53 protein-coding genes and 1 riboswitch (1 of these 54 cut by a window edge) are annotated in these 56854 nt (G+C 58.8%); of the genes, 33 read left to right on the top strand and 20 right to left on the bottom strand.

The window, feature by feature from the left end; all coding sequences use genetic code 11:
• Positions 1 to 41: the 5' end (the start) of a cyclase family protein gene (locus tag AB5202_RS04030; RefSeq protein WP_368143592.1), read on the bottom strand. It extends 172 nt beyond the left edge of the window; the window shows 41 of its 213 coding nt (coding positions 1-41); its start codon is at positions 39 to 41; the stop codon falls past the left edge of the window.
• A gap of 146 nt (positions 42 to 187) precedes the next feature.
• Between AB5202_RS04030 and AB5202_RS04025 the strand changes: the two genes are divergently transcribed.
• The 6 genes from AB5202_RS04025 (at position 188) to AB5202_RS04000 (ending at position 6760) form a co-directional block, all read left to right on the top strand.
• A complete protein-coding gene (locus AB5202_RS04025) occupies positions 188 to 1378 on the top strand; it encodes an aldo/keto reductase (RefSeq protein ID WP_368143593.1) in 1191 nt (396 codons plus the stop codon).
• A 90-nt stretch (positions 1379 to 1468) separates the two neighbouring features.
• Positions 1469 to 2488 (top strand): Gfo/Idh/MocA family protein, encoded by a 1020-nt coding sequence (locus AB5202_RS04020; RefSeq protein ID WP_195363519.1) that lies wholly within the window; start codon positions 1469 to 1471, stop codon positions 2486 to 2488.
• 152 nt (positions 2489 to 2640) lie between these two features.
• A complete protein-coding gene (locus AB5202_RS04015) occupies positions 2641 to 3507 on the top strand; it encodes a deoxyribonuclease IV (RefSeq protein WP_195245742.1) in 867 nt (288 codons plus the stop codon).
• 147 nt (positions 3508 to 3654) lie between these two features.
• Positions 3655 to 4515: an ABC transporter substrate-binding protein gene (locus AB5202_RS04010; RefSeq protein ID WP_368143594.1), complete on the top strand. Its 861-nt coding sequence runs from the start codon at positions 3655 to 3657 to the stop codon at positions 4513 to 4515.
• Between the two features lie 118 nt (positions 4516 to 4633).
• Complete coding sequence (locus AB5202_RS04005) at positions 4634 to 5995, top strand: ABC transporter permease subunit (RefSeq protein ID WP_368143595.1); 1362 nt, start codon at positions 4634 to 4636, stop codon at positions 5993 to 5995.
• A gap of 12 nt (positions 5996 to 6007) precedes the next feature.
• Positions 6008 to 6760: an amino acid ABC transporter ATP-binding protein gene (locus AB5202_RS04000; RefSeq protein WP_117745860.1), complete on the top strand. Its 753-nt coding sequence runs from the start codon at positions 6008 to 6010 to the stop codon at positions 6758 to 6760.
• Between the two features lie 117 nt (positions 6761 to 6877).
• Here AB5202_RS04000 and AB5202_RS03995 read toward each other — a convergent pair whose 3' ends face one another.
• Together AB5202_RS03995 and AB5202_RS03990 are read right to left on the bottom strand one after the other, a co-directional pair.
• Complete coding sequence (locus AB5202_RS03995; RefSeq protein ID WP_368143596.1) at positions 6878 to 7297, bottom strand: flavodoxin; 420 nt, start codon at positions 7295 to 7297, stop codon at positions 6878 to 6880.
• Between the two features lie 46 nt (positions 7298 to 7343).
• Positions 7344 to 8048, bottom strand: a complete 705-nt coding sequence (locus tag AB5202_RS03990) for a DUF3793 family protein (RefSeq protein ID WP_368143597.1) — start codon at positions 8046 to 8048, stop codon at positions 7344 to 7346.
• A gap of 174 nt (positions 8049 to 8222) precedes the next feature.
• Here AB5202_RS03990 and AB5202_RS03985 point away from each other — a divergent pair, with 174 nt between their 5' ends.
• Positions 8223 to 8606, top strand: a complete 384-nt coding sequence (locus AB5202_RS03985; RefSeq protein WP_368143598.1) for a heavy-metal-associated domain-containing protein — start codon at positions 8223 to 8225, stop codon at positions 8604 to 8606.
• Between the two features lie 272 nt (positions 8607 to 8878).
• Positions 8879 to 11377 (top strand): hypothetical protein, encoded by a 2499-nt coding sequence (locus tag AB5202_RS03980; RefSeq protein ID WP_368143599.1) that lies wholly within the window; start codon positions 8879 to 8881, stop codon positions 11375 to 11377.
• On the opposite strand, the gene AB5202_RS03975 is transcribed toward AB5202_RS03980, so the two are convergent.
• Both AB5202_RS03975 and AB5202_RS03970 read right to left on the bottom strand, forming a co-directional pair.
• The gene (locus tag AB5202_RS03975) at positions 11374 to 11799 is read right to left on the bottom strand and encodes a hypothetical protein (RefSeq protein ID WP_368143600.1); all 426 of its coding nucleotides are present in this window, start codon (positions 11797 to 11799) and stop codon (positions 11374 to 11376) included. The two genes, AB5202_RS03980 and AB5202_RS03975, sit on opposite strands and share 4 nt — an antisense overlap.
• A complete protein-coding gene (locus AB5202_RS03970; protein ID WP_368143601.1) occupies positions 11792 to 13297 on the bottom strand; it encodes a Y-family DNA polymerase in 1506 nt (501 codons plus the stop codon). The genes AB5202_RS03975 and AB5202_RS03970 overlap by 8 nt, the downstream gene beginning before the upstream one ends.
• 223 nt (positions 13298 to 13520) lie before the next feature.
• Between AB5202_RS03970 and AB5202_RS03965 the strand changes: the two genes are divergently transcribed.
• Together AB5202_RS03965 and pgi are read left to right on the top strand one after the other, a co-directional pair.
• Complete coding sequence (locus tag AB5202_RS03965; RefSeq protein WP_195232109.1) at positions 13521 to 14045, top strand: iron-containing alcohol dehydrogenase; 525 nt, start codon at positions 13521 to 13523, stop codon at positions 14043 to 14045.
• 199 nt (positions 14046 to 14244) lie between these two features.
• Positions 14245 to 15939, top strand: coding sequence for a glucose-6-phosphate isomerase (gene pgi, locus AB5202_RS03960; RefSeq protein WP_055286875.1), 1695 nt, complete (start codon positions 14245 to 14247; stop codon positions 15937 to 15939).
• A gap of 141 nt (positions 15940 to 16080) precedes the next feature.
• Here the strand turns inward: pgi and AB5202_RS03955 are convergent, their stop codons facing one another.
• The 3 genes from AB5202_RS03955 to AB5202_RS03945 all read right to left on the bottom strand — a co-directional run bounded on the left by AB5202_RS03955 (position 16081) and on the right by AB5202_RS03945 (position 18949).
• Positions 16081 to 17385 carry a type IV secretory system conjugative DNA transfer family protein gene (locus AB5202_RS03955; RefSeq protein ID WP_195503320.1) on the bottom strand — a complete coding sequence of 435 codons (1305 nt, stop codon included), beginning with the start codon at positions 17383 to 17385 and terminating at the stop codon, positions 16081 to 16083.
• Positions 17378 to 17995, bottom strand: coding sequence for a ClpP family protease (locus AB5202_RS03950; RefSeq protein ID WP_368143603.1), 618 nt, complete (start codon positions 17993 to 17995; stop codon positions 17378 to 17380). The genes AB5202_RS03955 and AB5202_RS03950 overlap by 8 nt, the downstream gene beginning before the upstream one ends.
• Positions 17996 to 18058: 63 nt before the next feature.
• A complete protein-coding gene (locus AB5202_RS03945) occupies positions 18059 to 18949 on the bottom strand; it encodes a hypothetical protein (protein WP_368147484.1) in 891 nt (296 codons plus the stop codon).
• Positions 18950 to 19722: 773 nt separating this feature from the next.
• On the opposite strand from AB5202_RS03945, the gene deoC reads away from it, so the two are divergent.
• The 4 genes from deoC to AB5202_RS03925 all read left to right on the top strand — a co-directional run bounded on the left by deoC (position 19723) and on the right by AB5202_RS03925 (position 23036).
• Positions 19723 to 20397: a deoxyribose-phosphate aldolase gene (gene deoC, locus AB5202_RS03940; RefSeq protein ID WP_022094433.1), complete on the top strand. Its 675-nt coding sequence runs from the start codon at positions 19723 to 19725 to the stop codon at positions 20395 to 20397.
• 149 nt (positions 20398 to 20546) lie between these two features.
• Positions 20547 to 21389, top strand: coding sequence for a Cof-type HAD-IIB family hydrolase (locus tag AB5202_RS03935; protein WP_195232104.1), 843 nt, complete (start codon positions 20547 to 20549; stop codon positions 21387 to 21389).
• A 63-nt stretch (positions 21390 to 21452) separates the two neighbouring features.
• Positions 21453 to 22112, top strand: a complete 660-nt coding sequence (locus AB5202_RS03930; protein ID WP_324248642.1) for an HAD family hydrolase — start codon at positions 21453 to 21455, stop codon at positions 22110 to 22112.
• Positions 22113 to 22172: 60 nt separating this feature from the next.
• Positions 22173 to 23036: a PfkB family carbohydrate kinase gene (locus AB5202_RS03925; RefSeq protein ID WP_195232102.1), complete on the top strand. Its 864-nt coding sequence runs from the start codon at positions 22173 to 22175 to the stop codon at positions 23034 to 23036.
• A 278-nt stretch (positions 23037 to 23314) separates the two neighbouring features.
• On the opposite strand, the gene AB5202_RS03920 is transcribed toward AB5202_RS03925, so the two are convergent.
• Both AB5202_RS03920 and AB5202_RS03915 read right to left on the bottom strand, forming a co-directional pair.
• Positions 23315 to 24097 carry a TatD family hydrolase gene (locus AB5202_RS03920; RefSeq protein WP_368143605.1) on the bottom strand — a complete coding sequence of 261 codons (783 nt, stop codon included), beginning with the start codon at positions 24095 to 24097 and terminating at the stop codon, positions 23315 to 23317.
• Positions 24098 to 24111: 14 nt separating this feature from the next.
• The gene (locus AB5202_RS03915) at positions 24112 to 24909 is read right to left on the bottom strand and encodes a tRNA threonylcarbamoyladenosine dehydratase (protein ID WP_368143607.1); all 798 of its coding nucleotides are present in this window, start codon (positions 24907 to 24909) and stop codon (positions 24112 to 24114) included.
• Positions 24910 to 25368: 459 nt separating this feature from the next.
• Here AB5202_RS03915 and AB5202_RS03910 point away from each other — a divergent pair, with 459 nt between their 5' ends.
• The 5 genes from AB5202_RS03910 to AB5202_RS03890 all read left to right on the top strand — a co-directional run bounded on the left by AB5202_RS03910 (position 25369) and on the right by AB5202_RS03890 (position 29987).
• The gene (locus AB5202_RS03910) at positions 25369 to 25647 is read left to right on the top strand and encodes an autorepressor SdpR family transcription factor (protein ID WP_195404193.1); all 279 of its coding nucleotides are present in this window, start codon (positions 25369 to 25371) and stop codon (positions 25645 to 25647) included.
• The gene (locus tag AB5202_RS03905; RefSeq protein WP_368143608.1) at positions 25640 to 26344 is read left to right on the top strand and encodes an SdpI family protein; all 705 of its coding nucleotides are present in this window, start codon (positions 25640 to 25642) and stop codon (positions 26342 to 26344) included. Before AB5202_RS03910 ends, AB5202_RS03905 begins: the two co-directional genes overlap by 8 nt.
• 185 nt (positions 26345 to 26529) lie before the next feature.
• Complete coding sequence (gene ettA / locus AB5202_RS03900; RefSeq protein WP_055251458.1) at positions 26530 to 28209, top strand: energy-dependent translational throttle protein EttA; 1680 nt, start codon at positions 26530 to 26532, stop codon at positions 28207 to 28209.
• A 280-nt stretch (positions 28210 to 28489) separates the two neighbouring features.
• Complete coding sequence (locus AB5202_RS03895; RefSeq protein WP_148345610.1) at positions 28490 to 29617, top strand: hypothetical protein; 1128 nt, start codon at positions 28490 to 28492, stop codon at positions 29615 to 29617.
• 31 nt (positions 29618 to 29648) lie between these two features.
• Positions 29649 to 29987 (top strand): hypothetical protein, encoded by a 339-nt coding sequence (locus tag AB5202_RS03890; RefSeq protein ID WP_196022586.1) that lies wholly within the window; start codon positions 29649 to 29651, stop codon positions 29985 to 29987.
• Positions 29988 to 30042: 55 nt separating this feature from the next.
• On the opposite strand, the gene AB5202_RS03885 is transcribed toward AB5202_RS03890, so the two are convergent.
• Together AB5202_RS03885 and AB5202_RS03880 are read right to left on the bottom strand one after the other, a co-directional pair.
• The gene (locus AB5202_RS03885) at positions 30043 to 31344 is read right to left on the bottom strand and encodes a hypothetical protein (protein WP_368143609.1); all 1302 of its coding nucleotides are present in this window, start codon (positions 31342 to 31344) and stop codon (positions 30043 to 30045) included.
• 140 nt (positions 31345 to 31484) lie between these two features.
• On the bottom strand, positions 31485 to 32447 hold the full coding sequence (locus tag AB5202_RS03880) for a hypothetical protein (protein ID WP_368143610.1): 963 nt from the start codon (positions 32445 to 32447) through the stop codon (positions 31485 to 31487).
• Between the two features lie 203 nt (positions 32448 to 32650).
• On the opposite strand from AB5202_RS03880, the gene AB5202_RS03875 reads away from it, so the two are divergent.
• From AB5202_RS03875 to AB5202_RS03855, 5 genes are all read left to right on the top strand, one after another.
• Complete coding sequence (locus AB5202_RS03875) at positions 32651 to 34630, top strand: NAD(+) synthase (protein ID WP_368143611.1); 1980 nt, start codon at positions 32651 to 32653, stop codon at positions 34628 to 34630.
• Positions 34631 to 34748: 118 nt separating this feature from the next.
• Positions 34749 to 35912: a pyridoxal phosphate-dependent aminotransferase gene (locus AB5202_RS03870; RefSeq protein ID WP_006234344.1), complete on the top strand. Its 1164-nt coding sequence runs from the start codon at positions 34749 to 34751 to the stop codon at positions 35910 to 35912.
• A 201-nt stretch (positions 35913 to 36113) separates the two neighbouring features.
• Positions 36114 to 37064: an L-lactate dehydrogenase gene (locus AB5202_RS03865; RefSeq protein ID WP_006234343.1), complete on the top strand. Its 951-nt coding sequence runs from the start codon at positions 36114 to 36116 to the stop codon at positions 37062 to 37064.
• 128 nt (positions 37065 to 37192) lie between these two features.
• Complete coding sequence (locus AB5202_RS03860; RefSeq protein WP_006234342.1) at positions 37193 to 38353, top strand: DUF2974 domain-containing protein; 1161 nt, start codon at positions 37193 to 37195, stop codon at positions 38351 to 38353.
• A gap of 111 nt (positions 38354 to 38464) precedes the next feature.
• Complete coding sequence (locus AB5202_RS03855; protein WP_368143612.1) at positions 38465 to 39469, top strand: nucleoid-associated protein; 1005 nt, start codon at positions 38465 to 38467, stop codon at positions 39467 to 39469.
• A 253-nt stretch (positions 39470 to 39722) separates the two neighbouring features.
• Here the strand turns inward: AB5202_RS03855 and dapD are convergent, their stop codons facing one another.
• Genes dapD through dapA form a run of 3 tightly spaced genes read right to left on the bottom strand, consistent with a single transcriptional unit; the run spans position 39723 to position 43524 of the window.
• Positions 39723 to 40442: a 2,3,4,5-tetrahydropyridine-2,6-dicarboxylate N-acetyltransferase gene (gene dapD, locus AB5202_RS03850; protein ID WP_006234339.1), complete on the bottom strand. Its 720-nt coding sequence runs from the start codon at positions 40440 to 40442 to the stop codon at positions 39723 to 39725.
• Between the two features lie 39 nt (positions 40443 to 40481).
• Positions 40482 to 41222, bottom strand: a complete 741-nt coding sequence (dapB, locus tag AB5202_RS03845) for a 4-hydroxy-tetrahydrodipicolinate reductase (RefSeq protein ID WP_172544914.1) — start codon at positions 41220 to 41222, stop codon at positions 40482 to 40484.
• Positions 41215 to 43524, bottom strand: coding sequence for a 4-hydroxy-tetrahydrodipicolinate synthase (gene dapA, locus AB5202_RS03840; protein ID WP_368143613.1), 2310 nt, complete (start codon positions 43522 to 43524; stop codon positions 41215 to 41217). The genes dapB and dapA overlap by 8 nt, the downstream gene beginning before the upstream one ends.
• A gap of 65 nt (positions 43525 to 43589) precedes the next feature.
• A riboswitch (Lysine riboswitch) is annotated at positions 43590 to 43758 on the bottom strand.
• A gap of 144 nt (positions 43759 to 43902) precedes the next feature.
• On the opposite strand from dapA, the gene AB5202_RS03835 reads away from it, so the two are divergent.
• The 7 genes from AB5202_RS03835 to AB5202_RS03805 all read left to right on the top strand — a co-directional run bounded on the left by AB5202_RS03835 (position 43903) and on the right by AB5202_RS03805 (position 48681).
• The gene (locus AB5202_RS03835) at positions 43903 to 45090 is read left to right on the top strand and encodes an N-acetyldiaminopimelate deacetylase (protein ID WP_138112137.1); all 1188 of its coding nucleotides are present in this window, start codon (positions 43903 to 43905) and stop codon (positions 45088 to 45090) included.
• A 102-nt stretch (positions 45091 to 45192) separates the two neighbouring features.
• Positions 45193 to 45474: a type II toxin-antitoxin system RelE/ParE family toxin gene (locus AB5202_RS03830; RefSeq protein ID WP_368143614.1), complete on the top strand. Its 282-nt coding sequence runs from the start codon at positions 45193 to 45195 to the stop codon at positions 45472 to 45474.
• Entirely contained in the window at positions 45446 to 45787 is a 342-nt protein-coding gene (locus AB5202_RS03825) for a HigA family addiction module antitoxin (RefSeq protein ID WP_050766086.1), read from the top strand. Before AB5202_RS03830 ends, AB5202_RS03825 begins: the two co-directional genes overlap by 29 nt.
• 83 nt (positions 45788 to 45870) lie before the next feature.
• Entirely contained in the window at positions 45871 to 46140 is a 270-nt protein-coding gene (locus AB5202_RS03820; RefSeq protein WP_368143615.1) for a hypothetical protein, read from the top strand.
• 164 nt (positions 46141 to 46304) lie between these two features.
• A complete protein-coding gene (locus AB5202_RS03815; RefSeq protein WP_006234331.1) occupies positions 46305 to 46748 on the top strand; it encodes an FxLYD domain-containing protein in 444 nt (147 codons plus the stop codon).
• 32 nt (positions 46749 to 46780) lie between these two features.
• Positions 46781 to 47203: a hypothetical protein gene (locus tag AB5202_RS03810; protein ID WP_006234330.1), complete on the top strand. Its 423-nt coding sequence runs from the start codon at positions 46781 to 46783 to the stop codon at positions 47201 to 47203.
• Positions 47204 to 47301: 98 nt separating this feature from the next.
• Complete coding sequence (locus AB5202_RS03805) at positions 47302 to 48681, top strand: serine/threonine protein kinase (protein ID WP_196022754.1); 1380 nt, start codon at positions 47302 to 47304, stop codon at positions 48679 to 48681.
• Between the two features lie 37 nt (positions 48682 to 48718).
• Here the strand turns inward: AB5202_RS03805 and AB5202_RS03800 are convergent, their stop codons facing one another.
• Together AB5202_RS03800 and AB5202_RS03795 are read right to left on the bottom strand one after the other, a co-directional pair.
• Positions 48719 to 49852 (bottom strand): coiled-coil domain-containing protein, encoded by a 1134-nt coding sequence (locus AB5202_RS03800; protein ID WP_196022755.1) that lies wholly within the window; start codon positions 49850 to 49852, stop codon positions 48719 to 48721.
• Positions 49853 to 50086: 234 nt separating this feature from the next.
• A complete protein-coding gene (locus AB5202_RS03795; protein ID WP_368143616.1) occupies positions 50087 to 50719 on the bottom strand; it encodes an MOSC domain-containing protein in 633 nt (210 codons plus the stop codon).
• Positions 50720 to 50951: 232 nt separating this feature from the next.
• Between AB5202_RS03795 and AB5202_RS03790 the strand changes: the two genes are divergently transcribed.
• Complete coding sequence (locus AB5202_RS03790) at positions 50952 to 52208, top strand: carboxylate--amine ligase (RefSeq protein ID WP_368143617.1); 1257 nt, start codon at positions 50952 to 50954, stop codon at positions 52206 to 52208.
• 84 nt (positions 52209 to 52292) lie between these two features.
• Complete coding sequence (locus AB5202_RS03785) at positions 52293 to 53039, top strand: aspartate/glutamate racemase family protein (protein WP_368143618.1); 747 nt, start codon at positions 52293 to 52295, stop codon at positions 53037 to 53039.
• Positions 53040 to 53164: 125 nt separating this feature from the next.
• Here AB5202_RS03785 and AB5202_RS03780 read toward each other — a convergent pair whose 3' ends face one another.
• The 3 genes from AB5202_RS03780 to AB5202_RS03770 all read right to left on the bottom strand — a co-directional run bounded on the left by AB5202_RS03780 (position 53165) and on the right by AB5202_RS03770 (position 56440).
• A complete protein-coding gene (locus tag AB5202_RS03780; protein WP_368143619.1) occupies positions 53165 to 53911 on the bottom strand; it encodes an energy-coupling factor transporter transmembrane component T family protein in 747 nt (248 codons plus the stop codon).
• Positions 53904 to 55655, bottom strand: a complete 1752-nt coding sequence (locus tag AB5202_RS03775) for an ABC transporter ATP-binding protein (protein WP_368147482.1) — start codon at positions 55653 to 55655, stop codon at positions 53904 to 53906. Before AB5202_RS03775 ends, AB5202_RS03780 begins: the two co-directional genes overlap by 8 nt.
• A gap of 212 nt (positions 55656 to 55867) precedes the next feature.
• The gene (locus AB5202_RS03770; protein ID WP_118260341.1) at positions 55868 to 56440 is read right to left on the bottom strand and encodes a hypothetical protein; all 573 of its coding nucleotides are present in this window, start codon (positions 56438 to 56440) and stop codon (positions 55868 to 55870) included.
• Positions 56441 to 56854: the final 414 nt, after the last annotated feature.

Below are 56854 nucleotides of genomic sequence, written 5' to 3'. Positions count from 1 at the left end.
TAGACGTCCTTGCGCGCGTGGTCATGCCCGGCTCCTTTCATCGGGCTTTTTGCTGATGTTAAAGCGGCGCCGTGACGGCTCGATTTCTACTACGTTACGATACGTTCTCGATTGCGATTCCAATGTGTTTCGATGGCGTGGCCGTTGTGTTTCGCCTCATTAGGGCTTCGATGGGAGGGGAGGGGCCGTGCAATATCGCGTTGACCCCAAAAGCGGCAACCGTATCTCGGCGTTGGGGCTGGGCTGCATGAGGTTTCCCGGTGCGCCGGGACGCCCGGATGCGAAGACAGCCGACGCCATCATCTCCCGTGCGGTGGAGCAGGGGATTAACTACCTGGACACGGCCTATCTCTATCCCGGCAACGAGGCTTGTGTGGGTGCGTCGCTTGAGCGCCTGGGCTTGCGCGACCAGGTTTTGCTCGCAACCAAGCTGCCGCATGCTTCGTGCAAATGCGCGGAGGATTTCGACCGGTTCTTCGACGAGCAACTGCGCCGCCTGCGGACCGACCATATCGACTATTACCTCATGCACAACATTACCTCGCCCGCCCAGTGGGAACGTGTGGTGGCGTTGGGCATCGAGGACTGGATCGCGCGTCAAAAGGCGGCGGGGCGCATTCGCCAGATTGGTTTTTCGTACCACGGCAGCGCGGCGGATTTCCTGACGATGCTCGATGCATATGAGTGGGACTTTTGCCAGATCCAGTACAATTACGCTGGAGAGCGATATCAGGCGGGAACAGCGGGGCTCATGGCCGCCGCCGAGCGAGGCCTCGCGGTGTTTGTGATGGAGCCACTGCTGGGCGGGCGTTTAGCGGGCAAGCTGCCGCCACGGGCCCGCGCTGTGCTCGATAGTGCCCGTGACACGCATTTGCGCACTCCTGCCGCCTGGGGTCTTTCGTGGGTCTGGAATCATCCTCAGGTGACGATGCTGCTTTCGGGTATGACCGATATCGCGCAGGTGGATGAGAACGCGGTGTTGGCCGATCGGGCCCTGCCGGATTCGATGACTGCCAACCAGCTCGACACGATCGCGCACGTGCTGGATGAGTTTGAAAAATCGAATCGCGTGCCCTGCACGGGATGCGGCTATTGCATGCCGTGCCCTAAAGGAATCAATATCCCTGGATGTTTTGCCGCCTACAACGCAAGCTATGCGCACAGCTGGTTTACGGGTCTATCGCAGTACTTTACGGCGAGCGCGGTGCGCACAAGCGAGGCCAAGCTGGTGAGCAATTGCGTCAAGTGCGGCAAATGCGCGCGCCACTGCCCACAGCATATCGATATCCCCGAGCGTCTCGATGACGTGCGCCGACGTTTCCAGCCTGGCCCCGTGACGGCAGTGCTTAAGGCCTTCGGCAAAACGCGCTCCTCGTGACCCTTTTATAACTTGCGCTGGAATAGTTCCTGCTTGCGGCAGAATAGGGCTTAAACAGGGACTATTCCACCGCAACTGAAGGGGGCTGTCGTGGGCCATCGGGATTCATGGGATGATTCGCGTGAGGTTCGTTGGGGCATTTTGGGCGCTGGGCACATTTCTCATCGATTTGCATCGTCGCTCAAGAAGGTCGACGGGGCACGGCTGGTGGCTGCGGCCGGCCGCACTCCTGCACATGTCGAGGAATTTTGCCGAGCGTTTTCGATTGATGCTGCGCATGGCCATGCCTCGGTCGACGATAACGGCGATGCGGCTTATGACGCGCTGATTGCCGACCCCGATGTCGACGCAATTTACTTGGCTCTTCCGCATGGCATGCATACGCGTTGGGCCTGTCGCGCGCTGTGCGCCGGAAAGGCCGTGCTGTGCGAAAAGCCGGCCGTTTTGAGTGAGGAAGAGGCTCTCTCGATTGCCTCCACCTCTCGCGAGCGCGGCGTGCTGTTTATGGAGGCGATGAAGAATCGGTTTTGCCCGATGCGCACTCGCGTGAAGGACTTGCTTGCGTCGGGTGAGCTTGGCCGTATTGTCTCGATTGAAAGCGTGCAAAAGCTCGATTACGGCGAGTCTCCTTCAGACTATCTGCTTGATCCGTTGCAGGGCGGCTGTCTATATGACATGGGCTGCTATGCAGTCGGTTGGTTTGAGGATTTGCTCGCGGGCGCTTGCGAGGTTTCGTCTCGTGAAGTTCGCTGGCGTGACGTATCGGGCGGCCGCGTCGATTGGGCCGACGAGATCCATATGAGCGTCGACGGTATACCCATTCATATGGTGTGCGACGGCAAAGCAACATATGAAAGCCGCTTAACGATTGCCTGTGAGCGGGGCTCGTTGGAAATCGAGCGGCTCCATCGCCCCGAGCTCGCTCATGTGAAGTATTCCGACGGTCGGATACTCGAAATCGATGCACCATTTGAGGTCGATGATTTTTACGGTGAGGCGTCGCATGCGACGCAGCTCATTCAGGCGGGGAAACTCGAAAGCCCCATCATGTCCCTAGCCGCCACACAGCGCTGTGCGCACATCATCGATGCGATTCGCTTGAAACTTTAGGGCGTGGGGGCATGGCGCCAGCGCTTGGAATGCCTGGAGGCCTTTGCTCCTGATGCCCCTTTTATAACTTGCGGTGGAATACGGTCTGCTTGCGCCAAAATAGGGCACCAATAGACCGTATTTCACCGCAACTGATGAAGAGGGAGCTGGAGATGCTGACGATTGGGTGCCATCTTTCGACGACGAAGGGCTATCGGGCAATGGGGGAGACGGCGTTGTCCATTGGCGCCAATACCTTTGCATTCTTTACGCGCAACCCGCGCGGTGGCAAGGCAAAAGACCTTGACATGGATGACGTGGCGGCTCTGCGCGAGCTTATGGCGCAAAACGACTTTGGACCGCTGGTGGCGCATGCCCCGTATACCTATAACCCCTGCTCCGCTAAGGAGCGGGCGCGCGAGTTTGCCTTGGAGGCTATGGCGGAAGATTTGCAGCGTCTGGAAGCGCTGCCCGGCAACTACTACAACTTCCATCCCGGTGCGCATGTGGGACAGGGCTCCGACGTCGGCATTCAGATGATTGTCGACACGCTGTGCCAGGTGATGTTTGAGGGGCAGCAGACGACGGTATTACTCGAGACCATGGCAGGAAAGGGCACCGAGGTGGGCCGTAGCTTTGAAGAACTGGCGTGCATTATCGAGGGCGTTGCCGCCAAGCGCCCAGAGCTGTCCGAAAAGCTGGGCGTTTGTTTGGACACCTGCCATGTGAGCGATGCCGGCTACGACATCATCCATGATCTGGACGACGTACTCGACGAGTTCGACCGCGTGGTGGGTATCGATCGCTTACATGCCGTACACATCAACGATTCGAAGAACCCTTGTGGCGCCCATAAAGATCGTCACGAGTGCATCGGCAAGGGATACCTTGGCAGCGAGGAATTTGGTGGCGGTATGCAGGTTATGCAGAATATTGTATCGAATGGCCGTTTGCGTTCGCTGCCGTTTATTTTGGAGACTCCGAACGAACTTGCAGGTTATGCAGCTGAAATTAGACTATTAAGGTCATTGCAGCAGTAATGACTGTTACAAAGTGGAGTGTTCCATTCACGTTATGGGTTTGTTTCAATCAGTTTTCTCATTGCAGATTCGTAATTCCGGGTGCATAATAGCCAACAGTTTTTGCAGACCTCTGAATCAAACGAGGTCACCGGAAGGAGACTGATTATGAAGCTGAAGAAGCTTGGCGCATTTGCCGCCACAGGCGCCATGGCGCTCGCCCTCGCACTGACGGGCTGCGGCTCGTCCAACGCCACCTCTGGTTCTGATGCCGGTTCCAGCAGCTCTGACGACGCTAAGGTCGAGAAGGTCGACGGCTCCAAGGAGTACGCGCTCGTCAAGGACGGTACACTGACCGTCGGCACCTCTGCCGAGTACGCTCCGTTTGAGTACAAGGATGACAACGGCGATTATCAGGGCTTTGACCTTGAGCTCATCAAGGCTATCGGCGACAAGCTGGGCCTGGATGTCGAGTATGTCAACAATGACTTTGACACGCTGGTTCCGGGCGTCGCTTCGGGCGCCAAGTATGACGTTTCCATCGCGGCTATCACCGACACGCCCGAGCGTGAGAAGGAAGTCACTTTCTCTGATTCCTATTACATGGACGATCAGGCTATCGTGACCAAGGTCGATAACACCGACATCACGGCCGACAACTACAGCGAGAAGCTCAACAACGCTGACGCTACCATCATCGTCCAGTCTGGCTCGACCGCCGAGGCCTTTGCCCAGGAGAACTTCCCCAAGGCCAAGATCGTCCCCTACAAGGACGCTACCGAGTGCTTCAGCGCCCTGCAGTCCGATAAGGGCGACGCCGTAGTCACCAACCGCTCCGTTGCCAGCCAGCTGACCGCCGAGCAGTTCAACACCTGCCAGACCATCAGGCAGATCAGCACCGGCGAGGAGTACGCCATCGCCATCAACCAGGGCAACACCAAGCTCAAGGACGACATCAACCAGGCCATCAAGGACCTGACTGATGACGGTACCGTTGACGCCCTCATGGCTAAGTACAACATCAAGTAAAATAGCTACTTGATTGCGCGCGGGCCCTTTCCGTTTTGGCGGAGAGGGCCTTTGCGCTTCTCTTGACGGAGAGCTTTTCCGTCTCGTTTTGCCGGCAACTTCTACGATAGGAGCCACCTTGTCTCGACTGAACAAAGGGGCCGCGGAGCAGCGTTTTCCACTGCCCTCGATGCTCCAAAAGCTGGCCTGTGCCCTGGCTGTGGCGCTCGCCCTGGTATGCGCGGGGGCCTGCGTGCCCACGACCGCCCAGGCGCTTGAGACCGCAAAGATTACCGCCCGACCCAATACCGGTTCGGGTAGCGATGTGGTCGGCGGCACCGAGACGCGCATCACTTGGGAAGTTCAGGCCGATGCCGACGAGGAGCTGAGCGGTCTTTCGCTGACGTTTGTCGACGGCACGACGTTTGGTACCGATGACACGCGATTGACGATGCTCTCGGGCGAGGACCTCATGGATCGTACGCCCATGAAGCCCACGTGCAAGGCTGACGGCCAGACGCTCAAGATTGACTTTGGCGAGACGGCGCCTGCCGGCGGTTTTTTCCGTGTCGAGGTTTACGGTGTGACGTTTCCCGTCGAGGGCGGCGATGAGGCCTTTAGCGGCACCTATACGCTCGCCGACGGTTCGACCAAGAAGATTTCCAAGATTCCTCCCGTCGAGATTAAGGGCGTGACGGCCTTCGATAACTTCCTGGCCGACCTTAAGGAGCAGCCGTGGGTCGAGGCCTGGAACTCCAATATGTTTCTGCGCTTGTTCTTAAACCCGGTCATTTTGGTCCAAAGCCTGCCGATCGTCTTTAAGGGCTTCCTCATGTCGCTCTCGATCGTGCTCGTGGCGTTTCCGCTGGCAATCCCCTTTGGCTTTGCCTTGTCGCTCATGCGCATCTCCAAGTCGCGCATCCTGCGTTGCCTTGCCGGCATCTATGTGAATATCATTCGCGGTACGCCGGCGTTCCTGCAGATCTATATCGCGTTCTTCGGTCTGCCGTTGGCCGGCGTCAAGGTGGACGACTATGTCTTGGGCGTCATCGTCATGGCCATGAACTCGTCTGCGTACCTGTGCGAGATCTTCCGTGCCGGTATTCAATCGATCCCCAAGGGCCAAAACGAGGCTGCTCGCTCTCTGGGCATGAATGCCTTCCAGACGCTGCTCTACGTTATGATTCCGCAGACGTTCCGCAATGTTTTGCCTACGCTGACCAGCGAGTTTATCTTGCTTTACAAGGATACGTCGCTGCTTGCCGCCGTGGGTGTGGTCGAGATCGTCATGAACGCCCGTACCATCGTGGCCACGACGGGCTCCATTACACCGTACGTGGTTGCCGCCCTGTTCTATCTGGTCATCACCCTGCCGCTTGCGCGCTTGGTGAGCGGTCTTGAGGCGAGACTGCTGGGTACGGCCGAAACCAAAAAGAAGCGTCCCACCAAGAGCGCCGGGCAGGTTGTCGCGACGCCTGCCGATCACATCGCCGGTCTGTAAGGAGGTCCTATCATGAGCGAAACCAATAACTCGAACGAGGTTGTCGTCAGTATCAAGAACCTCCAGAAAGCCTTTGGCGATAACGTGGTCCTGCGCGATATCGATCTGGATGTGCACAAGGGCGAGGTCGTTGTGGTCTTGGGCCCCTCGGGTTCGGGCAAGTCGACGATGCTTCGCTGCATTAACCGTCTTGAGGAGCCCACGAGTGGTTCGATTGTCGTCGAGGGTGTGGATGTGTGCGCCAAGGGCGTTGACCTCAATAAGGTGCGCACGCACCTGGGCATGGTGTTTCAGCAGTTCAACCTGTTCCCGCATCTGTCGGTCAAAAAGAACGTCATGCTTGCGCAGCAAAAGGTGCTCAAGCGCAGCAAGGAAGAGGCCGAGAAGATTGCCATCGAGGAGCTGACCAAGGTCGGCCTGGCCGAGCGCATCGATTTTATGCCGAGTCAGCTTTCGGGCGGTCAGCAGCAGCGCGTGGCCATCGCCCGCGCCCTGTCGATGAATCCGCACGTGATGCTCTTTGACGAGGCCACGTCGGCGCTCGATCCTGAGCTTGTCCGCGATGTATTGGGCGTCATGCGCGATCTTGCGCATGACGGTATGACCATGATCGTGGTGACGCACGAGATGGGCTTTGCCCGCGACGTCGCCGACCGCGTCGTCTTTATGGACGGCGGCGTTATCGTGGAGGATGGCACGCCGAGCGAGGTCTTCGACCATCCTAAGAGCGAGCGCACCAAGGCGTTCCTGGGCAATATCTCGTAGCCGCTTTATATGACTGACATAGCAGAAAACGGGAGCCGGATGTGATCCGGCTCCCGTTTTTGTTGGGACGCGAATGTGTTTTGGCGCAGAGCGCGTTACGGGCGGAGCTCATTGCCGCTAGGCGAGCTCGGCTCCAAGGGCGCGGCAGGCCGCCTCGCCCTCATCGTCGGGGGCGTCGTAACAGATGACGGAGTCGACCACGTTGACGCCTGCCTCGTCGGCGTCCGCCTTCCAATTGTCCATCCATTCGCCTTCGGCCCACGAATAAGAGCCAAAGAGGACGACCTTCTTGTCGCCGAGGGTCTCCTTGACTTCGTCCCACATCGGTTGGAACTCATCGTATTCAAGCTCCTCGGAGCCCATGGCGGGGCAACCGAAGGCGAAGGCATCATAGTCGGCGGCCTTGTCGGCAGAGAAGTCGGCGCAGGGGATGACTTCGGCCTCGGCGCCCGCGGACGTGGTGCCTTCGGCGACAAAGTTTGCCATGGCCTCGGTGTTGCCCGTGCCGCTCCAATAGACGACGGCGATCTTGCTCATGTTGAGTCCTTTCGGTTGTGCGGTGTGCGGCCGCGGTTTGTACGTTCTATCGGGTCGCCTGGGCAAGTTGCGCCAAGCTGCAGCCCTGCTGATAGATAAAGGTGAGGTGTTGGGTGCAGGCACGGTACGCATCAAACGTCGCAAGCGCCTGCTCGACATTCGTATAGACCTTCCAGGCTCCAAAGATCTTGTAGTTCTCGCCACGCTGGGCGATGAACTCGTATACGTCGTCGTAGGGGTACCCCAGGAAGTAGCCAATTTCGTGTGGAAACTCGCAGGTGCAGCCGTTGTCGCAGTGTGCTTGATGGTCCAATGCGCATCGGGTTTGGCCGCATGCGCATTCCGCGGCGTTATTGCTTGCGAGCGTGATGCGCGATGCCAGGTGCACAAGACATGCCGAGAGGTTGCCGGTGTCGTAGCCCTCCTTGGCGAGTGCCGTTTTGGCGCGCGGGTCAGCAAGGTAAGTGGCGAGGCTATTGGGCCGATATGCGTATACGAGCGCCCCGCAGGGGCGCCAGACCAAAACGCTCAGATGGATGCCGAACGGATTAAGCTCGCGGTTGCACCGGGCGATAACGTTGAGCAGGCGTGCTCGGCGATCCTCGATCGCCGCAGTTACGCTTGAGCCGTCTTGATCGACATAGACTCCTGGATAGGTAAAGAGCGATGCCGGTTTGATGCCCGCGAGCGTGGGGGAGCAGTTGCGCACGACTGCCGCCTGAAACGTTGGGATGTCTATGGTTCGAGTCACGACGCTCCTTACGGATCTAAACTGTTAGCCTAGGAAAACTTATACACGAAAGTAAGCCTTGGTCAACTAAAAAGTTTGAAGAGGGAAACTAATTGACCGAACGGACATGATTTTGGGTTAAGATGGGGACACCCCATGGGGGTATCTAGATAGGGCTACTTGAAAGGGGAGCGCATGAGTGACTTACTCAACCCTGCGAATCTCATCGTGCTGGCCGTCATTGCCGTCGGCATGTTTTTTGGACTGCGTCGCATTGCCGCTTCGACACACGGAAAGAGTTGCTGCAGTGATGGCGCGAGCGGCAAGAAAGCCAAGAAGGTTGTGGTGGCAGACACCGACGAGTCCCACTACCCCTATCGTGAGGAGCTGCTTATCGGCGGCATGAGCTGCGACGGCTGCGCTCAGAATGTGACGAATGCCCTCAATACGCTTGACGGCGTGTGGGCAACGGTAACGTATGCGGATCACACGGCACGCGTACGCTCGAAGCGCCCGGTTGATCGCGACACACTCGAGACGGCGGTGAGGGGTGCGGGCTATTACGTTATGAAAATGTAGGCGTTGCCCTCTCCGGTGGGTACCAGCCTCCTGCCCATTGCGACTATTGGCATCCAAAAATTTGCGCAAAAATAACCTTTAGATGCGGCAAAAGTGGAGTTTGGTGACGGTTTGCGCGGAATTCGCTACCAATCGAGCATCTATGAACCCGTCCAAAAAATTACAGGTGTATATTTATACACTGATTATTGCTGTGCTCAGATTGCAATTAACCGTGGACAGAAATGAAGAATGCTAAAACTGGGCTTTAGGACAGGGGAGGCTATAACCTTATGAGACGAGTGGGAACACTTGGCTTGGTGGCAGCGCTTGCCGCTATCTTGGTATCGCCGCTGCCGGCGCACGCCGAAGACGCATCGGGTGCCGTTACCTACAATGCGGGAAATGGGTATTCCTTTGAGAAGCTCTCGCATCCTACGGTAGGAACGTCGCAGCCGGATGGCATCGTCGACTACCAGGGTGACGGTGCCGTTGCCGTTCCGGGCGCCGATGGTAACACGGCCAACAACGAAGGCGATCGAGGCCAGAGCTACACTTGGGCGGCTGCGAGCTATGGTGACTGGCTTTATGTGGGCACCTGCTATGCGGCGATGGGCAACACGCTTACGCTCATGAACGGCACGCTGGGCGATTCCTTTGATGCCGAGACCATGCGCCTGACGCTGGAGGCCATGTTTAACGGCACCTTCTTCTATGGACAGCAGAAGGAGGACGGCACGGCCGACAAGGACAGCGGCGGCATCTTGGTCAAGATCAATACCAAGACCGGTGAGACCAAGCTGCTGCTCTCTGAATCGCTCAACGGCGTTGGCCCTTTGTTCCGCAATGCCGTGAGCTATAAGGGCAAGCTCTATTTCTGCGGCAGCGTCAGGACCAATGGCGGCAAAAGCGGCCTGCCTGCTGTATATGAGATCGATCCTAAGACGGATGAGTACAAAGTTGTCTATCAGGGGCTTTCGAGCATGCAGGATTACGGTGCTGCCTACAAGCAGGGCATCTCAACCGGTATCCGCGGCATGTGTGTCCATGATGGCCAGCTCGTCATCAGTAATGTGGGTAAAGACGCGGCCGGTAACTTTGTGTCGACAATTCTGACGTCGTCTGACCCGTCGAAGGGCCAGGACAGCTTCACCGAGATTGCCAACTCGGGCACGCTGTTTGGCTATCCGGCGATTCGCTATCAGGACAGCATCTACGGCGGTGCCATTTGGGATATGGTCTCGTACAATGGCCATCTCTATGCGACCATCTGCACCGGTACGCCCGAGAACGCTCCCGATGATAATTCCATGCAGTCGTTTGCCATGGTCCGTGGCGACAAGAACGCCGACGGCAGCTATACGTGGACTCCGATTGTCGGCGACCAGGAGGCGGACGGTGCAAGGTACTGCTTTGGCATCGATCCTGCCCGTACCCGTTCTGGCGCTGCCAACCTCATCGTCTACAACGACTACCTCTATATCGGTGAATACAACGACGAGGAGATTGCTCTCGAGCGCATCCTGTTCAACAAATCAAACACCGAAGAGGGCGGCAAGAGCAGCATGGGCGGCGTTGACTGCTCGTTTGTGAATGCCAATCTTGAGCAGTCGGTCAACATCTATCGCATGGACAAGGACGAGAACATGGAGCTCGTCGTTGGCGATCGCACCGACATGTTCCCCGATGGCGGTATTTCCGGCCTGACTTCGGGCTTTGGCCGAAACGAGAACCAGTACATTTGGCGCATGCAGAAGTTCGACGGCAAGCTGTATATCGGTACCTTTGATACCGCGAGCCTGCTTGAGCCGATCGGCCAGTTCTCCAATGGCGACATTATCGATATGACGCCCGAGGAGTGGGCCTCTCAGGTTCAGCGCCTTAGGGACCTGCTCAATCACCTGCTCGACAAGAAATCGCCTGACGACCCCATCGTTCCCGTGAACACGCTTGCGGACGATGATTCAAACGAGGCCGTCGAGGTCGATGACGAGAAGACCGAGGTCGCTAAGGGCTTTGGCGACCTGAGCGATGCGCTGGAGGATGCCGCGGGCGACCTTTGCGATCAGGCCGCGACGATGTCCCAGGACGTTGAGGACGACGCCGCTTACGTCCAGAAGATCGATGGCGAGATCGCGTACTTCAAGTCCTTTGCCGACCAGTATCAGGACATGCTCGATAGCTATGAGAGCCTGAAGCAGCAGTACGAGGATGCCTATGGCACCGAGCTGCCGGGCGATATTCAGGATGCGCTCGATAAGCTGCTGAGTGCGGAGAACCTCAAGAAGTTGCAGAGTGTCCTTACGTGCATGTACTACCTGCGCGATGCCGAGCGCGGCTTTGATATGTATGTGACCGAGGACGGCGTGAACTTTACGACGCTGACGACTAACGGCTTTAACGATCCGTATAACCATGGTCTGCGCACCTTTGCGGTGACCAACCAGGGTCTGTGCCTTGGTACCGCCAACCCGTTCTATGGTTGCCAGGTTTGGATCCAGCGCAAGGAGAATTCGGAGAATCCGATTGATCCCGGTACTCCGGATCCGACGAAACCCACCGATCCTTCGCAGCCGGGTGGCGGCAATCAGCCTGGTGGCAGCCAGACGGGCGGCAACGACCAGTCGAGCAGCACCGCGACGACCGTTTCGACGACCGCTAAGAAGACTCCGAAGGACGGCTCGCTGCCTCACGCTGGCGACTCGACCCTCACGCTGGTCTTGGGATTGCTGGTTGCAGCTGCCGCAGTGCTTGGCATTGCTCTCGTCTTGCGCAAGCGTTCTCGTTGCTAGGCTCGACCACGCAGTTCGATGCCTTGGATATCGTCGAAGTTGATAGCGATATCCCTGAGTTTGAGCAGCTTGAATGCGGGTAACACTTCGTCGAGAATGCCCGTGCGGCTACGATAGCCGTACATATCGTAATAGGTGACGCGCACCAGGTCGCCGCGTTTGAGGCCCTCGAGCTTTTTCGAAAGCTCGAGGGCTTTTTCTTCCGTGAGTTCGCATTTGGGCTCAACAGTGATCTCCTGCTTGCGCACGAGCTCGTAGTATCCCGTGAGGGCGGCAAAGGGCATAAACTGTGCGGCACGGCCGGCGCGGACGGCGCCGTTGGCGGTGAGCTTGGGGTCGGCGGATCGACGTCTTCCCTCGGGGTCCGCTAGACGTTCAAAAGGCGTCGGTGGCCGCATCGGCTGTTGTTGGGACTTAGGCACGATGTCCTCCTACCTGATCGTTGCGTTCGCGTGCGGTGGCGCCGGCGGTGAAGCTTAATCCCTTGACGAGCGCGTTCTTGCCGTACTTGCCCTTCACGGCCAGGACGGCGCGCGCCAGGTCGCGCTCGCGCTCATCGGCCTTAACATCGCTGAACAGGTCGATAGTGGCAAATTCCTCGGGCATGAGGTTGCCAAATCCCAGGTTGATGCGCTTGATCGGTCGTTTGGGATCGACAGTCTGCGCCCAGAGCTCATCGAAATAGCCCATGATCTTCTTAAACGAATTGGTGCGCTCGGGCAGCTTGCGCGAGGCGTTGGAGTGCGCAAAGAGCGCGGCATAGCCACCACGCGGCTTGCCGCCGTGTTCGCCCACAAAGATGCCGTCAATCGCCTGTGCCTCTCGCACCAAACGTCGGCGTTCGTCGTCGCGTTGGATGGGCTTGGGCGCGCGGGGCGCGAGCTCGGGGCCGTCGGTTGCGGCGGGTTCGATGCTCGACGTGCTCGAACGCAAATGCCCGCATCCGTCTACATATTGCGCTGTGCCGCTGGCGTCGAGGCGGCGTATGTCGGCGCGCTCGCTCGCGTAGCCTACAAAGAGCGAGATGCTGTTGCAGACCACGTGCTTATCGACCAAGTCCAGCACAGCGTTGTCGACCATCTCGCGCAAGACGGTGTAGGCCTGCTCGTAGGCATAACCCTTCGAGAGCACCTGTCCTGTGGTGGTCGAAGTTGCTTGCGGGCGATAGGCTTGGATATCGGCGATGGTTGTCGGCTCGCGTCCGAAGGCGTGGTCGATGAGATATTCGGCATTGACGCCGAGTTCGTCGTAGAGCAGGTTCTCGTCGAGTGCGGCGACGCCCATCAGGTCGTATACCCCGTACTTTTCGAGTCGTGCTGCCACGCCGGGGCCGATGCCCCAGATATCGGTGATGGGACGATGGGGCCAGATTTCCTTGCGAAAGGTCTCATCGTCGAGTATGCCGATGCGGCTGGGTACGTGCTTGGCGGTGATATCGAGTGCAACTTTGGCCTGGAATAGGTTGGGGCCGATGCCGACCGTCGCCGTGATGCCGGTGCGCGCCAGGACCTCGTCGCGCAACATGCAGGCGAAGCCTTCCGCGTCGGTGTGATAGAGGTCCAGATAGGGTGTCACGTCGATAAAGCACTCGTCAATTGAGTAGACGTGAACGTCTTGCGGACTGACGTATTCCAGGTAGATACCGTAGATCTGCGCCGACACCTCCATGTAGTGCTGCATGCGCGGTACGGCCTTGATGTAGTCGATGCCGTCGGGAATCTCGAATAGGCGGCAGCGGTTGTGAATACCTAAGTCCTTCATGGCCTGCGTGATGGCGAGGCAGATGGTCGTGCGTCCGCGCGATTCGTCGGCAACGACTAGGTTGGTGGTGAGCGGATCGAGCCCACGGTCGACGCACTCGACGCTGGCATAAAACGTCTTGAGGTCGATGCAGATATAGGTGTGCTGCTCGTGCGCCATCCGTGTCCCTCCATCAAACACATGTTCTTATCGAATATCTGTTCGATAATACCCGCTCGTCCGGACATCGTCAAAACCTGTTCCTTTTTGCCAGGTATAGTCGTGCAACTGCATCGGGTTTTAACGCAGCTCTAAAGAGTGCGAAACAGCTCGGAAAACCTTGCTTCGTAGCATGAGCCTAACGATTGATACCGCCTATGCGCACGGAAGGGTTGTGGGAAAGATGGTCAATTATGGGTTTGGTATGCCGACGCGCTTGGTTGCGGATGGGGATGTGGCTCGCTGGTGCGGGCGATTGGTTGCCCACTACGCTGGCACCAAGGCACTGGTCGTGTTGGGCGGTGACAAGCATACGCGCGATGAGCTTGTCTCGGCGGCACTTGGTTCGCTCGCTCGAGCCCTACTCGAGCGTGTGCTTTTCCGCTGCGGCTCGTTTGAGGGCGACGGGGGAGACGAACTGGTCGACGAAGCCGTGGCCCTGGCGACCGACGAAGGCGTGGACTTTGTCCTGGCGATTGGCGATGCCGATGCTGCCGGCTTTGCGCGCGAACTCGCGCGTCGCATGGCGGCGCTCGATGCCGGCGAAGATGGTTTTGTCCCTTATGGATGCATTGTCTCGGAGGGCAAGGTGCCTGCTGTCGTGGGCACCGGCGAGGTTCCCGTTTTTGCCATTATCGCGCCCGAACTGCTGGAGGGCATCGGGTCTCCTCTGCGTGAGTTGCTCGGTAGCGTCTGCGCCGTGGCCTAATATTTGCCATAAAGGGATGGGTTATTTTTGGTTGGTAAAGCGTTTGACCTGCCAAAATAAGCCTGTCCCTTTTTGATCGGCTGCCGTTTGGGGGCCGATTGGCAACGCTCGCTGATTGTAGTCTTGACCTGCGCTAGAATAGTGGCATCTGAATGTCCGGGTGCATGGAGGCGTGCGCCCGTATGCTGAGGAGGACTCTATGGCAACTGTTGCCGCACCTATCGATGCTACGTCGACTGCCGCTTGGAAGGCACTCGAGGCTCATCAGGAGAAGCTCGAGGCCGATGGTATCGACCTCAAGGCCTGGTTCGCCGCCGATGCCGAGCGCGTGAACAAGCTGAGCTTTGACGCCGGTGACCTGCACTTCGATCTGTCGAAGAACCTGGTGACCGATGAGACCGTCAAGCTGCTGTGCGATCTTGCCCGCGAGGTGAAGCTCGAGGAGCGCCGCGACGCCATGTTCTCCGGCGAGCACATCAACACCACCGAGGACCGTGCCGTCCTGCACACCGCGCTGCGCCGTCCGGCAAGCGATAAGGGCCAGCTCATTGTCGACGGCCAGGATGTCGTCGCCGACGTGCACGAGGTCCTCGATCGCATGTATGCCTTCGCCGAGCGCGTGCGCTCCGGTGAGTGGAAGGGCGTTACCGGCAAGAAGATCGAGCACCTGGTGTCTATCGGCATCGGCGGCTCCGATTTGGGCCCGGTCATGGCTTACGAGGCCCTGCGTCCCTATGCCGACGCCGGTATCGACTGCCGCTATATCTCCAACATCGACCCCAACGATCAGGCAGAGAAGCTCAAGGGCCTCGATCCCGAGACCACGCTCGTGATCATCGTCTCCAAGACCTTCACCACGCTCGAGACCCTCACCAACGCCCGCGAGGTCAAGACCTGGATGCTCGAGCAGCTCAAGGCTCAGGGCGCCATCGACGGTTCCGATGAGCAGAACGCCGCGGCCGTGGCCAAGCACTTCGTCGCCGTTTCCACCGCACTCGACAAGGTCGAGGCCTTCGGCATCGACCCCGCCAACGCCTTCGGTTTCTGGAACTGGGTCGGCGGCCGCTACTCCGTCGACTCCGCCGTGGGCCTGTCGCTGATCGTCGTCCTCGGCCCCGAGCGCTTCCAGCAGTTCCTCGAGGGCTTCCATGCCATCGACGAGTACTTCTGCAACACGCCGCTCGAGAACAACGCCGTCGCGCTGATGGGCCTGCTCAACGTCTGGTACGTCAACTTCTTCGGCTCCAAGAGCCACGCCGTGCTTCCGTACTGCCAGTATCTGCACCGTTTCCCGGCCTACCTGCAGCAGCTCACCATGGAGTCCAACGGCAAGCATGTCCGCTGGGACGGCAGCGCCGTGACCTCCGATACCGGTGAGATCTTCTGGGGCGAGCCCGGCACCAACGGTCAGCACGCCTTCTACCAGCTGCTGCACCAGGGCACCGTGGTGGTCCCGGCCGACTTTATCGCTTTCGCCAACACTGCCAACCCTGCGACCGACAGCGGTCAGGACGTGCACGAGCTGTTCCTGGGCAACTTCCTGGCCCAGACCAAGGCGCTCGCCTTTGGTAAGACGGCCGACGAGGTTCGTGCCGAGGGCACGCCCGAGCAGATCGTCCCGGCCCGCTGCTTTGAGGGCAACCGCCCGACGACCTCGATCTTCGGCGACACGCTGACCCCGTTCGCACTCGGTGAGCTCATCGCCCTGTACGAGCACATCACGTTTGTCGAGGGCACGGTCTGGGGCATCGATTCCTACGACCAGTGGGGCGTCGAGCTTGGCAAGCAGCTTGCCAAGCAGATCACCCCGGCCTTCCACGACGACGCCGCCAAGGCCGAGCAGGACGCTTCGACCCAGGCGCTCATCGAGTTCTATCGCGCGCATCGCAAGTAGTCGCTGCTGTTAACGCATCGCGCCTTATAGTCAGGGGCCCGTATCCTATCGGATGCGGGCCCCTTTGCTTTGCCGTAGTCCCGGGGCGCACGGCCTTTGTGGAACATCGCTGGGGCGCCGCGCGCCGCGAGAACCCTGCGCCTAGATCTCGGCCTCCGCATGGTCTCGCTGCGCCTCGGGCAGCTCCCCGTAGAGCGGATGGTCTTCGAGCCTAAAGCGCTCGACCTGTTCGGGAGTGCGACCGCGCACAAAGAGCCACGAGCGATCGATCGGCGTCGCCATGAGCGTGCTGGGCAGCGCGTCGGCGCGGTCGGAAAACACCCGGGCACTCTCGGGATCCTGGAACGCCAGCACCAGATGCGTGTCGCAGTTGCCCATGATGGAGCGTGCGCGTGCCTCGCCATAGAGCGCATCGAGCTGGTTGGTCGACTGCAGCAGCAGCGTTGCCCAGATGTTGCGGCTTCGGATAATCGAGAGCACGTTGTCGATCTGGGGGATCTGCAGATTTGCGAAGTCATCGAGCATAAAGCGCACGGGCACGGGCAGGCTGCCGTCGGGCTGCCTATCGGCCTCACGAATGAGGCCCATAAACGCCTGCGAAATAAAGAGGCCGGTCAGCGGATCGAGATTGCGGTCAATATCGCTCACGGTTACAAACAGGACGCAGGGGGTGTGTCCCATGGAAGCGAAGTTCACCTGATGGCACTCACGATAGAGCTGTGCCGCACCGTCGAATCCCAGACACATGACCTTTTCGGCAAGGATGCCGACGATGCTCGCGTGCATGCGCTCGGCATTTTGCGTAATGGCGTAGCGCCGCCATAGCGAGAGGGCATAGCTTTGGGGGTCGGTCGTGATCAGGTCGTCAAACAATCGACCCGTGGCACCGTCCTGCAGGTGCTCGATCAGCTTGATGACCGAGCTGATCGTCTGCTCGTCGGCGGGTAGCTGTTCGGTGACGTAGGCGATAAGACACGACAGCAGGTTTGCCGCCGCATGATCCCAAAAAGGCTGGTTGTTGTCCTCGATGGGGCAGATGGCCTTTGCCACCGAGAGGATGTCCTGCTGGTTGGGCCTGCCGTCCGCCTTGCGGCGAATGTGCCTCAGGGGGCTGTAGCCGCAGCGCTCGATGCCGGGCGCAAGGGCCGGGACGGTGTTGAGGTCGGCGAAGTTGAGGCATTGCACGCGGTAACCGTGGGCTGCCAGCACGGGTCCCACTTCGCGACAGAGCGTGCCTTTGGTGTCGAGCACGATGTAGCTTGCGTTCATTTGCAGCAGGTTGGGCTTGAGGACGTTTCGGGTCTTGCCGGCTCCCGAGGGGCCGATCACAAGTGCGTTGTTGTTGAGTCCCGTTTGGCGGGTGTCGCAGGAGAGCGTTCGATCCTTGGCGAGGATGGTGGACGATGCGGACTCAGATGCGGCGAGGCGGCTGGCGAGGTTAGACATGGGCGACCTCCTTGGTGGTCGAGAGAATTTCGTGGGCAAAGCCGAGTTCGACGGCGCGCTCGGCCGAAAGGTAGGTGTCTTTTGCAGTGAGGGACTGGATGCGCTTGGGCGTGAGGCCGCTGCGGTCCGAGAGGATTTGCGTGAGGGTCTTGCGGGTCTGCATGAGACGCCGGCTGGTTTCCTGCAGCGCAAGTGCCGAGCCGCCTGCCCCCTGGGGGATCAGTGGGTCGTGAATCATGAGCTCTGCATGGGGCGCCATACGGCGATCGTCGCCGCCCATAAAGATCACGGCGCCCATGGACGCGGCGAATTCCAGGCAGACGGTGCGGATGGGGCACGATGCGAGGCGCATGGCGTCATAGATCGCAAGACCCGATCGCACGCTTCCGCCGGCGCTGGCGACAAATATGGTGATGGGGCGGCTGGGGTCGGTGGCATCGAGCAGGCGGATCTGCTGGCATAGGTCGTGGGCCATCGGGGTTTCGATGTTTCCAATGACGGAGAGCTCGCGACGGGCGAGCATCTCATCGTAAATGCTGGTGAGCGTGATACCTCGGGCGGATTCACGCATGGTGAGGGGGCTGATGATGGGGGAATGATTGGTGTCCATGAGGACTCCTTTCTGTTGGTTGTGTTGTGGAATAGGATTGTTGCCCGCGGAGGGGCTGGCGGGCTACAGGGTTCGTCCGAGCCTGAGATCGAGCTCGGTTGTGGGGCAGGCTGCCTGTTCGTGCGGCTCGCAAGCGCCAAGGGCTCCAAAGCGATGGAGCGTTGCGACGGGCGTGGTGTAGGCGAGCCGCAGCTGATGCTCGACAGGGGCACATCCGTCATTTTTGTAATGAGCCGCGTAGTACTGCGCGATGTTGGCGTTCATCTCGCTGCCATTGCGATGGCGCTCAAACTGGCGTCTGCAGGTTTCGATGATCTTTGCTACCGACTTGGGTGCCGTCGCGGGAACAAGGGCGAGATAGCCCTCAAATAGCTCGTTGATGCTCAGGAGGCACAGCAGGTCGATCAGCGTCCTTATGGCTACTCCCTCGGCAGAAAAGTGCGCGGTCATGCGGTTATATCGGTTGCGGTCGACGATGGCCGCATGGGGTCTTGGAGTTTTCTGCCCCGTGGTCCCGGGCTTTTGCCGCGCCTGTGTATTGAGCTCGACGTTGCAGCGCTTGAGGCCGTCCAACGGAAGGAACAGTGCGGTGCGCAGGGTGTTCCGCTTGCTTTCGAGTTCATGACGCTCGTCGGGTTCCCATTCGAGCTTGAGTTTCGTGTCGAGCGCCGTAAGCATATGGGCTAGGCAGCCTACGGTAAGAACGTACGAATCGTTGTCGCGTTGTGGGGCATAGGGGTCTGTCAGCTTGCGAATGTCGGGGTCGCCCATGATCTTTGTGCAGCGCTTCAGCAGTTGAGGGTGGTCGGCCAAGATCGTCGCGAGCGGTAGCGACGCGTAGTTCTTGATGGTCGCGGCGGCAAAGGCGGCGTCATATTCGTTTGCATATGCTCGCTCAATGCGGGCATCCAGAATGCTTTTCTTATCGCCGTCTTCAGCGTGGTTGTTTGTCATAGCTTCTCCAATCGGTTGATGTTCGTGCTGTTTGTTGATGTGTTGGTTGTCGTGAGTGATGTGCTTGCCATGGGTGATGTGCTGATGTTGGGGTGCTATGCGGTTTTCAATGAGCCCGTGAGGCAGTTGCTGCAGGGGCGGGATGGAACGGCCCATGCAAGGCGGAAGGCATCGTGCTCAAAATCGAGACAGCAATGCCCTGGGTGCCTCACATGTGGCAGTTACCTCATTAAGTTGTCATTGCGTTTGGGGTTGTACTTTGCCGATCTTCCTTCTCTTACACGCTAAAACTCAAACTTCATATGCTCGATCTACTTAAAACCGCAACGGCGGTCTTTTATCAACTTATATGTCGGAACGCGTCTTTGCAAGTACTTTTTTGCGTTTGTTTCAAATGGGGTGGTTTTGCAACCGTCACGCGCCACGCTATGCGAACGTGTCCCGGCTCGGATAAGATGGTGCGATCGAGTTCTACCGCGCTCACTGCAAGTAGTCTTTGTTGCTGAGATAGGTCACGGCCGAAAGGGGCCCGTATCCCAACAGATACGGGCCCCTTGCTATTTAAATGGGCATGAGGGTGTATTGAGGGGGGATGTCTTGCTGTCGGCATCCGCGTGCGGTGCCATTCGCTGTCCGTAAATTATACGTTTACGGCTAATTTCATACCACTTGTCGGAATGCGGACGCTGTCCTTGCATGCCGGGCGTACATTGAACGTGGTTTTTCGCGTGAAGCCACGAATCGGTTGCCAGCCCTGAACAAGGAGGCCCAGCATGACGCTTGCCAAACCCATCAATAAATACATCGACTATATCGATGCCCCCGAGGACACGTTTGAGCAGTATGTCGAGAAGGCGTTAAAGTACAACTTTCGCTGCGTATTTGCGAACCTGCAGGAGTACGAGACGGGCCGCGCCATGCTCGAGGGCTCTGACATCATCCTTGCCGGCGCTATCGACTTTCCCCAGGGCACTATGACGCTTGAGGAGAAGCTTGCGAGGTTTGAGGAATACGCTGCGTGTGGCTTTACCGAGATTGACTACGTTTTGAATCAGGGGTCGATCGAGAACCGCGATTTTGATGCCATCGAGCGCGAGATGACTACCATTGCTGATTTTTGTCGCGCGCATGGCATCACTGACAAGGTAATCGTCGAGATGTGCAAGCTGGACGGCGACGACGCCGCCAAGCGCCGTGTATGCGAGATCGCGCTGGAGGCCAAGCCGGGATTCCTTAAGACATCGACCGGCAGAAGCTTTGGCGGTGCTAAGCTCGAGGACGTGCGGCTGATGCACGAGGTGCTCGGCGATGCCGTGGCAATCAAGGCGGCGGGCGGTATCCATAATTACGAAGAGGCTTGCGCATTCATCGAGGCCGGCGCCAGCGCGTTAGGTGCATCGGCGGGCATCGCGATCGTCGAGGGCGCACCGACGGATGAGCGTCGCTAGCAGACGTATTTGACCTGAGCGATAAAGCTTCACGACCACACGCCGTTCATGTTCGAGACAATATGACTTTTTGCCCGTTGTAAACGGAGTCGCGATGGGTGTTCTGTATGATGGCTCAGACAAGGTTGTTCAATGACAGGGAGGCATATATGGCAATCAAAGCCATCGCGATGGATATCGACGGTACGCTCACCAACGATCAGAAAGTGATTAGCCCGCGTACGCGCGAGAAGCTGCTCGCGGCGCAGGAGTCGGGCATTAAGCTCATTTTGGCTTCGGGCCGTCCCGCATGGGGGCTCCACGCCTTGGCGCAGGAGCTCGACCTCCAAAACCATGACGGTCTGCTAGTTGCCTTTAACGGCGCACACGTCGTCGATGCCCAGACCGACGAGGTACTGTTCGATCAGGCTATGCCTGCCGACGAATTGCATCGCCTGATTGATCACCTGCGTAATTTTGACGTGATCCCTATGATTTCGCTCGGTCGCGATTTGCACGTCGAGGACTCGTACCGCTGCATGATCACGCTGCCTGACGGCTCGCAGAAAAACATCGTCAAATACGAGCGCGATGCGTGCGATCTTAAGATCCGCGAGGTCGAGAGCCTGCATGAGGTCGCTGATGCTTATCCCGTGGACAAGCTGCTGACGGCGGGCGATCCGGCCTACCTGCAGGCGCATTACGAGGAGATGTATGCGCCCTTTAAGCAGACGCTTTCGGGCATGTTTACGGCCGACTGGTACTTTGAGTACACGGCGCACGGTATCGACAAAGCCCGTGCGCTCGAGGGTGCCCTGCCCAAACTCGGCATCGATGCCAGCGAGGTCGTATCGTTTGGCGACGGCCAGAACGACAAGTCCATGATTGAGTGGGCCGGCACCGGTGTTGCCATGGGTAACGCCGTCGATGAGGTTAAGGCTGTGGCCCAGATGGTGACCGCCGATAACAACGAAGATGGTATTGCAATGGCGCTGGATAAGCTGCTGGGTTAGAATCGCCGATAATGCATGGTTTGGGCGCCTGCTTGCAGGCGCCCTTTTGTTAGGGAGGGTGCCGTGTCCGCATTTCCGTTCGACGCCGTTATCTTTGACATGGACGGCGTCATTGTCGATACCGAGTATTACTACCTGGGCGAGACTGCCGCGTTTGCCAAGGAGCTTGGGCTTAATCTGACTCAAGAGGAGTTGAATGGGCAGGTCGGTACCTCGCATCAGTTCTTCCTGCATATGCTGGTCGATTGGTTTGAGCGCGCCGGTAAGGGGCACTTCACTGGCGAGGAAGCGTTGGCCCGTTGGGACGAGTGGGCGCATGAGCGTCCGCGCGACTATCAGGCTTTGATTAACCCAGGCGCCGTGGATACGATTCGAGAGCTGCCGCGCCGTGGCGTTCGCGTGGCGCTTGCCAGCTCGTCTCCCATGGTTAGCATCGAGGAAGTGCTCAACGCATGCGGGCTGTCGGATGCCTTTGAGTATGTGGTGAGCGGCGAGCAGTTTAAGGAGAGTAAACCCGAGCCCGACATCTACCTGCATGCGCTAGACCTGCTGGGGCTGCCCGCGAATCGCTGCTGCTGCGTTGAGGATTCCGTTCCGGGCATTACCGCGGGTAAGCGAGCCGGCCTGACGGTTATTGCCAAGCGCGAGGAGCGCTTTGGCTTTAGCCAGGATGCCGCGGACAAGATTATCGACCAGCTGCCGGAGCTGCTGGAACTCGCGTAGATTCTGGGCGGTACTGCTGTCACAACAGTGGTTCCGTTGGCATAAGAGAGAGGCGGCGTCATGGCATTTAACGTGAGCGCACTGGGGTTTGGCGACAACGTCGTCGACTGCTACGAGCATATCCACACAATGTATCCGGGTGGCAATGCGGTGAACTTTGCCGTGTATGCCAAGAAGTGCGGCGCCGCGCGCTCCGCGTATATGGGCATCCTTGGTAATGACGCTGCTGCTGAGCATGTGATTGCGAGTCTTGAGGATGAGGACGTTGAGCTTGCCAAGTGCAAGCAGCTCATCGGCGAGAACGGTGCGGCACGCGTGACCGTCGTTAACGGCGACCGTGTTTTCCTTGGCTCCAATGAGGGCGGCATCCGTGGTGATGCGCGCTATGTGCTCGATCGCTTTGACCTTGCGTACGTGAAGCAGTTCGACGTAGTCCACTCGGGCAACTATTGCTTTACCGAGCGTGAACTTCCCAAGTTGAAGGCCGCGGGCATCACGGTTTCGTTTGACTTCTCGGACGATTCGACCGACGAGTACTACGAGCAGATTGCTCCCTACGTTGACTTCGCGTTCTTTAGCGCGGCAGACGCCGCGAGTGAGGATGAGATTCGCGAGCGTCTGGCATGGGTGAGGAGCCTAGGTCCGCGTTTCGTATCGGCAACGGCTGGCGCTGAGGGCTGCATTGCCTATGACGGCGATCGTTATTACCGCCAACTGGCTAAGCCGGTAACGGATATGAAGGACACCATGGGTGCGGGCGACTCATTCCTGACTTCGTTCCTGATGTGTTATCTCGATTCCGTCAAGCGTGGCGAGGATGGTGCCGAGGCCATCGAGCGTGCACTCGACTTTGCGGCGGGGTTTGCTTCGACCGTATGCGGCATGGAAGGCTCCTGGGGCCATGGAGTGCCGATTTCCGAATAGGTGAGCAGTCCCGGGGAGTCGAATTGTCGCCCCCCGGGACTCCATGGACAAATAATGCTAAATATGAGTACTGTCACTAATTTAGTAACAGCGAAATTAAGCTATTGAGGGCCTAGTTGGGTGTCTGCGAGTGATTAAAACCTGCTAAAAATGACTTTAACCACCTTAAAGTGCCTTGATAATGGATAGCTGTACATTATCAAGGCACTATTTTGCCGTAAAATAATGTGACTGGATTTGCAACAGTACTCATATTTGGCATTTTTTGCCCACCGGGGCTAGCGAAGGTCAAAACCAGAGTGCGCATTTGCTAAAACTGCCGACTCGATGCACTCTGCGTCGCGGTTTTTGAGTGAGACGATGCGTTCTGAGGTCCATGTGAGCGATCTGATAAGCGACTGTGCGCTTGTTTCGGTGTTTGCCTCCGCCGGCGCATCGGTCTCGAGCAGTAAACGATCGAGTGGGATCTGTCGGGCGTATTCGCGACCGCGCTTGGTGGCGAGCATCCGCTCGTTCACGGAAAAATAACAGCCCGCATTACGCGCGCGGACGAGTTCGTCCGAAGTACCGCTAAACCAGTGGAAGATGATAGCGGGGGAGTCGGGGTTTGGGATGAGTAGTCCATGCGATTCGAGGACGTCCAGTACGGCTCCTGCCGAACGAACGTCGTGAATTGATATCACACGCCCGGTAAGAGGATGTTGCGCGAGAGCCTCGCAGAGCCGGTCAAGTGCCTGTGTTTGCAGCGGCTCGCTTCCGGCAAAGCGCGCAGAAAAGTCGAGTCCCACCTCGCCGATGTAGCGCTCTTGGGCTGCAACTTCGCAAAGCAGATTGATTTCGGCAGGACCGCAGCGACCGTCGGCAAGCCACCAGGGGTGAAGCCCAATGCCGGCGATGATGCTTGGTTGGCGATGGGCGCGCTCGTTTGCGGCCGAAAAGTCACGTGGATCGACGCCGCAATCAAATAGGCCCAAGCCCAGTGCCGTCGCCTCATCGGCAACGGCGTCCGGGTGAGCCATCAAATCAAGATGGCAGTGTGCATCAAATAACCGGGGCTCCATCTCGGCGCACTCCGCTAGTCCAGGCGTTGGCCGTCGGCGCGCACACGCTCGGTGCCGCGTCCACTGATCTGGCGGATAACCTCGCCGGCAATCATCTGACCCATGATGGGCGGCATAAAACTAGCGGTACCCAACTCGGTACGCTCGTGGATGTTGGACGGGTCGCGGGGTTGGGTCTTAACCGATTCCTCGCAGCTAAACAGCACGTGCAGACTCTTGATTCCGCGCTTCTTACATTCTTTGCGCATGATGCGGCTCATGGGGTCACGTACCGTATCGAAAATGTCGGCAAAGCGGAGGCACTCGGGATGGAGCTTGTTGGCCCCGCCCATGGAGCTAACCAAACGAATGTCGTGGTCCTGAGCATATTTGGCAATGGTGAGCTTGGCCGAGATGGTGTCGATGGCGTCGACGACGTAGTCGAGCTTGCCGTCCGTCTGCTCCAAAACGCTCGCGAAGAACTCGTCGATGTTGTCGCTCAGCAGGTATTCGGTGCGTTTGAGAACGGTGGCGGTGGGATTGATGTCGTGGATCATGGCTTCCATAACATCGACCTTGCGCTTGCCGATGGTGCTGTGAAAGGCGATAGCCTGGCGATTGATATTGCTGGGCGCGACGATGTCCTTGTCCAGAATGACGAAATGACCGATGCCGCCGCGGGCGAGTGCCTCGCAGCAGTTGGAGCCCACGCCTCCGCAGCCGAGCACCAGCACTGTAGCATCGGCGAGCTTGTCGAGTGCCTCGCGGCCCATGATGATCTCGAGCTTGGTGTCGCGTGTCTCGATGGGGGCTGCGGCTGCGGTTTCGGTCATAGATATCCTCCGATGGGGAGTCGGTCGTGTTTTAGCTATCGCCATTATAGGTATTATTGCGATTCCATTTGAGCCCTAGGGGCTTGTTGAAATGAGGCAGAGATTCGCATAAGATGAAGCAGATGGCACCCGTTGCCGCGGGTTGGCCAACTCCCAAACACGTTTGTAGCGTGAGAAGTGGCCGTCTTCGCATTACGCGGGGGCGGCTATTTCATTCGACCTCCAATGTGGATGCCGAGCTCCACAGCCGCGATTACAAGCAACAACAACGTCAGGACATCGTCAATACTCATAGTCCATCTCCTTCTTGGGTAGAGGGAGCTGGGCCATCTGCTTCAACTTCCATTGTAGCTAAATACGAACGAATGTTCTATAGATGTTACTGTTTTAGATAATTAGACAAACATCTAAATATCGAGTATAGTGTGCGCGTCATGAGAGATGATGAAAGGAGGTCTTATGCCGGGAGAGGGTTTTAAGGCGCTTGCCGATCCAACGCGACGGCGCATTTTGGAGTTGCTGCGCGAGGGCAATCGCACGGCCGGGGAGCTTGCCGAACATTTTGACATCAGCAAGCCGTCGTTGAGCCATCACTTGGCGACGCTCAAAAACGCCGGGTTGGTGACCGACGAACGTCATGGCCAAAACATCGTTTACAGCTTAAACACCACCGTCATGCAGGACTTGATCGGTTGGTTTATGGGCTTTACAAACACGGAAGGTGATAAGGATGAATAACGAAAACAAGGGCATTCACGCCACGGGGGTATCGCGGCGTGTGTGGATTGCGCTGATCGCTCTGTGCGTCGCCAATGTCGTAGCGCACCTCATGGTGATGCCGAGCTTGCCCGGGCAGATTCCCACGCACTGGGGCGCGAACGGCGCCGTCGACGGTTGGGGTCCCAGCTGGATGGCATCGGCGCTCGGCGCATTGCCTCTGGTGCTTCTCGCAATGTTCTGCGTGGTGCCGCGCATCGATCCCAAAGGTGAGGCATATCGAACCTCGGGCAAGTTCTATCAGGGCTTCGTAATCGCCTTCACCTTGTTCATGTGCGCCATAAGCTGGCTGGGAGAGCTTACGGTCTGGGGCGTGGTGCCGGCGGCCGGTTCGGTTAACGTGCTGATTTCCGGTGTTGTCGGTTTGCTGTTCATCGGCGTAGGCAACTACTTGCCGCGTGTGAAGCAGAACTATACGCTCGGTATCAAGACGCCTTGGGCGCTTGCCAATCCCGAGAACTGGCGCCGTACGCAGCGCTTTGGCGGTGCCTGCTTTATGGTGCTGGGCTTTGGCCTGATTGTGATGGGCGTGGCAGGCAGCGTGCTTTCGAGTGAAGTCGTCGCCGCGGTGATTGCGGTTCTGGCGTTTGGTTCGGTCGGAGCCGTCTACGTCTACTCGTATCTGCTGTGGCGCAAATCGCAGCGAGCCGCTCGCTAAGGTTGCGGAAAACTAGCGTACGCAGTTCATAGTATGTTCCGGGGGAACTTTTCCCAGGTAGTATTAGGGGGTGTGGGCAACCATGCCCCTTTTTCGTTACGTTTCAGAGCTGGTTTTTTCATTTCGTTTCCACTAAAGCGAAACAAGAATAGGAAAACAGCAGGTAGAAAGGATAAAACAGGCATATGGCTGAGTTTATCTACCAGATGTATCAGGCTCGCAAGGCCCATGGCGACAAGGTGATCCTTGACGACGTGACCCTGAGCTTCTACCCCGGTGCCAAGATCGGCGTTGTGGGTCCCAACGGCATGGGCAAGTCGACCCTGCTCAAGATCATGGCCGGCATCGAGGAGGTCTCCAACGGCGATGCCAGGCTCACCCCCGGCTACACCGTGGGCATCCTGCAGCAGGAGCCGCCGCTCGACGACGACAAGACCGTCATCGAGAACGTGCGCATGGCATTTGGCGACATGATTGCCAAGGTCGATCGCTTCAACAAGATCGGCGAGGAGATGTGCGACCCGGATTGCGACATGGACGCCCTCATGGCCGAGATGGGAAAGCTCCAGGACGAGATTGACGCCGCCGACGGCTGGGATATCGATTCCAAGCTCGGCCAGGCCATGGACGCCCTGCAGCTGCCCGATTCCGACATGCCGGTCAACGTGCTCTCTGGCGGCGAGCGCCGCCGCGTGGCCCTGTGCAAGCTGCTGCTCGAGGCTCCCGACCTGCTGCTGCTCGACGAGCCCACGAACCACCTGGACGCCGAGTCGATCCTTTGGCTCGAGCACTTCCTGCACAACTACCAGGGCGCGGTGCTTGCCGTCACACACGATCGCTACTTCCTGGATAACGTTGCCGAGTGGATCTGCGAGGTCGACCGCGGTCACCTCTATCCCTACAAGGGCAACTACTCCACGTATCTGGAGACCAAGGCCGCCCGTATCGAGGCACAGGGCAACCGCGACGCCAAGCTCGCCAAGCGCATGGAGGCCGAGCTCGAGTGGGTACGCAGCTCGCCCAAGGCTCGCCAGGCAAAGAACAAGGCCCGTCTGGCTCGCTACGAGGAGATGGAGGCCGAGGCTCGCGCAAGCCAGAAGCTCGACTGGACCGACATCCGCATTCCTGTGGGCCCGCGTTTGGGCAACAAGGTGCTCGAGGCTCATCACCTGCACAAGGAGTTCGATGGCCGCGTGCTCATCGATGACCTTTCGTTCACCCTGCCGCGTAACGGCATCGTGGGCGTCATCGGCCCCAACGGCGTCGGTAAGACCACGCTGTTCAAGACGATTGTGGGTCTGGAGCCGCTGACTTCGGGCGAGCTCGAGGTGGGCGAGACCGTCAAGATTTCTTACGTCGACCAGAACCGTTCCGGTATCGACCCCGATAAGAACCTATGGGAGGTCGTCTCGGACGGCCTGGACCACATGATGGTCGGCGAGACCGAGGTCCCCAGCCGCGCTTATGTGGCGAGCTTTGGCTTTAAGGGCCAGGACCAGCAGAAGCGCGCTGGCGTACTCTCCGGTGGTGAGCGCAACCGTCTGAACCTGGCGCTCACGCTCAAGCAGGGCGGCAACCTGCTGCTTCTCGACGAGCCCACGAACGACCTCGACGTCGAGACGCTGTCCTCGCTCGAGGCGGCGCTGCTCGAGTTCCCGGGCTGTTCGGTGGTCATTAGCCACGACCGTATGTTCCTGGACCGCGTTGCCACGCACATCCTGGCGTGGGAGGGCACCGACGAGAACCCGGGCAACTGGTATTGGTTCGAGGGCAACTTCGAGGCCTATCAGGCCAACCGTATCGAGCGCCTGGGCGAGGACGCAGCCCAACCGCATCGTATCCACCGCAAGCTGACGCGCGACTAGTAGCAAGTAGAAGGGCCGCCACCAAGGGCGGCCTTTCTTGTAGCGATTGCACTGCAGCTATGCCCTGGCTGCTGGTTTGATTCATAATCAAAGTCATCTCTTTGGGATTAAAGCCCGTTTTTGCTATGAGTGATTTTCTAATTCCGTTTAAAACGTAAAGACGCATTGGGTTGCAAGGACATAAGCAAATCGAATTGAAATATAACCAGTGCTGTAACGTTACAAAAAAGATTATAGAATAGGAGTACCTTATAAGTCGCTTCTCTAGAAAGAAGAACATATGCTTTCGCGTCGTCGTTTTCTGCAACTTGTCGCGTCTTCAATTGTCGCCTTAGCCGCACGTCCGAAAGAGGTTTTTGCTTCGACGGGCAATATTGATGGTGAGCAGATACAATTTACTTCTGAAATTGCGCAAGAGCTTGCCGATAAATATATAAAGGGACTCCTCGGCTATTCGTATACGCCTTCTGACCCTATTCCTTTTGTAGATGTTGATGGGTCCCCGCTTGGTTACATTGTTCCGGTTGTGACATCCAATAGAGCCGCGGGCTATTTGGTTTTAGATGCTTCAGATGATGAAATACTTACGGGATATCGTTTTGGAGACGGCTTAGTCAGCCCTATGGATCGGGGAGGAGATCTTGGTGTCGAGTCTTATTCGTTCAATAACCCAGTCGTAATGATCAATCCATTCGAATTCGGCGTGCAATCTTTGGACGGTTCAATAACAACAAATTGCGGAAGAACAATCCCGGCTGTTTCCATAGAAGGACGGCCTGTCGTTTTATCAAATAAACCTTCAAGCTGGAACGATGTTGTAATTTACGCAACTCAAATGCAGGATTACACAGTATCTGGATTTCGTTCCATTTCTCAGTTTATGTCATATGATGAAAGCGAGATTAAGAGGCTTACCGCCCACTATGCTTGTATGGTGACAGCTTTTTCGAACGTTGCGGAACTGTATGGCATTGCCAATTTATATAGCGACCCTTCGCAATATATGCAGATATGGAATTACACCAATACCCATGCTCTTTCCGATGAAGAACAGACTGTTCCCGGCGTTGTTTTGGGTGGAACGCCGATATCAACCTGTGCAACGGGGTTTACAAATTACTGCGCAAGCAGAGGAAGTACTCTTATCGCCCGCACTGTCTCCTCTCCGGCTATCGCGAGCATTCAAAATGAGATTAACTCTAATAGACCGAATGTTTTACATGCGAGTTTGTACAACGGATCAGCCCATTCTGTAACAGCGGAGGCTTACGCCACACTTACTGGTAAGAAAACTGGAGAGACAAGGCAGATGATTGGCATAGCGGACGGCTGGAATTCATCTTTATCCTTCCTGAAGTATGATCAGAGCTATTATGCGTGGACTTATGGAACGACTTTTTCGAAGTAGGGCGATTCGACTAGCTCTGTCTTTGGCGCTGATGGCTTCATTGGTGGGCTGTTCAACAAAGGAAGAGATATCGCGCGGAGGTTCCGGAGAAGTGACTGCGACAGACTCAGGTTCATTAGAAATAGCTGGCGGGCATGCCGATGTGATGTTACAAGGAAAAGGCGTGCTTAGGTCGATTGATGCTGAAGACGCTGTCTGCTCAATAGAGGATTTGAAGACAGGTGAAACTGCATCGTACCGAGTTTCAGATAATGCTGCGAATATGATTGAGTCGATACCGACTGGAGCGCAGGTTTCTTTTAGATACTTTGCTCCGCAACTTGAGGATGAGCTTGCTTCTCTGGTGTCTATATGCACCGATGACAACTAAAAGGCCTGAATTCAAACGGCCTCGGATGGTCAAATTGGCTATCCGAGGCCGTTTTTTACTCGACCGGGGCTTCGACCTTGTCGATGGCCCAGGCGGCTCCGAGACCGCCGGTGGTGTTGCGGCGGATGCGCACGGTAACCTCGCGGCGCTCGCCGGCCTGCGTGTAGCACAGGGGGAAGTTTGCGCGGTTTCGCGCGGCCTCGATGGTACCGCGCTCGCGGGCGATCCAGTAGTACTCGCCGACAATGCCGAGCGTGTCGGCGCCGTAGGGGAGATAGGTCGACAACTGGTGCAGAAGCGGGCCGGGGCAGAAGACCTCGGTTGCGAAATCGACGGGGAAGTCCTCAGGGATGGCGGGCGCTGCAGGTGCGGGGGTTGGGGCCGCTGCGGGTGCCGGAGCCGGTGCCGGTGCGGGAATTTGGTCGCAAGCAGAGGTGGGCACGGATTCGATGACGGGTGCGGGCTCCGGCGTCGCTTCCGGCTTGATTGTGGAATCTGCGGGCTTCACGGTGACGGGCGCGTCTGCAGCTGCAGTTTCAATCTCAACCTGCGTTGCGTTCTCGTTCTCGATGCTCGGCTTTGTCTCGACCGGCGTGGAAGCCATGGTGGTGATGCCGGCGTTGGCGTTCTCGGGGTCATAGACGACCGTGAGCGAGATGGCGGGCTGCGGCGTCTCGGGCTCCGGCGCCGACTCGGTAACGCCTTGATCGGCGGGCTCGTCGGACTGATCGTCCTCGGCCTTATCACCAAAGACATCGCTGTTTTGGAATGCAGACGTCTCGGGCTGGTCAGCGGCTTCTTCGGTTGTCGACTTGGGAGCTTCGTTGAGCTCCGCAGTGGTTTCCTGCTCAGATATGACTTCGGGATCGGTCGTGGCGGTGATTTCGGTTTCTGCTGTTACCTCAATAGCGACTTCGATCTCTGCCTCGGGCTCGGGCTCCGGCACGGCTTCAACCATGGTTTCTGGCTTGGGACGTTTAACGTGCTTGGGACGCACGGCCTTGAGGTCCTTCTCGCCGCGCTTTTTCTTTTTGTAGGACTGCTTGGCTCCCTTGGCTGCCTTGGGCTTGTCCTCGCCCTTGGCAAGGGCGGCATCCCAAGCCTCGTTGGCGATGACGGTGGCATACAGGCGACCGCCCTTAAAGACGGTCAGCTTAATGCAGTCGTCGAGCTCCTCGAGCAGCTCACGCGTGGACTCAAAGCCCAGGTCATAAGCGGTCATGTCGCCGGCGGCGAGCGCCTCCTCGACCTGTGTCATAAACGTTTGCTTGCCGCACCCAATCGCGTCGCGCAGCAGGCGATACAGATAGATGTGGTTGCCCAGCGAAAGCGTGGGCCTAACTATTGTCTTGCTCATGGCAAATCTCCTCTTTACACATGTAAAGCATCTTACCATCGCATGGCGTTCGCCATGGCGGCGCCCAAGGCAAACGGGCGCGAACCGCTTTCGATTCGCGCCCGTTGTACAGGTCGGTTATCTATGAGAGGCAAATGTACTTAGTTGCCCGATGCCGTGCCTTGGCTCGAGTTGTCAGATGCCGTGCCGGACGCGGTTCCACTCGAGCTGTTCGAGCTGTTGGTGTTGTTGCTGTCTGCTGTGCCCGTTCCCGAAGTGGTGTCGCTCGTCTGGCCGCCCGTGCTCGGCTGCGAACCGCCAGTCGTTTGGCTTGAGTCGGTCGTGCCGGACGGCGTGCTGCTGTTGGCCGTAGAGGAATCGGTGCCCTGCGATTGGTTTTGGGTGTTCGAGGACGAATTGGCAGAGGTAGAACTGTCTTGCGTATCGTCCGTCTGCGCCTGCTGATCCTGCGACTGGGTGTTGCCATTTGCATCGCTCTCGGTCGTGCGCGACGAAAGGATTGGCTCGGGGCGCTCGCCCAGACCCTCACCGGCGGTGGTTATAAGGATGGCGCCGGTGCAGGCGATGACCGCGACGATGGCGATGGCGATTGAGAAGATGATGACCTTCTTTTGCGTCTGGCTGCGCTCGGCCGCTGCCTTGGCGCGCAGGCTGTTGGGGGCGACGCGCGCCGTGGTCGCGCGCCCCGCAACCTGGCGCATCTCCTGCGTAGTCGCGGCGCCGCCCAGGTGCTCCTCGGCATTAAGCTCAACGGGCTCATAGGCGCCGGCGGGATAGTCGGCGGCGGCGTGCGTACCTTTGAGGGCTTCGGCGCTGGCAGAGATAAAGTGGCGGTAGACCTGCGAGGACACAACGGTGATGACCGAGCTCACGGCGGCACCAATTACTGAACCAGCGATGCCAATCTTGGAAGCAAGCGCGACGCTCGTGGCGGCAGCTGCGGCGCCGGCGATGATCTGGGGAATGGAGATGTCATCGAACAGGCCCTTTTTGGGCGCGATGGCCATGGTCTGTCCGATGGAATGGTTTTCGTGAACGCCGTTGTTGAGTGCGGCCGGTGTCATGACGCGCGTGCGCGGCGCGTCGGTGTACTTGGTTGTCATACGGGGCCCTCCCGGTGTAAATCTGCTTCGTTTCATTCAGCCATCAGGGTACCCACCAGATGTGAATCGTACGTGACATTTAACAGATACCATCAACTCATCAATAGCTCACCAAGTTGGTGGGATGCGGTTGCACCCGGCGGTTGAACTACAATAGGGCTTGCTAATTGTTGTGAATGGCGTCTACGCACGGGAGCATTCTTATGAATCTTCACCTTTCTCAGTCTGATGGCTTTTTGCGTGTGGCGGCGGCGTCGCCGCAGATTCGCGTGGCCGATGTCGAGGGCAATGCCGAGGTTGCGCTGGCGGCTGTTCGCGAGGCTACCGAGCGCGGCGTTCGCGCGCTGGTGCTGCCCGAGCTTAACCTGACCGGCTATACCGCGGCTGATCTGTTCCATAACCGCACACTGCTGCATGCCTGCGAGGCGGCACTTGTGCACATTCTCGATGAAACCCGCGATCTGCCGATTGTCTTTACCATCGGTCTTCCCGTTGCAGTTGCCGAGAATATCTACAACTGCGCTGCCGTGTGCTGCGCGGGCGAGCTTTTGGGTCTTACGGCCAAGAAGTATCTGCCCAACTATGGCGAGTTCTATGAGCGTCGCTGGTTTGCTCCATCGCCTGCGGATCCCGTGTGGGTCGAGTTTGCCGGTCAGGGTCCGGTTCCGCTGGGTTCGGGGCTTGTCTACCGCTGCTGTGATGAAGGTGCCGAGGATATGGTGCTGGGCGTTGAGGTCTGCGAGGACCTGTGGGTGCCGGCGCCCCCTTCGACCGAGATGGCGCTTGCCGGTGCGACGGTGATCCTCAATCCGTCGGCTTCGGACGAGATTATCGGTAAGGCGGATTACCGCCGCAGCCTAATCTCCAACCAGAGCGCGCGCCTGTACTGCGCCTATGCCTACGCGGACGCGAGCGAGGGCGAGTCCACGACCGACATGGTCTTTGCGGGCGAGAACCTCGTCTACGAAAACGGCTCCAAGCTCGCCGCGACCAAACTGCTTACCTGCGATATGGCCATCGCCGACGTTGACCTTGACCGCCTGGTTGCCGAGCGCCGTCGCTCGACGACGTGGACGCGCACCGACGATGCGCCGGAGGCCACGGCCGTTGAGTTTTCGTTTGAGGGCGTGCTGGCCGAAGAACCTGTCCTGCGCGATGCCTGCGATATCGACCGCGTTTTCCCGCGCGCGCCCTTTGTGCCGGCCGACCACGGCGACTTGGCCGAGCGCTGCGAGACGATCCTCGATCTGCAGACTGCGGGCCTCAAGACCCGCCTTGCCCATACGGGCACCAAGGCGGCCGTCATCGGCCTTTCGGGCGGCTTGGACTCCACGCTGGCACTGCTTGTGACCGTGCGTGCCTTCGATGCGCTGGGGCTGCCGCGCGCGGGTATCACGGCGGTCTCCATGCCAGGTTTTGGCACGACGCACCGCACCAAGTCGAATGCCGAGTCGCTCGCTCGTGACTTGGGTGTGAGCTTTCGCGAGGTTTCGATCCATGCGGCTGTGGAGCAGCACTTCAAGGACATTGAGCACGATCCGGCCGTCCAAGACGTGACCTACGAGAACAGCCAGGCCCGCGAGCGTACGCAGATCCTGATGGATCTGGCCAACCAGGCTGGCGGTTTTGTCATTGGCACGGGCGACCTGTCGGAGCTGGCGCTCGGCTGGGCTACCTATAACGGCGACCACATGAGCATGTACGCCGTCAACGCGAGCGTGCCCAAGACGCTTGTGCGCCATCTGGTGCGCTATGCCGCTGATGTCTTTGGCGGGCGCATTGCCGAGGTCTTGCTCGACATCCTCGATACGCCGGTGTCCCCCGAGCTTCTGCCGCCCACGGGCGACGGCGAGATTGCGCAGAAGACCGAGGATTTGGTGGGCCCGTACGAGCTGCACGACTATTTCCTCTATTACCTGCTGCGTTTTGGCTTTGAGCCAGGCAAGATCTACCGCATGGCTCTCAAGAGCTTCGAGGGCGTCTACGACGCTAAGACCGTCCACACGTGGCTACGTACGTTCTACCGTCGCTTCTTTGCCCAGCAGTTTAAGCGCAGCTGCCTGCCCGATGGTCCCAAGGTGGGCTCGGTGACGCTCAGCCCGCGCGGCGATTGGCGTATGCCGAGTGACGCTAGCTCGCGTCTGTGGCTTGCGCAGATCGACGCGCTCAATCCAGTTGACTAAGGTTGGCTAAATTGAACCAATACGGGGGTTGCAAGCGTTACACTTTTGCAATCTGATGGCCCGTATCGCGCGGCGCTCTTGTCGGAGCGCCGCGTTTTTTATATCGAAAGGTGGCACCATGCAGGCATCGCAGCGTCTCGACCGCTTTGGCGCGGAGGTCTTCGCCTCGCTCAACAACAAGCTTCTCGCGCTGAAGGCTCAGGGCAAGACCATTTACAACATGAGCGTGGGCACGCCCGACTTTAAGCCGTACGACCACGTGGTCGAGGCACTTACGCAGGCAGCCCAAGATCCCGAGATGTGGAAGTATGCCCTGCGCGACCTGCCCGAACTCAAGCAAGCCGTGTGCGATTACTATGAGCGTCGCTTTGGCGTTTCGGGCATTACGCCGTCTATGGTGCAGTCGTGCAACGGCACGCAGGAGGGCGTGGGCCATTTGGGCCTGGCCCTGCTCGATCCGGGTGACACCATTCTGGTTCCCGATCCGTGCTACCCGGTCTTTGAGGCGGGTGCCAAGATCGCCGATGCCAAGCTCGAATACTATCCGCTGGTTGCCGAGCATAATTACCTACCCTATGTGGCGGGTATCGATCCCGAGGTGGCCGATCGTGCCAAGTATATGATCGTGTCGCTGCCCGCGAACCCGGTCGGCTCGGTGGGCACGCCCGAGGTCTACGAGGAGATTATCGCCTTTGCCCGCGAGCATGATCTGTTGATCGTTCATGACAACGCGTACTCCGACATCGTGTTTGACGGCGAGCCCGGCGGCAGCTTCTTGCAGTATCCCGGTGCGCTCGAGGTGGGCGTGGAGTTCTTCTCGCTTTCCAAGTCGTTTAACGTCACCGGTGCCCGCATCGGCTTTTTGGTCGGTCGCGAGGATGTGGTCTCGGCCTTTGCCAAGCTGCGCGGCCAGATCGACTTTGGTATGTTCTTCCCGATCCAGAAGGCCGCCATCGCCTGCCTGAACGGTCCGCGCGATGAGGTCGAGGCGCAGCGTCTGAAGTACCAGGAGCGCCGCGATGCCCTGTGCGACGGTCTTGAGGGCCTGGGCTGGGAGCGTCCCAACGCGCATGGCTCTATGTTTGTGTGGGCCAAGCTTCCCGGTGGTCGCACCGATTCCATGGCGTTTTGCGAGGAGCTCATGGAGAAGGCCGGCGTTGTGGTGACGCCGGGCGCGAGCTTTGGCCCTTCGGGCGAGGGGCACGTGCGCATGGCGCTGGTCCTGCCGCCCGATCAGATCGCTTTGGCTGTCGAGGCCATTCGCGAGGCGGGCCTGTATTAGAAACCTATTTCGACTCGTCAATAGCTCGAAACCGATTTCGTGCAGTTATTTTACGAATTCTGCAAACAATTTCGGTAAACGGTCGATTTTTGGCTGCGAATAGGAGCATAATCAAAGTCCCGATTGGATGTATTGGGATTACGGCAAGCCGCTCGGGTCGTTCCCGGGCGGCTTGTTTGTGGAGAGAGATGGGAGTTTCTAATGGTTAACGAGAAGAAGGTCGCTATTGTCGGCTGCGGTTTCGTCGGTTCGTCTTCGGCGTTCGCTCTGATGCAGAGCGGTCTGTTCTCCGAGATGGTCCTCATCGACGTGGACAAGAACCGCGCCGAGGGTGAGGCTCTGGATATCGCGCACGGCATGACGTTTGCCGAGCCGATGAAGATCTACGCCGGCGATTATTCCGATGTCGCCGACGCCGCCATGATCGTCGTCACCGCTGGCGCTGCCCAGAAGCCCGGTGAGACCCGCCTGGACCTGGTCAACAAGAACGTCAACATCTTTAAGTCCATTATCCCCGAGATTAAGAAGTCCGGCTTCGACGGCATTCTGCTAATCGTCTCCAACCCGGTTGATGTTCTGACCTATGCTGCCATCAAGATGTCCGGCCTGCCCGAGGGCCATGTCATCGGCTCCGGCACCGTGCTCGACACTGGCCGTCTGCAGCAGATGCTTGGTGCCCACGTCGAGGTTGACCCGCGCGACGTTCAGGCCTATGTCATGGGTGAGCACGGCGACTCCGAGTTTGTCGCTTGGTCCAGCGCCCAGGTTGCCGGCGTGCCGCTGAACACCTTCTGCGAGCTTCACGGCCACCTGGAGCATGAGGCTGCCGAGAAGCGCATCGCCGAGGACGTTAAGAACTCCGCCTACACCATCATCGAGAAGAAGCACGCCACCTACTACGGCGTCGCCATGGCCGTTAAGCGCATCTGCACCGCTGTTATGCGTGATGAGCAGACCGTTCTGCCCGTTTCCTCGCTCATGGTGGGCGAGTATGGCCTGTCCGATCTGGCCATCTCCATGCCGACGGTCGTTGGCCGCGACGGCGTCGTCTGCCGCGTCCCCGTGCCGCTGAACGATGACGAGCAGCATGAGCTCACCGCCTCCGCCAAGGCCCTCAAGGACATCATCGACAGCGTCGACTTCTCCTGCTAAATTCGGCTCGTTTGGGCAACAGGCTACAATGAAAGGCGTCCGGGCCACACGGTCCGGGCGCCTTTTTAGTGCGAGGGGGGTCAGGTTACTTTGCACCACCCCAATGCACCATAGTTGATGGGAGGGCCATGTCGGATTCGCCTAATTTTTTGACCTATGCCCAGACGGCGTTTGATCCGTTTGAGGAACGGCCGTTCTGCGCGGTGGATAGCCTGGTCTTTGCGTGGTTGTCCTATTTGCGTTTGCCGGGTGATATGGCGGAGCTGACGAACTGGCAGGGCCTAGACGTACGCGAGCTGCTGCGCGCCGAGTGCTACCAAGACATGATTGGCGACCTGTGGGATCCGGAGGGGAGTCGTGCCCTGTTGGAGGCTGTGGCAGCAAGCCCTCGCTACCGTGGCGTTCGTGTTTGCGGCTATCGTAGCGTGAGTGATGCCGAGACAACGGAGCAGTTTGCGGCCATGACGTTCCGATTTCCGGCGGGGTTTAGCTATCTTGCCTTCCGGGGGACCGACAGCACGATTGTGGGCTGGAAAGAGGACTTTAACATGGCGTTCCGGTGTCCTGTGCCGGCCCAGGAATCCGCGGCGCGTTATGTAGACGAGGCGGCGGATGCGATTGACGGGCCGCTTTTGTGCGGAGGTCATTCCAAGGGTGGAAACCTTGCGGTGTACGGTGCGGCGATGTGCCCCGATGTCGCCCGTGAGCGAATCGAACGGGCGTATTCCCATGATGGTCCGGGCTTCGTCGAGGAGTTTCTGAGCGGCAACGCCTTCGCCGATCTATCCGGTCGAATCGACAAGACGCTACCTCGGTCGTCGATCTTTGGCATGATGTTCGAGACACAGGAGGACTATGCCATCGTTGAGAGCACCGAGTTCAGCCTGCTTCAGCATAATCCCTTTAGCTGGGTGGTTGATGGTCGCGACTTCGTGTACTGTGAGCGCCTGTCCGCCGGTGCTCGATACGTTGATGGCTCCATTCGCGAGATGCTGCTTGCGGTGTCGCCTAACGAGCGCGAGCGTTTTGTAGATGCGTTGTTCTCCGTGCTTGAGGCTACGGGTGCTGAGCGGTTTGCGGATATCGCTGGGAATCTGCGCGAGAGCCTGCCCGTGATGCTCCAGGCTGCGCAAGGCTTTGACAAGGATACGCGACGCTTTGTCTCGCAGACTATCGTTGCGATTCTTAAGTGTGCGCTTCTGCCCAAACGTCCCCAGATCGACATGCCCGCTGCCGGCAAGAGCTTGGCAGAACAGCTCGAGGCTTGGCAGTCCGAGCTCCTGCGCTAACCATTGGTGCAAAGCAACCTGTCCCCGATGCACCAATCTTCGATGCGCCTGGGGCGGGATCGACCGCTATACTGGTTCGTGCCGAAATCGATCTAGAACGGAATGCCGTATATGAAAATCAATCACGCGATTCTGCATATCCTGGACTTTGACTCTGCCGTCAACGTTATGAGCCAGCGCGAGCTCGATATCGAGAGCCGCACCGTGCGTAATTTCGTAACCACGCACCTGCGGCGCGCTCGTACCTCGGCTGATAACAAGCGTGCCACGTTTGCCGAGAACTCCGCATTCGGCGGCGAGCTCATGGGCTATTTCTTTGGTGAGCGTGAGTTCGTGGATCTGTCTCAGCAGATTGCGGAGTTCATCTCTTCCGAACTTACCAAGGCCGAGAAAGCCGAGTCCACTGACGTGCTTGTGGCGGACTTTGATGACGATGAGGATGCCCGCTGGTTTGCCGTGATGCTGCTGGGCTCCAAGCAGGCTTTTATGCACGAGGTGGGTCGCGAAGAGGGCGAGGTGCGCAACGACATTGCGCGCCACTACGCCATTCTGCCGAATCCCTCGCAAAAGGTGCCGAGCTATGCAATCGTGCGTGCAAGCACCATGGAGATCGGCTATGTGGATAAGAAGCGCAAGATTGCCGGCGAGGATCGCATGCTCATTCCCGATGGCCTGCTGCAGTGCGACACGGGGGTATCGGGCAAGGAGGTCATCGACACCGTGACGCGTGTGGTCGAGGAAGTCGCCGAGGAGCACGGTGCCAACACGGCTGTAGCACTCGCCAAGGTTAAGGCTGCTGTTGCCGAGAAAGTTGAGGATGACGAGGAACTGCCCCCTTGGGATATCGTCGATGAGGTCTTTGAGGACGAGCCGGTTATCAAGGAGAGCGTGCGCGCGGCACTGACTGAGGAGAAGGTGCCTGAGCGTGTGCCCGTGGAGCGCAAGCAGGTCGAACGCGCGGCGGTGCGCAACCACAAGATCCGTACCGACACGGGCATCGAGATCAGCTTCCCGGCCGAGATGGGTTCGAACTCTGAGTACATCGAGTTTGTCAACGAGCCCAACGGCCTCATCTCCATCGAGCTCAAGAACATCGGAAGTATTGAGAATCGATAAACTGCTCTTGGACGTTGCAAAAAACAAAGGCCGAAGCCTTTTGGGACTTCGGCCTTTTTTGTTTTCGGCTTGGTTGCTGACATTGCGCCGCAGGTTGAGCTCACGTCAGCGAAAACGCCCCTAAGCGAGCAAGGTGACGTGAAAGAGGAGGGAAGCGTACTTCGGTACGCGACCGACGATTGAACGTCAGATTGCCGCTTAGGGGCGTTTGCAGCGTCGAGCCGTTACGCGGTTTGGCAAAACCGCGTAACTTCTACAGCTGGCGCAGGCCCTCTTCCAGGCCGGTCTTGCTGTCGGTCTTCTCGTCGCGCATCTTGATGGCGCGGGCGGGGACACCGGCCACGACGGCGCCGGCGGGGACGTCCTCGACGCACACGGCGCCGGCGGCAACTACAGCACCCTTGCCCACGTGCACGCCTTCCAGGACCACGGCGTTTGCGCCGATCATGACATCGTCCTCGATGATGACGGGCGTGGCGCTGGCGGGCTCCACAACGCCTGCCAGCACGGTGCCGGCGCCGATGTGGCAGTTCTTGCCCACGGTGGCGCGACCGCCCAGCACGGCGCCCATATCGATCATGGAACCCTCGCCGATAACGGAGCCGATGTTGATGATGGCGCCCATCATGATGACGGCACGGTCGCCAATCTCGACGCGGTCGCGGATGATCGCGCCCGGCTCGATGCGGGCGTTGATGCCCTTAAGGTCGAGCATGGGCACGGCGGAGTTGCGGCAATCGTTTTCAACGTCGTAGTAATCGATGGAATCGGCATTGGCGTCCAGGATGGTCTTGAGCTCGTCCCAGTCGCCAAAGACGGTCTTGCCGCGACGGCCGCCGTAGACATGTGCGTCGCCCCAGGCAACCTTCATGCCCGGCTTCTCGCGCACGTACAGCTTGACGGGCGTCTTTTTGGGCGCGGTGGCGATGTAGTTGATAATCTCCTGTGCATCCATCTCGGCTGCGTTGCTCATTTGCTATCTCTCCTTTGGGTGGATTCGGTTGATACCTGGTTAGGCAAACATGACCTTGTCGAACGTATAGAAGCCGGGTTCGCGGGTGACGAGCTTCTGCGCGGCTGCCAAGGCGCCGTTGACAAAGATCTGACGGCTCGTGGCGCGGTGGGTGAGCGTGACCTCCTCGTCCTGGCCAAAGAAGCTCACCTCGTGCACGCCGGCGACGGTGCCGCCGCGCAGCGAGTGCATACCGATTTCCTTGGGATCGCGTGCTCCGCACATGCCCTCGCGGCCATAGACGGGGTGGTAGCCTGCCTCGGGCTCGGCTTCGACGACGGCGTCGAGCAGCAGCTTGGCAGTGCCGCTGGGGGCGTCGACCTTTTGGTTGTGGTGCGTCTCGACGATTTCGCAGTCAAAGCCGGGCAGCTCGCGTGTAGCCTGCGCTACCAGATGGCGCAGGGCTGCGATACCGATGGAGTAATTGCCCGAGTGCATAACGCGGGTGTTCTGGCCCAGCTCACGCAGGCGGTCCATCTGCTCGGGGGTGTAGCCTGTGGTGCCTGAGACCAACGCCGCGCCCGTGCGCTCGACATAGGCGACGACGGCGTCGAAGGTCGCGACGTTCGAGAAGTCGATGATGACGTCGGCAGCCGGTGCGTTCTCGAGCTCGCTCAAATCGAAGCCAATCTGGGCCACGATATCAAAAACGGGCTGCCCGGCGGCGTCGACAATGCCTTCGGCGGTAGTGCGGATGAGCGAGCCCATGCGGCCCGTTCCCATAATGACGGTCTTAATCAAGTAGACCAGCTCCCTTCAGAGCATCGGTAAGTGCGGCTCGCGTGTCGTCTGCCATGGGGCACAGCGGCATACGGTGGTTTGCCTCGATCATGCCCATCTGGGCGAGCGCTTCCTTGACGGGGATGGGGTTGACCTCGCTAAAGAGGGCGTTGATGAGCGGCTGGCCGGCAATCTGGATATCGCGGGCGCGCGCTACGTCGCCGTCCAGATAAGCGCGGCACATGTCGTGTACAAGCTGCGGCTGCACGTCGGCCCACACGCTGATGGTGCCCGAAGCGCCCAGGCTCATGAGCGGCACTGTGAGTGCATCCTCGCCCGAGTACATGCGGAAATCGTCGGACAGCAGGTGGGCGATCTTGGCCGCGTAGGCGACGTTGCCCGAGGCCTCCTTGATGCCCATGATGTTGGGGTGCGCGGCTAGGCGCTCTACGTTGCGCTCGCTGATACCGCAGCCGCAGCGGCCGGGGATGTTGTACAGGATGCAGGGGATGTCAACGGCATCGGCGACGGTCTTAAAGTGCTGATAGATACCCTCTTCGTTGGACTTGTTGTAGTAGGGGGTAATGAGCAGCAGGCCGTCGGCTCCCAAGCCCTGGTAAGTAAGCGACTTGGTGAGCATGGTCTGCGTGGAGTTGGAGCCTGAGCCGGCGATGACGGGGACGCGTCCTGCAACATGCTTGACCACGGCGGCGACGACGGAGTTGTCCTCGTCATCGGTCATCGTGGCGCTCTCGCCGGTGGTGCCCAGGGTGAGAATGGCGTCGGTGCCATTTTGCAAGTGGAAATCGATAAGGCGCTCGAGCGCGTCAAAGTCGACACTGCCGTCCTTTTTAAACGGCGTAACCAGGGCGACGATTGAGCCCTCGAGATTGCGGATGTCCATGTTCTTCTCCTTCGCCTCCGCGATCTGGATGCGTTTGTTCCATTGAGCTGCGACTGCCAGGCGCTCGTCTTGGGCGCGACGGCGGGCGCTTTCGGCGCGCGACTTGGCCAGCAGCTCTCGGCCGCACGGCAGCACGTCGAGCGTGGAAAAGTAATCGCCCGGGCGCTCGGCGCGGCGGATGAGGTCGGCCGCGCCATCGGGGCGCAGCAGGACCTCGGCGGAGCGCAGACGTCCGTTGTAGTTGTAGCCCATGGAGTAGCCATGCGCACCGGTATCGTGGATTACAAGCAGGTCACCCATGTCGATATGCGGCAGCTCGCGGTCGATGGCGAACTTGTCGTTGTTTTCGCACAGGTTGCCCGTGATATCGTACGTGTTCGTGACGGGAGCTGCGGACTTGTCGGGGCCACCCGGCTGGCCCATCACTGTAACGTGGTGGTAAGCGCCATACATGGCAGGACGAATGAGGTCGACGGCACTTGCGTCCACGCCGATATAGTCTTTGTAGATCCGCTTTTCGTGAATGGCCTTGGTGACCAGGCACCCGTAGGGGCCCATCATAAAGCGGCCCATCTCGGTGCAGATCGCCACATCGCCCATGCCGGCGGGAACCAGGATCTCGTCGTAGGCCGCGTGTACACCCTCGCCGATGGCGTGGATGTCATTGGCCTGCTGCTCGGGCAGGTAGGGGATACCCACACCGCCGGACAGATTGATAAAGGCGACATGTGCACCGGTCTCGCGCTCCAGGCGCACGGCAAGTTCAAAGAGGATTCGCGCGAGCTTGGGGTAGTAATCGTTGGTGACGGTGTTGCTGGCAAGGAAGGCATGGATGCCAAAGTCCTCGGCGCCCTTGGCCTTGAGCATGCGGAAGGCATCAAAGAGCTGCTCGGTGGTCATGCCGTACTTGGAATCGCCCGGGTTGTCCATAATGCCGTTGGAAAGCTGGAACAGGCCGCCCGGGTTAAAACGGCAGCTCACCGTCTTGGGGATGGGTCCCGCGACGCGCTCGTAAAACTCAATGTGGCTGATATCGTCGAAGTTGACGATGGCGCCCAGCTTGTCGGCAAGCTCAAAGTCTGCCGCCGGCGTGTCGTTGGACGAGAACATGATGTCATGGCCGGTGATGCCCAGCGAGCGGGCGATCATGAGCTCGGTATAGCTCGAGCAATCGCAGCCGCAGCCGTATTCGTTGAGAATTGAGATAAGGGCCGGGTTGGGGTTGGCCTTGACGGCAAAGTACTCCTTAAACCCCGGGTTCCACGCAAAGGCGTCGCGCACTTCTTGCATGTTGCGGCGGATACCCGCCTCGTCGTATAGATGAAACGGCGTGGGGAACTGCTCGACGATATGCTCGAGTGTCTCCTTGTCCACAAACGGCTGCTTGGCCGCATATGCCTCGTTGGGGGTCAATGCCATGTCCCGTAAACCTCGCTATCCAGACGGCGCCATCTGCGCATCGAATCCGCATAGCGTGGACCCAATGTCCGGATAGCGCTCCCGCATTGCTGCAGACAGTCCTGCGAGTGTTTCCCGCAGGCCCACCAGGCTGTTCGTGCCCGAAAAACCCAGTTCGGCGGGTTTCGCCTCCCCGCGGGGTCAAAGTCTGCCGACTCGCCCGCGGCTCTTCGTGCCCGCGCCTCTATCAAGTGGTAAAGACCCTATCACGTTGCACTTTACCAAACAAGAGTATTCGTATATAACGTTTAAAAAATGCAGCAATATGCTGGAAACATGTGTGCCACAATCCTGTATCACAATAAGTTGCAACAGATGTGCCTCACGAAGGGATTCTCTATGACCGAGCTCCAAGAACTCCGTCGCTATCGTCGCGACCTGCATCGCATTCCGGAGCTCGACTTCGATCTTCCGCAAACTATCGCCTATATCGAGGGCGTGCTCGCTCCGCTTGCCTGCGAGGTGATCCATCCGTGCCCTAGTTGCGTGTGCGCTTTCTTCGACGCTGGCACGGGTGCCTCGCATGCCACGGCGATTCGTGCCGATATGGATGCGTTGCCTATTGCGGAGACGACGGGCGCCGCTTTTGCCTCGACGCATCCCGGCAAGATGCACGCGTGCGGCCACGACGGGCACATGGCTATGGCCCTCGCGGCGGCAACTTTTGTCGACCGTACGATTCGTGAGCAGCCGGGCGTTATTAAGCGCAACGTGCTTTTTGTGTTCCAGCCGGCCGAGGAAACAACCGGTGGCGCTAAGACGGTATGCGAGAGCGGCGTGTTCGAGCGCTACGGGGTCGACCGCATCTTTGGCTTTCACGTGTGGCCCGATCTTCCTGCCGGTACGCTGGCGAGCTGTCCCGGTCCGCTGCTGGCGCGCTCGAGCGAGACGCACATTCATATCCATGGCACGAGCATCCATATCGCCAAGACCTACGGCGTTCCAGTCGAGGAATCACATGACGCAGCGCTGGCGGCGGCAAAGTTCCTGGTTGCCGAGCGCGAGCTGATGGACGAGCTGGGTGCCGATGAGCCCTGCATCGGTAAGTTTGGCCTGCTGCAGGCCGGCACCGTCTGCAATGCGGTGGCGGGGGAGGCCCATGTTGCCGGTAGCTTGCGTGTGTTTACGGACGCCATGTTCGACCGTGCGCGCGAGGGCGTACGCCGTGCGCTCGACGAGGCGTGCACCGCAACGGGCTGTACGTACGATCTCGACTTTGCCGAGGGCTATCCGCCAGTCGATAACGACCCCGAGTTGTTTGCCCACATTGCGCCTGCCTTGCCCGAGCTGCAACTTGTGGACGAGCCGCTGTTAATTGCCGAGGACTTTGCTTTCTATCAGCGCCATCTGCCGGGCGTGTTCTTCTTGCTGGGCACGGGCGTGCCAGAAGGACAAGAAAACCCGATCGACGCTGATGACTGCCCAGCCTATGCGATGAGCGCTCTGCATACCGATACCATGCTCTTTGACGAGGAGATTCTTCTCAAAGGCCTCGATGTCTACAAACGATTGCTTTTGCTTGACTAAGGCGCAAAGGACTATTTGTTCTAGAAAACACGAACAAACGTACGATATAATAGAGATGTAAGTCTATAGAAACGTTTGACGTTACTAACGTAAGGCGATACTATGATTGCATCGTATAAAGATGAGGATACCGAACGCTTTGCCATGGGTGTGCGGGTCAGGAGGTTCGTGCCCTTTGAGCATGTTGCGTTGAGGAAGATTCGCCAACTGCAGGTTTGTGCTTCGCTTGATGATCTTCGCGTTCCACCGGGCAACCGCCTGGAAGCTTTGAAGGGCGATCGTGCCGGTCAATATAGCATCCGTGTTAACGAGCGCTATCGGGTCTGTTTTGAGTGGAGACAGGAGATGGCTTGGAATGTCGAAATCGTCGATTATCACAAGTGATGAGACTTCGGCCGATTTGCTGTCGCCGGTGACTCCTGGTGAGCTTCTCAAAGAGGAGTTTCTTGTTCCCATGGGCATTTCTCAATATCGCCTTGCGAAAGAGACTGGGATTCCGGCTCAGCGTATCGGGCAGATTGTCTTGGGAAAACGTCGCGTGACGGCCGACACCGACCTCCGTCTTTGCCGTTATTTTGGCCTGACGGATGGTTATTGGCTGCGCGCTCAGGTGGCGTTTGACCTTGAGGCCGAGAAAAGGCGGATCGAACCGGAACTCGACAAGATCGTTCCTGTTCAGCAGGCTATCGCACTGTAGTGCTCAAAGATGATGGGGGTGGCGCGGCGATGAGGCGACGCCGACAGTCTGCCGTATATAGTCCGGGTGGATGCGGGTGCGGTTTGCTGCTGCTTCCGGTTATTGCCGTGAGCATTGGCGTGATGTTTGCGCTTGCCGGGCTTGCCGCGGCGGCGCTCGTGCTGTTTATCACTGCCATCGGCGTGACGATTTGGCTCTGCCGCAATCACGAGCAACGCCGTGTCGACGGTAAAACCAATGTCGGCTGGGTCGTCTTTCTGATCATTGCGTACCTGCTGAGTGCCAGCTACCTTGTTTTCTTTGTCCTGTTGATGATCAGTGCCTTTACCGGGGAATCCGTCACGGTGGGTTGATGCACTGCCAGCAGACGGTCGCGCGCAGTGCGTTTGCTCGGCGTTTGGATAACTGCATTGGTCGTTTACCGCAGCCTTAGCTCTCAGCTAATGAATTCAAGTTCAATTCTTCCTACGATGTGCTGTGTACCGGCACGGTAGCCGGATCGTAGGAAGGATGAATAATGGCAAAAGAGGGAAAGAAGCCAATCGGCAAGATTGTCCTAGGCATCATCGTGGTGCTGGTTATTGTCGGTGCCGTGGGCTCTATGGGCGGCAACTCAACCGATTCGTCTGCGAGCGATTCGGCAAAACCTGCCGAGACGACACGGCAGGCTGAGGAGCAAAAAGAACCGCAAGAACCGTATACCATTGCTGACGAGGCTGAAGACACTTCCAATCAGTTTACCTATAAGATCACGGGCACCCTGACCAATAACACGGACAAGGAAAAGAGCTACATTCAGATTGAATATGTTCTGTATGATGCCGATGGCAACCAGGTTGGAACGGCTCTTGCAAACACCAATCATCTGAAGGCGGGCGGCTCCTGGAAGTTCGAGGCGCTGGGTACGGTGTCTCCCGACCAGGTTGCTAGCTGGGAGCGTTCGGACGTAAGCGGTTTCTAGCATGTTGCATGCACTGGGGGAGGTGAAGTCGTATGTCCGATAAAAAGCTGACCGAGGAGTTGCTCAATGAGCTTCTCGATGCGCCGAACATCGATGGCTATATCAGGGAGCACGACTTTGCCGCCCCGTCGCTTTCGGACTACCTGAAGCAGCTACTGCAGGAAAAGGGCTTGGAGCGCTCGCGCGTGGTCCGTATGGCTGATCTCAATGAGACCTTTGGCTATCAGATCTTTACCGGTGCGCGTCATCCGAGTCGCAATAAGGTGCTGCAGATTGCCTTTGCGATGGCGCTGACGCTCAAAGAGACCAACCGTGCGCTGACGGCTGCCGGGGTAAGCGTCCTTAACTGCAAGGACCGCCGCGATGCGATTATCATCTTTTGCATCGATCGCGGGTGCAGTCTCCAAAAGGTCAACGAGGAACTGTATCGCTTTGGCGAGGAGACGGTGAGTTAGCGGCTGATATCTGAGCCGGTAGAGCTGTCGAACAACGATGCAAACGAACGGGGCGCGGATGCCATGGGGTGTCTGCGCCCTGCGCTATGATGGAGGCTATGGATACTCAGAGCCCAACATATTCCGATGACGAGCTGACCGCAGCGCTTGCCGAGCACCTGGCGTCGCTCGATCGCGACGACAGCTATCGCGTGGAGCGTGTACTTAAGCGCTCGTCCGTTGAAGCAACCGAGCTCGTGTACTTTGAAGGAACCGGCGGTGGTTCGCTCGGCCCCTTTGTCCGTAAACGCATCGATGCTTCGGCTCAAATCGGCGGGGCATACGAGCGTCTGTTTGCCGCTCAGCGGGCAGGCAGGCGTTTTGAGCACCTGCCCAGAATCGTCGATTGTCGTCGTGTGGGCGACGAGCTCAACGTGGTTATGGAATACATCGAAGGGGAGACGCTCGGGGCGCTGGTGGACCGTCTGGGAGCCACCCCCGATTATGCGCGTGAATTGTATCCTGCCCTTTGCGACGCCGTGGGTGAGCTCCATGCCGGTTTTGCAATGGCGGGGGAGACGTCGGCGCCGGAGATCCATCGCGACCTCAAGCCGTCGAATATCATCGTGACAGGTGCCAACTATACGCCTAATGACGGCCTGACATTTTCATCGCTGGTGATTATCGACTTGGGGATCGCGCGCGTATGGCGCGATGGCGCCGATGCCGACACCGTCAAGTTTGGGACACGGCCCTATGCGCCGCCCGAGCAGTATGGGTTTGGGCAGACGAGCGTGCGAAGCGACGTCTACGCACTTGGCGCCCTGTTGTTCTTCTGCTTGACGGGAGTCGACCCCAAGCCAGGGCTCGACATGCGCGAGCAATGCGAGGCGCGCGGCATTCCCACTTCACTTGCCGATGCCGTCTGCATGTCGATGGCGCTCGACCCGGCCAAGCGTTTTGCGAGCGCGGAAGCGTTGGGACGGGCGACGCGCGCGGCATACGATCTGAGTCGCCCCGTGCGGCCTTCTGCGCCTGCGCCTGTCCGTACTTCGGCCTCGGAGACGGTGTTGACGCCCCAAGGGCTCCAGAACCCCGCAGGGCCTCCTGGCCCTGCCGCCTCCGCTGCATGCGGTCTGCTCTCTCGCGTTCCGGAGTCTCTGGGGCGCATTTGGAATACGCTCGTCTGCTTCTCGCTGCTTGTGTTCTTTGCCGGAAGTCACTTTGCCGTCTTTCATCCCACCGGAGCAAACCAAAGCTACCCGACGTGGCTTCTCATAATCGAGTATTTTTTCTTTGTCGATGGCCTTATGGTGCTTATGCATTTTGCGCTGCTCGATAAGCGCCGTCTTCGTCGGCGATTCGCGCTGCTCGACAGCTATCGCGGCAAGAAACTCGCGAAACTCTGGCTCAAGGCATTGGGTGTGCTGCTCCTATGCATGATCGTCATAGTCGCGGTTGCCAATGCGACCGGCGTCGTCGATACCTCCGCTACCTAAAAGAAAGGGGCCCCGTTGGGGCCCCTTGCAGTTGCACTTAGATGCGGTTCATTTGAGCGGCGACTTTGTTGTACCAGTCCTGCCACGTGGGCGGGCAGTACTTTTTGGCCGCAGCCGGGGTAAGGGTGGAGCCGTAGTTGGCGCCCAGATAGGCAACGTGGGCGGAGATGCCCTCGCTCCAGCTGCCAAAGCTGCGCCAACCGCCGCCGCGGGCACTCCAGCCCCAGGCGTTGTAAGAATTGGCGCAATAAGCACCCTTGGTGCTCTCGATGCAGGCGATGGCGGGGGACCAACGGGGGTCGACACCGGTATTCCAAGCGGCGACGGCAAAGTTATAGCCCTGGCCTGCCATGGGGGAGCCGGCGAGATAATTGTCGATGCGGCCTGTCCACTCATTAATGAACGAATCGTAATCGGAGCTACCAGTATTGGAGCTGTTCACCGTGGTGTCGATGGTGGTGTTGGTGTTGGTGGCCTGGCTGCTGGAATTGCTGCCGCTTACGCCCTCGCCCGAGAGCTTCTCGGCGGCAGCGGCCTTATCGGCCTCAAGCTTGGCAAGCTCGGCGGCATTTTCCTGCTCGGCTTTTGCCTGTGCCTCGCTGCGGAGCTGCTGGGCCTGTGCCAGCGCATCCTCGGCGTTTTTCTGCTCTGCCTCAAGCTGAGACTTGGCCTGCTGGAGCTCAGCCTTGTTCTGCTCGAGTTCGGTTTGCATGTTATTGAGCTGTTCGATCTCGTCGACGCTCGAGCTCGTGATCTGGTTGGTGTATTTGCAGGTCGTGATGAACTCACCCAGGCTCTGTGCGTTGACCAGGAAGCTCACGATGGGATTGGTGCCCTTCTGATACTTGTACAGATCGCGCATGGCGGAGCTTGCCTTGGCCTGCTGCTCGGGAAGCTTGGCCTCGATTTCCTCGATGCTTGCCTCATTAGAGTCAATCTGCTTTTGCAGGTCATCGAGTTTGGTGCGGGCGTCGTTGTAGGCGCTCGTGGCGGCTTCGATCTTCTGCTGGGCTGCGGAAAGCTGGTCCTGCGTTGCCTGCGAGGCGGCATACGCCGCAACGGGGGAGAGCATCGGCGTGGCCGTCAGCGCAACGGCGAGCGCGGCGCTCGTGATGATACGAGCCGGCTTCGACGCAATGAGCGCTGCGGTGCGATGATTCGAATGCTGCATCCAGTCCCTCTGCAATCAATCGTAGGTTATGGTTCGAACGGTATTCTACTACTGCTTTCGACCTCAACTTGAACCTTAAAGGTCCCAAAGGGTCAAGTTGAACTTGAGGCTTTGGCTTTGACCTGCAGTTATGATGAATTGTTGAGAAACCATAGAGTTCAACTTTAACGTTACAGAGCCCTGTTTGAGAGGAGTTTTGGGCTGTAAAAGCCATCTCAACGTGGGGTTTTATAACTACAGCGTGCCCTTCTGGCGAGCCTGCTCAATCTCTTCGAGGGCCTCGGCGGGGGTGAACGAACAGGTGCCGTCGCCGAGTTTGATTACCTGGATATCGTCGCCGGCGTAGACCTCTCCGCCCTTTAGTACCACGCCGAAAACGCCCTCGTGGGGAAAGATGCAGTCGCCGGCGAGATAGTAGATGGCGCAGCGTGTGTGGCAGGCCTTGCCGATTTGGCTGATTTCGACAAGCACCTCGCTGCCAAGCTTGAGCTGCGTGCCCAAGGGGAGCGAGAGCAGGTTGATGCCCCGGGTTGTGAAGTTCTCCCCAAAGTCACCCTCGTGTACGTCGAGCCCGCGTGCCTGCGCCGTCTGGATGGACTCCGCGGCTAAAAAAGAGACCTGGCGGTGCCAATGCCCGGCGTGCGCATCGGTGGCGAGGCCAAATTGCTCTATAACGGTGTCGTGTCCATCGGCGACGGGCGACTTGCGCGTGCCCTTGTGCGCCGACGTGTTGATTGAGACGATGCGGGCAGGCCCGTTGTAAGCATCGTTTGCGGTGCGTAGGGGAACTGCCGTCTGGGCACGATCCGCAAGTTCGCGCTTGGCGGCGTCAATGATGGGGTTGTTGATCGGATGAGCCTGGGGCACGGTGCACCTTTCGACGGGGCGGGCAACATGTTGAATCCTACAACAATGGTAGGTTCATTGCCCATTGTCATACAACGGTGAGCGCCGTCTTCGTGCTGGCCTTCGTGCTGGACAATTACGTTGATTGCCATAGATACGGTGGAGCTTTGGGCGCCGGCGGCTTGGCACGCTAGAATAAATCAGTTGCGCAAAGACCGCCCGTTGTGTGGGCAGTTCATGATAGGAAGTTTCCATGGCATTGCAATTTACAGAGCGCGAGTTCATTCCCGTGCTGCTTGGTGGCGACATCAACGCCTATTCGGTGGCGCGTGCCTTCTACGAGGAGTACCAGGTCAAGAGTCTGGTCTTTGGCAAGTATCAGACGGGTCCCGCGTACCGCAGCCAGATTATCGACTACACGCCCAACGTGGATATCGACACCATGCCCGTGATGCTCAAAACCGTCAACGGCATTGCCCAAGCGCATGCCGATAAGACGATTGTCCTTGTGGGCTGTGGCGATAACTATGTTGCCCTCGTGGCTCAGGCCAAGGATGCCCATGAGCTGGCGGATAACATCGTCGCTCCCTACGCGCCCTACAGCATGCTCGAGCAGTGCCAGAAGAAGGAGATCTTCTACGAGCTGTGCGAGAAGCATGGCGTGCCCTATCCGCACACGTTTACCTTTACCAAGGCGATGCTCAATGCCCAGGGTGAGGCGCCTGCCGAAGTGCTCGACCAGATCGATTTTCCCTACCCGATGATTCTGAAGCCTTCTGATGGCATCATGTGGTGGCAGCATGAGTTCGAGGGCCAGAAGAAGGCCTATGAGATTGCCGACCGCGCCGAGCTGGAACAGGTCATTCGCGATTCGTATGCCAGCGGCTACACCGACGACCTGATCTTGCAGGATCGCGTGCCCGGCAACGACGAGTACATGCGCGTGCTCACCAGCTATTCCGACCGCAACGGTAAGGTCCGCATGATGTGCCTGGGCCATGTGCTGCTCGAGGAGCATCAGCCCCACGGTGTCGGCAACCATGCCTGTATCATTACCGAGCCCAACGACGAGCTCATGGGCGGCGTGCGCAAGTTGCTCGAGGACCTTCACTTTGTGGGCTATTCCAACTTTGACGTAAAGTACGACGAGCGCGACGGCTCGATTAAGTTCTTCGATTTCAACACGCGCCAGGGCCGCAGCAACTACTACGTTACCAACAGCGGCTTTAACGTTGCCAAGTATGTGGTGGACGAGTATGTGTTCAACCGTCCGTTTGAGCCGGAGTTTGTGACGGCTCAGGACGAGGCCCTGTGGATGGTCGTCCCCATGGGCGTCGTCGACAAGTACGTCAAGGATCCCGAGCTGCGCGCTAAGGTGCATCGCCTGGACAAGGAAGGCAAGGGCGCCGACCCTTCGTTTATGAAGGGCGACTTTGTCTTTAACCGCTGGCTGCGCATGTGGCACACCAAGCTGCGCCACTTTAAGCTGTTCAAGACGTATTACAAGTAGATGAGCGCGGCGCCCGTCCGGTTTGCATCGGGCGGGCGCGGGTATGATACGCGCAATTGCGCAAGCGTCACCAAGGAGGCGGCGATGGAAAAGCTGGGAGTTATCGGCGGCATGGGCGCCGAGGCCACGTCGTATTACTACGACCAGGTGGTGCGTCATACGGCTGCTGCCTGCGATCAGGAACATATCGACATGGTGGTACTCTCCAAGTCGACCATGCCCGACCGCACGCTGGCCATTAAGACCGGCGAGCATGCCAAACTGCTGGCGACCATGAAAGAGTGCGCCCAGGCACTCGAGTCGCTGGGCTGTGCACACATTGCCATTCCCTGCAACACGTCACACTACTTCTATGACCAGATCCAGTCGTTTACGAAGGTGCCGATTATCCACATGCCGCGTGAGTCGGTGCGCTATGCTCTGGCCGGCGCGGTGATGGGGGAGTGCGAGTTCGACCCCAACCTGAGTATGCCGGCCGAGCCGGTGCGCAAGATCGGCATCATGGGCACCGATGGCACCGTGGGCGCGGGCGTCTACGGCCGCGAATGTAAGGCTGCGGGTGTTGAGGTCGTCTATCCCAGCGAGAAACGTCAGAACGATGTGATGTCGCTTATCTACGATGATGTGAAGGCCGGACGTGAGCCCGATATGGATAAGTTCGACCGCGTGATGTGGGAGTTCGCCCGTAGCGGCTGCGACCGCGTCATTCTGGCCTGCACCGAGCTATCGGTGCTGCAGAAGTACCGAGAGATGCCCGAGATCACCCTCGACGCCATGGACGTCCTGGTGCGTGAATCCATCATCCGTAGCGGCGCTCCCTACCGCCTCTAGCTTCCGACCCGCCAAAAAGGGACAGGTTTATTTTGGTAGGTTTTATCTGGTGAAACAGTAAAGGCCCCGGCTCGTTTGGTGCGAGCCGAGGCCTTTTGCGTTGGGCGGTTGCTGTCGGTGGTGAACTAGAACAGGAAGCCGATGGCGATGAGGGCGATGCTGACGATGAGCACGGCGATGTCCAGGCCCTTGATGGGGTAGCGCTTGTACGAGCTGGTGCGCGTACGCAGATAGAAGCCGCGCTGTTCTGCCGCCAAGGCTGTGGCATCGGTCTTGCCCACGCTCGAGATGAGCAGTGGCACACACAGTGGCAGCATGAGCTTAAGCTTCTTGATGGGGTTCTTGGTGTCGTACTCGACGCCGCGTGCGGTCTGCGCCTCCATGATGGCGTTCATCTCCTGACCAAACACCGGCACAAAGCGCAGCGCCGTGGTAAAGGTGAAGGCATAGCGATACGGCACGTGCAGCACCTCGACGCAGGCGTTGGCAAGGTCGTTGAGCTTGGTCACCATGAGCATGAGGATGAGCGGTAACGCCACACCCAGCAGGCGCAGGCAGGCCTTCGATCCTGTGATGAGGCCCGTGTCGGTGATAAAGCCCCACACCACGTTGCCATCGCGCATAAAGGCCAGCTGGAGCACCAGCATGATAAGCGCGAGCGGAATCAGCAACTTGAGCAGCGAGAACAGACGGTCGACGACGCCGGCATAGGCACCCAGCGCAAGGGTGAGTGCCAAAAAGCCCAGCAGCGCCTCGTAGGCGTCGGACAAGAAGATGCCGACGATGATGGCGGCGGCGAGGCCCAGTTTGACGACGGGGTTCAGGCGATGCAGCAGCGTGTCACCCGGCATGTAGTCGATGACGTTAACCACGGTGGACCATCTCCTTGGTAATTCGAACGACATCGGTGACCTCGCTCACCTGCGCAAAAGCGGGCGAGACGGAAGATGCCAGACGGCGCGAGAGTTCGATGACCTGGGGCGGCTCAACGTAGGCACGCTGCATGAGATCGATGTTCGAGAATAGCTCGTGCGTGCGGCCGCGGTCGAGGATGCGGCCGTCGGCCATTACCACGATGCGCTCGGCAAAGTCGGAGACAACTTCCATGTCGTGGCAGACCATGATAACGGCGCAGCCGCGCTCGGCCATGGTGCGCACGGTTTCCATGACGGTCATGCACTCGCGGTAGTCAAGGCCGCTCGTGGGCTCGTCGAGCACGACGATCTTGGGCTCAACCACTACGACGGAGGCAAGCGCCACCATTTGTCGCTGGCCGCGCGAAAGCGAGAAGGGCGCCTCGTCGGCCGGCAAGCCAAAGCGATCGATGACCAGCTGGGCGCGACGCAGGGCCTCGGCGCGGTCCATGCCGCCCAGTTCCAAGCCAAAGGCGACCTCGTCGAGCACGGTGTCCTTGCAGATCTGGCGGTCGGGGTTTTGGAAGAGGGTCGCGACCTCGCGGGCGATACGGCTCGTGGGGACCGCGGCAGTGTCCAGGCCCGTAACGCGTACGCTGCCCGAGGAAGGCTTAAGCAGGCCCATGAGCAGCTTGGTGAGCGTAGTCTTGCCGGCGCCGTTTTGGCCGACGATGCCCACGAGCTCGCCAGGATAGAGCGTCAGGCTAAGGTCGTGTACGGCGGCGCCACCATTGGGATAGGCAAACTCAACATGGTCGAAGGTGAGTACGGGTTCGGCGTCCTTGGCATGAGGACGCAACGACGGTGCATGCGGGGAACCGGCGGGCGCCTGGGCTTCGATAGCCGCGTGTGCGGGGTCGACGATGCCCGAAATCAGGCGCTCGGCCTCATCGACATCCAAGCAGGGGGTACCGCTTACCAGGCCATCGGCCTCGAGGCTATTGAAGATACGCGTGACGCGAGGGCAGTCGACGCCGATGGCACGGAGCTCGTCGGTATGCGCGAAGACCTCGTGTGGCTCGCCCTGCAGCGCGATTTCGCCATGGTTGAGCACGAGCACGCGGTTGCAGTACTCCGAGAGCAGGGCGACCTTTTGCTCAACGACGACGATGGTGATTCCAAGTGTGCGGTTTGCCTCACGCAGCGTCTCGAAGACCAGCGTGGAGCTGGCGGGGTCGAGTGCCGCGGTGGGCTCGTCGAGAACCAAGACACGCGGACGCATGGCGAGGATGGCGGCGATGGCCACCTTTTGCTTCTGTCCGCCCGAGAGGGTGGCGATCTCGCGGTCGCGCAGGTCGCTGATGCCGACGGTCTCGAGCGTTTCGCTCACGCGCTGCTCGATCTGGTCGTGGGGAACGCCAAAGTTCTCGAGGCCAAAGAGCATCTCGTCCTCGACGACCGAGGCGACCATCTGCGTGTCGATATCCTGCAGCACGCTGCCGACGATCTGTGACACGTCGGTCAGCGAGACCTCGCAGGTGTCATGGCCGTCAACCATGACGGACCCAAAGAACGCGCCGGTGTAGTGGTGGGGCACGGCACCCGACAGGCAGGCGGCAAGCGTGGACTTGCCGGCGCCTGAGGGCCCGATGATGCCGATGAAATCTCCCTTGTTCACGCTGAGCGAGATGTGGCTGAGCGCCTGCTCGGTCTGCGTGCCATAGGAGAACGAGACATCGTCGACGTTGATGATCGTTTCCATGGATACCTTTCATAGTCATTGGGGACGTTCTTACATGACTAGTCGTTTAAGAACGTCCCCAAGAGCTAGTTGTTTGGGACAGTCTTTGGTGGTGAAGCACGGAGACGGCTTTACGAGGGACCCCAGGCTGGCGCGAAAGAGGAGTGAAGCGTACTTGGGTACGCGAGCGACGAATGAACGCCAAGATGGGGTGGCTCGTAAAGCCGAGCGGGTTAGTTGAGCCTCAGGGCCTTCTGGATGGGCAAGTAGAGGGCGCCGACCAGAATGGCGTTAAAGACGGCGGTCATGGCAACGACGGGCAGCATGGCGGCGGCGAGCTCGCCTACCACGCCGAGCATGGCCATCTTGATGACCATGAAGATGACGCCGGAGACAAAGGTGGTCAGGAAGGTTGCGACAATGGCGATGGCGGGCTTGACTTGACCGTTCTTGCCGGCGGCGTTGACGATGCCGGCCATGAGCATGGCGGCGATGCCCTCGGCGGCAAAATCAACGAACGGCGAAGTGGTGGTGATCTGGATCACGGCAGCCGAGATAAGGCCAATGACGAGCGCCTGGCCGATGTTGGGGCGAACGACCAGGATGGTGAGGCAGAAGGCCGAGATGATGAACTCGGGGCTGATCATGCCGCCCGAGATGCCCGAGATGGCCTTGCCGACGGTGAAGTTGAGGATGAAGCCGGCGGCGAGCAGGATGGCAAGCAGGACGAGGGCGCGGACATCGAGTTTGCCACGGTCGGCGGTCTGGACGGTGCGGGGCTGGGTGGCGGTGGTGTTCTGAGACATGGTGAAAATCCTTTCGGAATGGGAGTGCAAGAGAAAAGCGGAGGCGCGTGATGCGAATGCGATCGGGCTCGAGATAGAAAAAGGCCCCCGGTCGAAACCGGAGGCCTTCCAATCACCTAGAGCGCAAAAACAGGCGTGAGGGACTCACTGTCGACCGATCGTATTCGCATCACGCCACCACCAGTTGTTGAGAGACTTCATTGTGTTCTTCATGTTGGTGGCTCCTTTCGTGATGCCGTGGCGCGGTCGCACCTAGTTGCTGTTGCGCTGCACTATAGCACAGCAAAGTGTGTGCGGGGAAATCTTTTTTGAAAAGATTTCAGGCGGGTTTCCCGTCCCTTGATTCTCATTTTCATTGCAACAGCCTCAGGACTCAGCGCAACGCGTTGCGCTGAGTCCTGAGGCGCGAATCCG

The organism is Collinsella aerofaciens (assembly GCF_040915545.1).
In the GTDB taxonomy this organism is placed as follows: Bacteria; Actinomycetota; Coriobacteriia; order Coriobacteriales; family Coriobacteriaceae; genus Collinsella; species Collinsella aerofaciens_BE.
The sequence above is the reverse complement of the archived record's forward strand: the minus strand, read 5'-3'. Positions and strand labels throughout refer to the sequence as shown.

What these genes read in the sequence shown, in the direction of transcription:
- AB5202_RS03805 (WP_196022754.1), top strand. Translation starts at nt 47,302, where the DNA reads ATGGATACTCAGAGCCCAACATATTCCGATGACGAGCTGACCGCAGCG.
- AB5202_RS03985 (WP_368143598.1), top strand. Translation starts at nt 8,223, where the DNA reads ATGAGTGACTTACTCAACCCTGCGAATCTCATCGTGCTGGCCGTCATT.
- AB5202_RS03860 (WP_006234342.1), top strand. Translation starts at nt 37,193, where the DNA reads ATGTCGGATTCGCCTAATTTTTTGACCTATGCCCAGACGGCGTTTGAT.
- AB5202_RS03910 (WP_195404193.1), top strand. Translation starts at nt 25,369, where the DNA reads ATGCCGGGAGAGGGTTTTAAGGCGCTTGCCGATCCAACGCGACGGCGC.
- AB5202_RS03880 (WP_368143610.1), bottom strand. Translation starts at nt 32,447, where the DNA reads ATGACAACCAAGTACACCGACGCGCCGCGCACGCGCGTCATGACACCG.
- AB5202_RS03815 (WP_006234331.1), top strand. Translation starts at nt 46,305, where the DNA reads ATGGCAAAAGAGGGAAAGAAGCCAATCGGCAAGATTGTCCTAGGCATC.
- deoC (WP_022094433.1), top strand. Translation starts at nt 19,723, where the DNA reads ATGACGCTTGCCAAACCCATCAATAAATACATCGACTATATCGATGCC.
- AB5202_RS03770 (WP_118260341.1), bottom strand. Translation starts at nt 56,440, where the DNA reads ATGTCTCAGAACACCACCGCCACCCAGCCCCGCACCGTCCAGACCGCC.
- AB5202_RS03895 (WP_148345610.1), top strand. Translation starts at nt 28,490, where the DNA reads ATGCTTTCGCGTCGTCGTTTTCTGCAACTTGTCGCGTCTTCAATTGTC.
- AB5202_RS03785 (WP_368143618.1), top strand. Translation starts at nt 52,293, where the DNA reads ATGGAAAAGCTGGGAGTTATCGGCGGCATGGGCGCCGAGGCCACGTCG.
- AB5202_RS04010 (WP_368143594.1), top strand. Translation starts at nt 3,655, where the DNA reads ATGAAGCTGAAGAAGCTTGGCGCATTTGCCGCCACAGGCGCCATGGCG.
- AB5202_RS03935 (WP_195232104.1), top strand. Translation starts at nt 20,547, where the DNA reads ATGGCAATCAAAGCCATCGCGATGGATATCGACGGTACGCTCACCAAC.
- AB5202_RS03945 (WP_368147484.1), bottom strand. Translation starts at nt 18,949, where the DNA reads ATGACAAACAACCACGCTGAAGACGGCGATAAGAAAAGCATTCTGGAT.
- AB5202_RS03965 (WP_195232109.1), top strand. Translation starts at nt 13,521, where the DNA reads ATGGTCAATTATGGGTTTGGTATGCCGACGCGCTTGGTTGCGGATGGG.
- AB5202_RS03970 (WP_368143601.1), bottom strand. Translation starts at nt 13,297, where the DNA reads ATGGCGCACGAGCAGCACACCTATATCTGCATCGACCTCAAGACGTTT.
- AB5202_RS04015 (WP_195245742.1), top strand. Translation starts at nt 2,641, where the DNA reads ATGCTGACGATTGGGTGCCATCTTTCGACGACGAAGGGCTATCGGGCA.
- AB5202_RS03865 (WP_006234343.1), top strand. Translation starts at nt 36,114, where the DNA reads ATGGTTAACGAGAAGAAGGTCGCTATTGTCGGCTGCGGTTTCGTCGGT.
- AB5202_RS03830 (WP_368143614.1), top strand. Translation starts at nt 45,193, where the DNA reads ATGATTGCATCGTATAAAGATGAGGATACCGAACGCTTTGCCATGGGT.
- AB5202_RS03920 (WP_368143605.1), bottom strand. Translation starts at nt 24,097, where the DNA reads ATGGAGCCCCGGTTATTTGATGCACACTGCCATCTTGATTTGATGGCT.
- AB5202_RS03980 (WP_368143599.1), top strand. Translation starts at nt 8,879, where the DNA reads ATGAGACGAGTGGGAACACTTGGCTTGGTGGCAGCGCTTGCCGCTATC.
- AB5202_RS03955 (WP_195503320.1), bottom strand. Translation starts at nt 17,385, where the DNA reads ATGTCTAACCTCGCCAGCCGCCTCGCCGCATCTGAGTCCGCATCGTCC.
- AB5202_RS03915 (WP_368143607.1), bottom strand. Translation starts at nt 24,909, where the DNA reads ATGACCGAAACCGCAGCCGCAGCCCCCATCGAGACACGCGACACCAAG.
- pgi (WP_055286875.1), top strand. Translation starts at nt 14,245, where the DNA reads ATGGCAACTGTTGCCGCACCTATCGATGCTACGTCGACTGCCGCTTGG.
- AB5202_RS03790 (WP_368143617.1), top strand. Translation starts at nt 50,952, where the DNA reads ATGGCATTGCAATTTACAGAGCGCGAGTTCATTCCCGTGCTGCTTGGT.
- AB5202_RS03800 (WP_196022755.1), bottom strand. Translation starts at nt 49,852, where the DNA reads ATGCAGCATTCGAATCATCGCACCGCAGCGCTCATTGCGTCGAAGCCG.
- AB5202_RS03875 (WP_368143611.1), top strand. Translation starts at nt 32,651, where the DNA reads ATGAATCTTCACCTTTCTCAGTCTGATGGCTTTTTGCGTGTGGCGGCG.
- AB5202_RS03925 (WP_195232102.1), top strand. Translation starts at nt 22,173, where the DNA reads ATGGCATTTAACGTGAGCGCACTGGGGTTTGGCGACAACGTCGTCGAC.
- AB5202_RS03855 (WP_368143612.1), top strand. Translation starts at nt 38,465, where the DNA reads ATGAAAATCAATCACGCGATTCTGCATATCCTGGACTTTGACTCTGCC.
- AB5202_RS03890 (WP_196022586.1), top strand. Translation starts at nt 29,649, where the DNA reads ATGGCTTCATTGGTGGGCTGTTCAACAAAGGAAGAGATATCGCGCGGA.
- AB5202_RS03825 (WP_050766086.1), top strand. Translation starts at nt 45,446, where the DNA reads ATGTCGAAATCGTCGATTATCACAAGTGATGAGACTTCGGCCGATTTG.
- AB5202_RS03870 (WP_006234344.1), top strand. Translation starts at nt 34,749, where the DNA reads ATGCAGGCATCGCAGCGTCTCGACCGCTTTGGCGCGGAGGTCTTCGCC.
- AB5202_RS03950 (WP_368143603.1), bottom strand. Translation starts at nt 17,995, where the DNA reads ATGGACACCAATCATTCCCCCATCATCAGCCCCCTCACCATGCGTGAA.
- AB5202_RS03995 (WP_368143596.1), bottom strand. Translation starts at nt 7,297, where the DNA reads ATGAGCAAGATCGCCGTCGTCTATTGGAGCGGCACGGGCAACACCGAG.
- AB5202_RS03885 (WP_368143609.1), bottom strand. Translation starts at nt 31,344, where the DNA reads ATGAGCAAGACAATAGTTAGGCCCACGCTTTCGCTGGGCAACCACATC.
- AB5202_RS03835 (WP_138112137.1), top strand. Translation starts at nt 43,903, where the DNA reads ATGACCGAGCTCCAAGAACTCCGTCGCTATCGTCGCGACCTGCATCGC.
- AB5202_RS04000 (WP_117745860.1), top strand. Translation starts at nt 6,008, where the DNA reads ATGAGCGAAACCAATAACTCGAACGAGGTTGTCGTCAGTATCAAGAAC.
- ettA (WP_055251458.1), top strand. Translation starts at nt 26,530, where the DNA reads ATGGCTGAGTTTATCTACCAGATGTATCAGGCTCGCAAGGCCCATGGC.
- AB5202_RS03810 (WP_006234330.1), top strand. Translation starts at nt 46,781, where the DNA reads ATGTCCGATAAAAAGCTGACCGAGGAGTTGCTCAATGAGCTTCTCGAT.
- AB5202_RS03775 (WP_368147482.1), bottom strand. Translation starts at nt 55,655, where the DNA reads ATGGAAACGATCATCAACGTCGACGATGTCTCGTTCTCCTATGGCACG.
- dapA (WP_368143613.1), bottom strand. Translation starts at nt 43,524, where the DNA reads ATGGCATTGACCCCCAACGAGGCATATGCGGCCAAGCAGCCGTTTGTG.
- AB5202_RS03905 (WP_368143608.1), top strand. Translation starts at nt 25,640, where the DNA reads ATGAATAACGAAAACAAGGGCATTCACGCCACGGGGGTATCGCGGCGT.
- dapD (WP_006234339.1), bottom strand. Translation starts at nt 40,442, where the DNA reads ATGAGCAACGCAGCCGAGATGGATGCACAGGAGATTATCAACTACATC.